Origin of the sequence: Victivallis vadensis (genome assembly GCF_003096415.1) — a bacterium.
Taxonomy (GTDB): domain Bacteria; phylum Verrucomicrobiota; class Lentisphaeria; order Victivallales; family Victivallaceae; genus Victivallis; species Victivallis vadensis.
In genome coordinates this window covers 1-57,671 of the sequence record NZ_QEKH01000017.1, presented here as the reverse complement: position 1 = coordinate 57,671, position 57,671 = coordinate 1, and the positions used below count along the sequence as shown (strand labels likewise).

40 protein-coding genes (1 of these 40 running past the window's edge) are annotated in these 57,671 nt (G+C 61.1%); 19 read left to right on the top strand and 21 right to left on the bottom strand.

What is annotated here, in order from left to right; translation table 11 throughout:
• The 4 genes from C8D82_RS11225 to C8D82_RS11210 all read left to right on the top strand — a co-directional run.
• A protein-coding gene (locus C8D82_RS11225; RefSeq protein ID WP_116884376.1) for a sodium:solute symporter family transporter crosses the window boundary here: on the top strand, positions 1–911 show its 3' portion. The gene continues 874 nt to the left of window position 1, outside the view; only the last 911 of its 1,785 coding nucleotides appear in the window; its start codon lies off the left edge, out of view; its stop codon occupies positions 909–911.
• Between the two features lie 6 nt (positions 912–917).
• Positions 918–1,646 carry a DUF1559 family PulG-like putative transporter gene (locus C8D82_RS11220; RefSeq protein WP_116884422.1) on the top strand — a complete coding sequence of 243 codons (729 nt, stop codon included), beginning with the start codon at positions 918–920 and terminating at the stop codon, positions 1,644–1,646.
• A 13-nt stretch (positions 1,647–1,659) separates the two neighbouring features.
• Positions 1,660–5,589, top strand: a complete 3,930-nt coding sequence (locus tag C8D82_RS11215) for a discoidin domain-containing protein (RefSeq protein WP_165833025.1) — start codon at positions 1,660–1,662, stop codon at positions 5,587–5,589.
• A 98-nt stretch (positions 5,590–5,687) separates the two neighbouring features.
• Complete coding sequence (locus C8D82_RS11210) at positions 5,688–6,896, top strand: GNAT family N-acetyltransferase (protein ID WP_116884374.1); 1,209 nt, start codon at positions 5,688–5,690, stop codon at positions 6,894–6,896.
• 203 nt (positions 6,897–7,099) lie between these two features.
• Here C8D82_RS11210 and kdpC read toward each other — a convergent pair whose 3' ends face one another.
• From kdpC to C8D82_RS11145, 12 genes are all read right to left on the bottom strand, one after another.
• Positions 7,100–7,663 carry a potassium-transporting ATPase subunit KdpC gene (gene kdpC, locus C8D82_RS11205; RefSeq protein ID WP_207776121.1) on the bottom strand — a complete coding sequence of 188 codons (564 nt, stop codon included), beginning with the start codon at positions 7,661–7,663 and terminating at the stop codon, positions 7,100–7,102.
• Between the two features lie 21 nt (positions 7,664–7,684).
• Positions 7,685–9,739: a potassium-transporting ATPase subunit KdpB gene (gene kdpB, locus C8D82_RS11200; protein ID WP_116884373.1), complete on the bottom strand. Its 2,055-nt coding sequence runs from the start codon at positions 9,737–9,739 to the stop codon at positions 7,685–7,687.
• 18 nt (positions 9,740–9,757) lie between these two features.
• Positions 9,758–11,446 carry a potassium-transporting ATPase subunit KdpA gene (gene kdpA, locus C8D82_RS11195; protein WP_116884372.1) on the bottom strand — a complete coding sequence of 563 codons (1,689 nt, stop codon included), beginning with the start codon at positions 11,444–11,446 and terminating at the stop codon, positions 9,758–9,760.
• Between the two features lie 8 nt (positions 11,447–11,454).
• Positions 11,455–11,535 (bottom strand): potassium-transporting ATPase subunit F, encoded by an 81-nt coding sequence (locus C8D82_RS22320; RefSeq protein ID WP_106055086.1) that lies wholly within the window; start codon positions 11,533–11,535, stop codon positions 11,455–11,457.
• Between the two features lie 283 nt (positions 11,536–11,818).
• Positions 11,819–12,721: a glycine betaine ABC transporter substrate-binding protein gene (locus C8D82_RS11180; protein ID WP_116884370.1), complete on the bottom strand. Its 903-nt coding sequence runs from the start codon at positions 12,719–12,721 to the stop codon at positions 11,819–11,821.
• Between the two features lie 3 nt (positions 12,722–12,724).
• Positions 12,725–13,564 (bottom strand): ABC transporter permease, encoded by an 840-nt coding sequence (locus tag C8D82_RS11175; RefSeq protein WP_116884369.1) that lies wholly within the window; start codon positions 13,562–13,564, stop codon positions 12,725–12,727.
• Entirely contained in the window at positions 13,561–14,787 is a 1,227-nt protein-coding gene (locus tag C8D82_RS11170) for a quaternary amine ABC transporter ATP-binding protein (RefSeq protein WP_116884368.1), read from the bottom strand. The genes C8D82_RS11175 and C8D82_RS11170 overlap by 4 nt, the downstream gene beginning before the upstream one ends.
• A gap of 196 nt (positions 14,788–14,983) precedes the next feature.
• Complete coding sequence (locus C8D82_RS11165; protein ID WP_116884367.1) at positions 14,984–16,864, bottom strand: heavy metal translocating P-type ATPase; 1,881 nt, start codon at positions 16,862–16,864, stop codon at positions 14,984–14,986.
• A 136-nt stretch (positions 16,865–17,000) separates the two neighbouring features.
• Positions 17,001–17,276 carry a metal-sensing transcriptional repressor gene (locus C8D82_RS11160; RefSeq protein ID WP_116884366.1) on the bottom strand — a complete coding sequence of 92 codons (276 nt, stop codon included), beginning with the start codon at positions 17,274–17,276 and terminating at the stop codon, positions 17,001–17,003.
• Positions 17,277–17,359: 83 nt separating this feature from the next.
• Positions 17,360–18,001, bottom strand: a complete 642-nt coding sequence (locus C8D82_RS11155; RefSeq protein ID WP_116884365.1) for a class I SAM-dependent methyltransferase — start codon at positions 17,999–18,001, stop codon at positions 17,360–17,362.
• A gap of 88 nt (positions 18,002–18,089) precedes the next feature.
• Positions 18,090–20,186, bottom strand: coding sequence for a DUF4962 domain-containing protein (locus tag C8D82_RS11150; protein WP_116884364.1), 2,097 nt, complete (start codon positions 20,184–20,186; stop codon positions 18,090–18,092).
• Positions 20,183–20,752: an acyltransferase gene (locus C8D82_RS11145; RefSeq protein WP_207776120.1), complete on the bottom strand. Its 570-nt coding sequence runs from the start codon at positions 20,750–20,752 to the stop codon at positions 20,183–20,185. The genes C8D82_RS11150 and C8D82_RS11145 overlap by 4 nt, the downstream gene beginning before the upstream one ends.
• 304 nt (positions 20,753–21,056) lie before the next feature.
• On the opposite strand from C8D82_RS11145, the gene C8D82_RS11140 reads away from it, so the two are divergent.
• The 6 genes from C8D82_RS11140 to C8D82_RS21875 all read left to right on the top strand — a co-directional run bounded on the left by C8D82_RS11140 (position 21,057) and on the right by C8D82_RS21875 (position 27,141).
• Positions 21,057–22,196: a Gfo/Idh/MocA family protein gene (locus C8D82_RS11140; RefSeq protein WP_116884363.1), complete on the top strand. Its 1,140-nt coding sequence runs from the start codon at positions 21,057–21,059 to the stop codon at positions 22,194–22,196.
• Between the two features lie 66 nt (positions 22,197–22,262).
• On the top strand, positions 22,263–23,264 hold the full coding sequence (locus C8D82_RS11135; protein WP_116884362.1) for a Gfo/Idh/MocA family protein: 1,002 nt from the start codon (positions 22,263–22,265) through the stop codon (positions 23,262–23,264).
• Between the two features lie 419 nt (positions 23,265–23,683).
• Positions 23,684–24,325 (top strand): hypothetical protein, encoded by a 642-nt coding sequence (locus tag C8D82_RS11130; protein ID WP_133245159.1) that lies wholly within the window; start codon positions 23,684–23,686, stop codon positions 24,323–24,325.
• Positions 24,326–24,680: 355 nt separating this feature from the next.
• The gene (locus C8D82_RS11125; RefSeq protein WP_116884360.1) at positions 24,681–24,992 is read left to right on the top strand and encodes a TM2 domain-containing protein; all 312 of its coding nucleotides are present in this window, start codon (positions 24,681–24,683) and stop codon (positions 24,990–24,992) included.
• 78 nt (positions 24,993–25,070) lie between these two features.
• Positions 25,071–25,565, top strand: coding sequence for an NINE protein (locus C8D82_RS11120; protein ID WP_207776119.1), 495 nt, complete (start codon positions 25,071–25,073; stop codon positions 25,563–25,565).
• Between the two features lie 82 nt (positions 25,566–25,647).
• Positions 25,648–27,141, top strand: coding sequence for a hypothetical protein (locus C8D82_RS21875; RefSeq protein ID WP_243402523.1), 1,494 nt, complete (start codon positions 25,648–25,650; stop codon positions 27,139–27,141).
• Positions 27,142–27,508: 367 nt separating this feature from the next.
• Here the strand turns inward: C8D82_RS21875 and C8D82_RS11110 are convergent, their stop codons facing one another.
• From C8D82_RS11110 to C8D82_RS11075, 8 genes are all read right to left on the bottom strand, one after another.
• Positions 27,509–29,254: an FAD-dependent oxidoreductase gene (locus C8D82_RS11110; protein ID WP_116884359.1), complete on the bottom strand. Its 1,746-nt coding sequence runs from the start codon at positions 29,252–29,254 to the stop codon at positions 27,509–27,511.
• Positions 29,255–29,257: 3 nt separating this feature from the next.
• Positions 29,258–31,576 (bottom strand): hypothetical protein, encoded by a 2,319-nt coding sequence (locus C8D82_RS11105; protein WP_116884358.1) that lies wholly within the window; start codon positions 31,574–31,576, stop codon positions 29,258–29,260.
• Between the two features lie 18 nt (positions 31,577–31,594).
• Entirely contained in the window at positions 31,595–32,362 is a 768-nt protein-coding gene (locus C8D82_RS21205; RefSeq protein ID WP_165833023.1) for a prepilin-type N-terminal cleavage/methylation domain-containing protein, read from the bottom strand.
• Positions 32,363–32,379: 17 nt separating this feature from the next.
• Positions 32,380–33,408, bottom strand: a complete 1,029-nt coding sequence (locus C8D82_RS11095) for a GntR family transcriptional regulator (RefSeq protein ID WP_116884357.1) — start codon at positions 33,406–33,408, stop codon at positions 32,380–32,382.
• Between the two features lie 421 nt (positions 33,409–33,829).
• Positions 33,830–35,353, bottom strand: coding sequence for a sodium:solute symporter family transporter (locus tag C8D82_RS11090; RefSeq protein WP_116884356.1), 1,524 nt, complete (start codon positions 35,351–35,353; stop codon positions 33,830–33,832).
• Between the two features lie 28 nt (positions 35,354–35,381).
• Complete coding sequence (locus C8D82_RS11085; protein ID WP_116884355.1) at positions 35,382–36,719, bottom strand: hypothetical protein; 1,338 nt, start codon at positions 36,717–36,719, stop codon at positions 35,382–35,384.
• A gap of 20 nt (positions 36,720–36,739) precedes the next feature.
• Positions 36,740–37,495, bottom strand: a complete 756-nt coding sequence (locus C8D82_RS11080; protein WP_116884354.1) for a prepilin-type N-terminal cleavage/methylation domain-containing protein — start codon at positions 37,493–37,495, stop codon at positions 36,740–36,742.
• Positions 37,492–38,439, bottom strand: coding sequence for a dihydrodipicolinate synthase family protein (locus tag C8D82_RS11075; RefSeq protein WP_116884353.1), 948 nt, complete (start codon positions 38,437–38,439; stop codon positions 37,492–37,494). The genes C8D82_RS11080 and C8D82_RS11075 overlap by 4 nt, the downstream gene beginning before the upstream one ends.
• Before the next feature lie 194 nt (positions 38,440–38,633).
• Here C8D82_RS11075 and C8D82_RS11070 point away from each other — a divergent pair, with 194 nt between their 5' ends.
• Entirely contained in the window at positions 38,634–39,533 is a 900-nt protein-coding gene (locus tag C8D82_RS11070) for a helix-turn-helix domain-containing protein (protein ID WP_116884352.1), read from the top strand.
• A gap of 1 nt (position 39,534) precedes the next feature.
• Here C8D82_RS11070 and C8D82_RS11065 read toward each other — a convergent pair whose 3' ends face one another.
• Entirely contained in the window at positions 39,535–40,443 is a 909-nt protein-coding gene (locus tag C8D82_RS11065; RefSeq protein ID WP_165833022.1) for a helix-turn-helix domain-containing protein, read from the bottom strand.
• A 131-nt stretch (positions 40,444–40,574) separates the two neighbouring features.
• On the opposite strand from C8D82_RS11065, the gene C8D82_RS11060 reads away from it, so the two are divergent.
• From C8D82_RS11060 to C8D82_RS11025, 8 genes are all read left to right on the top strand, one after another.
• Positions 40,575–42,218 carry an amylo-alpha-1,6-glucosidase gene (locus C8D82_RS11060; protein WP_116884351.1) on the top strand — a complete coding sequence of 548 codons (1,644 nt, stop codon included), beginning with the start codon at positions 40,575–40,577 and terminating at the stop codon, positions 42,216–42,218.
• Between the two features lie 27 nt (positions 42,219–42,245).
• Positions 42,246–42,986: a DUF1559 family PulG-like putative transporter gene (locus C8D82_RS11055; protein ID WP_116884350.1), complete on the top strand. Its 741-nt coding sequence runs from the start codon at positions 42,246–42,248 to the stop codon at positions 42,984–42,986.
• 12 nt (positions 42,987–42,998) lie between these two features.
• Positions 42,999–46,571: a DOMON domain-containing protein gene (locus tag C8D82_RS11050; RefSeq protein WP_116884349.1), complete on the top strand. Its 3,573-nt coding sequence runs from the start codon at positions 42,999–43,001 to the stop codon at positions 46,569–46,571.
• A 147-nt stretch (positions 46,572–46,718) separates the two neighbouring features.
• Positions 46,719–47,534 carry a prepilin-type N-terminal cleavage/methylation domain-containing protein gene (locus C8D82_RS11045; RefSeq protein ID WP_116884348.1) on the top strand — a complete coding sequence of 272 codons (816 nt, stop codon included), beginning with the start codon at positions 46,719–46,721 and terminating at the stop codon, positions 47,532–47,534.
• 10 nt (positions 47,535–47,544) lie between these two features.
• Complete coding sequence (locus C8D82_RS11040) at positions 47,545–48,270, top strand: LamG domain-containing protein (RefSeq protein WP_165833021.1); 726 nt, start codon at positions 47,545–47,547, stop codon at positions 48,268–48,270.
• Positions 48,267–52,514 (top strand): sugar-binding domain-containing protein, encoded by a 4,248-nt coding sequence (locus C8D82_RS11035; protein WP_116884346.1) that lies wholly within the window; start codon positions 48,267–48,269, stop codon positions 52,512–52,514. The genes C8D82_RS11040 and C8D82_RS11035 overlap by 4 nt, the downstream gene beginning before the upstream one ends.
• 106 nt (positions 52,515–52,620) lie before the next feature.
• Positions 52,621–53,469 carry an AraC family transcriptional regulator gene (locus tag C8D82_RS11030; protein ID WP_165833020.1) on the top strand — a complete coding sequence of 283 codons (849 nt, stop codon included), beginning with the start codon at positions 52,621–52,623 and terminating at the stop codon, positions 53,467–53,469.
• A 105-nt stretch (positions 53,470–53,574) separates the two neighbouring features.
• Positions 53,575–55,836 (top strand): glycoside hydrolase family 31 protein, encoded by a 2,262-nt coding sequence (locus tag C8D82_RS11025; protein WP_165833019.1) that lies wholly within the window; start codon positions 53,575–53,577, stop codon positions 55,834–55,836.
• The last annotated feature ends 1,835 nt before the right edge of the window (positions 55,837–57,671 follow it).

The window sequence follows — 57,671 nt, the reverse complement described above, 5'->3', positions numbered from 1 at the left end:
TCTTCTACGCGGACCAGGTGACGGCGATGACCCAGTTGAGCAATCCGCAGGAGTCGGCGTTCGCGGTCGCCTGCATGAATCTGCTGCCGCCCGGCATGATCGGGCTGATGGCGGTCGCGATGTTCGCGGCGAGCATCAGTTCGCTGGACGTGGGCATCAACGGCTGCTCGTCGGTTTTCGTGATGAATGTCTACCCGGTGGCGAAGGCGCTGTTCCGGCTGCGGGAGCGTTCGGAGGAGTCGCTGCTGCGGATGGGAAAGCTCTTCAGCTTCTTCTTCGGTTTCCTGTGCATCGGCGCGGCGCTGCTCTTTTCGCTGAAAAAGGAGCTGAGCTTGTTCGACCTGATGCTGACGGTGACCGCGCTGCTGGGGACGCCGATGGCGGTGCCGCTGCTGTGGGGGATGATGATCCGCCGCTGTCCGCGCTGGGCGGCGATGAGTTCGATCGGCTGCGGTTTCCTGGTCTCGGGCATCGCGTTTTTCAGCCCGGAACTTTTCGGAGTGCGCTGGCCCTTCCAGTGGCAGATCGTCGGCGTATGGCTGGCCGGCACCGCCGGGTTTCTCGGTTCGATGCTGTGGGCGGGCGGAAACGCGCCCGAATACGACCGGCAGGTCGAGGAGTTTTTTGCGACGATGAACCGTCCGGTGGATTTTGAAAAGGAGGTCGGCAAGGCCAACGACCTGAAGCAGTTGAAGCTGCTCGGTATTTTCTCGCTGGTGATCGGCGCGCTGGTCGCGCTGCTGGCGCTGGCGGCGCGGGACCGGTTCGGCGTAGTCTGTCCGCTGGTACTGGCGGCGTTTATGCTGCTCTGCGGCGGTGTGATGGTCCGGGCCGGAAGGACGAAGCGCGAGGCGGAAGCGGAAAAGGTTTCGAGTGTTCCCTGTATTGCAGACAAGTTAATGGAAAGGTAACCGGTCATGAAAAAGTGCAATTTCACCCTTATCGAGCTGCTCGTCGTGATTGCGATAATCGCGATTCTCGCTGCGATGCTGCTGCCGGCGTTGAACAAGGCGCGCGAAAGCGCCCGGGCGATCGGATGTACCGGCGTCCTGAAGCAGATCGGGCTGGGGATGTCGCAGTACGGCGGTGACAACCGCGACTGCATTCCTTATGGGGCCTACGGGGAGAAGTGGTCCAGAATCTGGTCGTGGTATCACCTGATCGCCCCGTATATGGGGCAGGCGGACCTGTTCGTGCAGGGGAGCGAATCGGGACGGATCAACGTGTATCCGAAGATTTTCCAGTGTCCGTCGATGACGGTCGAGAAGTACGCCGAATACAACTGGCCGAGCACGGGACGGATTTTCGGCAGTTACGGAATCAACATTTCCGGCAGTGCGGGCAGCGCCGATCCCGGACAGGTGGTGGCCGGCTACTTCTCGCCGGAAACCGGCAAGTTCAACCGGATCAAGAATCCGACCAAGCTGTTTCTGGCCTGCGACGGCTACTGGTCGCTGAACAAGGACTATCTGGGCAACAAGGTCAACTATTACTATATTACCGAGGCGACCAAACTGCCGGCCGTCCACAATAACGGCCTGAACATCCTGTACGCGGACGGGCATGTCGGCTACCGCAGGGGGTATCTGCCCGGCTACAATGCCGCCGACGCGGAGGCGGTCGAATTCTATCTGCCCCGGCGGTAGGAGAGGAGGAGCCATGCGATTGTTCATTCTGACGGCGGCGTTACTGTGCGGCGTGCTTGCGGCGGCGGAAGTGATTGACCGGAACGAATTTTCCGCCGGAAACGCCGCGGCGGTGCCGCCGGGGTTTGCCGCTTATCCGGGCCGGGAGAAGCTCGGCGGCAGCCGCTCCTTCGCAACCGACGGCGGCCGGAAAGTCCTGAAGCTGGTCGACGACCGCGACGATGGCGAAATCGGCATCGTGAAACGTTATAGGGTCAGGCCGGGTGAATATTACAAAGCCTCAATTGAAGTCAAACGGCCGCAGGGAGTTGAGGACAGGAACGGCGCGCCGTTTTTTCTGCAGTTCTCTTTCCTGCCGGGCGGAGCGTGGGTACAGCAGCGGATTCACGCTTCCGACATGGAGTGGCGGCAGGTGACCCTGACCGGACGGGTGCCGGAGAAAACCGCCGGCATGGAGGTGTACCTCTATTCGCACCGGGCTCCGACCGGCGCACTGCTGGCGCGCAATTACCGGCTGGAACGCTCGGCGGAACCGTTCCCGGAGCCGGTCGAAATCCGCACTCCCTCGACGGTACGGCTGCCGGCGGCGGGCGGGCGAATGGGCGAGAATGCGCAACTTATTGACGACAGCCGTTTTCCGGGCGGCAAGGCGGTTGCGGCCGAAGCGGGCGGCAACTCCGGCGAAGTCACGTTTGAATTCGCCGCGCCGGAGCCGGGCCGCTATCAGCTGTTTCTGTGTTCCGGCACCGACGAGCGCGGCGCGGAATTGATGCGCAAGGGGCGGACCAAGTACGATTCGCTGATGGTGGAGCTGGCCATTGACGGTGGCGTGCCGACCCGGCGGGTCGCCTATTCGCCGTGGATTCAGGTCCCGGCATGGCGCAACGAGCTCGGCAGATTCGGACTGACCGGGAAGAAGCAGTGTTTCACCCTCCGGCTTCCCGCCGGGCTGCGGATCGGCTATCTGGAAGCGGTCCGCTATCGGCCTGCCGCCGCCCCGGCGAAAGCGGCGCAATACCGGCCGCAGGTCGTTCCGGGCAAGGCGCATCCGAGGTTGTGGGTCACGCCGGAGTCGCTGCCGCAGGTGCGGGCGAACCTGACCGCGCCGGAAAACCGCGCCGCGTGGGAGTTCATCCGGCGCGAGGCGGCGAAACCGGTCGCGTTCAAGGCCGATTCGGGCCGCGAAGTCACGCCGGAGCCGGCGGTGCTGAAGGCGGCGGCGAACAAGGCGTTCGTGTTCCTGATGGGCGGCGGCCGCGAACGGGGGCGGGAGGCGGCGGAGCTGGCCGGCTCCTATCTGGCGCATGTGAGTTTCGGCAATATGCTCGATGTGGCGCGCGAGCTGGGCGAAACGATCTATTTGTCGTCGCTGGTCTACGACTGGTGTTACGAGCTGCTGACCCCGGCCGAACGCAAGTTCTTCCGGGAAAAGTTGTTGGAGTTTGCCGACGGCATGGAGATCGGCTGGCCTCCCTTCCGGCAGCCGGTGACGAACGGCCACGGCAACGAGGCGCAATTGAACCGTGACCTGCTGGCGATGGGGATCGCGTTTTACGGCGAGGACGACGAGCCGTACCGCTACTGCGCCTACCGGCTTTTCGAGGAGCTGATTCCGATGCGCAAGGTGGAGTACGAGTCGCCGCGCCACAACCAGGGCGTCGGCTACGGCTCCTACCGTTTCGGCTGGGAGCTGCATGCGGCGTGGCTGCTGCGGCGGATGAGCGGCAAAGAGCAGTTCGCGCCCAACATCAAGTCGGTCGGGCGCTTCTGGATTCAGGCGCGGTTGCCCGACGGTGAACTGCTGCGCGACGGCGACGGCATCCTCGGCGGCGCATACTGGAGTTTTCCCGCGACGGCGCTGCTGGACTATACCTATGCGGCCGACCCGGTGATGAAAGGGGAGTTCTGGCGGCAGGGAGGCTGGCGGAATGATCCGGTGCTGTTTTTGCTGCTGAACGACCCGGCGCTGAAAGCCGAACCTTCGGCCGCCGGACTGCCGCTGGCGCGGGATACCGGCAGATGGCTCGGTTCGCTGACGGTCCGGACCGGCTGGAACGCCGGGCCGCTCTCCGGCGACGTGGTGGCCGAGATGCGCGGCGGCGGCCTCCACTTCGGCGGCCACCAGCACGCGGCGGGCGGCGCGTTTCAGCTCTACTACCGGGGCATACAGGCCGCCGACCTCGGACAGTACGTGTTCTACGGGGTGCCGCACGACTATAACGTGAACAAGCGATCGGTTTCCAAGAATGTGATGCTCTGCGTCGATCCGGCGGAAAAGGTGCCGTTCGGCGCATTCAACGACGGCGGCCAGCGGTTTGTGCTGTACAGCCCGGCCAATCTCGATGAGATGCTGCACCGGGCTGAAAACCGGGCGGGCGAGGTGCTGTTTTCCGGCTTCGGGCCGTCGCGGGGGCGACCGGTGTACGGGGTTTTTTCGGTGGACCTCGCGGCGGCCTACTCCGCGAAAGTCAGGTCGTATGTGCGGAGCTTCGTGTTCCTGAATTTCGAAAACCGCAGCCATCCGGCGGCGCTGATCGTCGCTGACCGCATGGTTTCCGCGAAGCCGGAGTTTCGGAAGTACTGGCAGATCAATACATTGGGCAAGCCGGAGCTGACCGCGGACGGACTGCTGCACCGCCGCACCACGGCGGGGCGGACCGGCACGATGCACGTGCAGATGCTCAAGCCCGCCGCCGCCGGACGCACGGTTGAAATCGTCGGTGCCGATCAGGTGTTCGGCAAATCGTATCCGCCTCCGAATGCCGCGAAGCCGGAGGCGAACGGATTCCGCACCATGTTCTCTCCGAAAGAGATGCGGTTGTGCGACGACTTCCTGACCGTGATCCAGTTGGCGAACGGCCGGAATGAGCCACTGCCGTGCGAACTGTCGGAACAGGGCAGGGTGCGGCTGGTGACCGTGGCCGATTGGGCGGTGATGCTTCCCGCTGACGGCAGGGAGGTCAAGGAGGAGTTTCAACTCGCGGTCCCGGAGGGGAAAACGCGGGTGTTGCTGACTTCGCTGCAGCCGGGATTCTGGAATGTCACGACGCCGGGAGGCGATTCATTCAACTTCACGGTGAAACAGGGAGACGGCACGGCGGCGTTCGACGGCGGGCAGGGGAGCTATCTGTTGAAGCCGCAACAGGTTGACGGCTGTCTGGAACTTGCGGTCCCGGCGTGGGAAGCAGCCGAGGTCCGGGAACCGGAAGGGCAGTTGACACTGAACAATTCTCCGGTCTCGAAGCTGCCGGTCGTGGAGGAGCGGGGAACCTTGCTGATCCCGGTGCGGGAGCTGGCGGCGCGGACCGGGACGGTGCCGGAATACTCCGGCAGTACCCTGAAACTGCGCTGCGATCAGGATGAATCCGTGTGGACGGAAGGAGTGAACTCTTTGATATTGAATGGAGTAACGTTGAATATCCCCGCCGCTGCGCGGGTGATCGGCGGCGAATGGTATCTGCCGTGGGAGCCGCTGGCGGACTTCCTGCGCTGCGATGGCTTTGCGGACCTGGCTTCGCGGTGCGTGTCGCTGGAGAAAGGCGAAGCAGGGCGGCCGGGCGGCGAAATCTTCCGGATCGAATCCACGGCGCCGATGTCGCGCGAGGACCGGATGAACCTGCTGTCGCCGGAGCGGCAGCGCGGCTACTGGGCGGCGCGGGGCAAAGGAGTGCAATGGGAGGCGATCCTCTTCCGGCCCATCAAGTTGCGTGGGGTCGGAATTCACTGGATGAACGGCGATATCCGCCGGGCGGATTTCAGGCTGGAGGTTTCGCCGGACGGGCGGACGTGGCACACGGTGTCCGACGGGAAAAGCTCCGGCCGGGCGCGCGGCTTCGAGGATGTGACCTTCCCGGAACAGCCGGTGCGCCGGATCCGTTTCACCGGGCGCGGCAACTCCCGAAACGACTGGAATTCGATCGTGGGCCTCCGGCTGCTCCGGTAGAATGAGGGGGAATTTTCCGCCGTCTTGACTTTTCCGGGGGAGAGTGATATAATACCCGTCAGGAGAGTTGAACCATTCATGAAGAGAGGAGGCCGGTTATGGCGGAAGAGATGCAGATCAGGAAACTGACGGCGGAACACGATCTTGAGCAGTACAACGACCTGCTGCGCTATGCGTTTCAGGTCACGGAAAAACAACTGCTGGATTACGGCTGGGAAAATGAGGACATCCGGCAGTCGAAAATGCCGGTGTTGGAAAAAGCGCGGGTGATCGGTTGGTTCGATCAGGGGCACCTGGCGTCGCAGTTCGCGGTCTATCCGTTGAAAATGAACATCTTCAATCATATCTACCGGATCGGGTTCGTGACCAGCGTCGCGACCTATCCGGAATATACCGGGCTGGGCCTGATGTCCGGGCTGATGCGGCGCAGCCTTGAGGAGATGCGGGAGATGGGCGAGTGCCTGGCGATCCTGTATCCGTTTTCCATCCCGCTCTACCGGCACCGCGGCTGGGAGATCATCTCCGACAAGATGTCCTTCCGGATCAAGGACAACCAGCTGCCGCACAAGATACGAATCGGCGGCTATGTGCGCCGGGTCGAGGAGAACAATCCCGACCTGAAGCGGCTGCACAACATCTTCGCCGCCCAGACCCACGGCTGCCTGCTGCGCAACGAACTGGCGTGGGAGGAGTACTGGCGTTGGGATGTGGAAGACACCACCATCGCGATCTATTATGACGACCTTGACACTCCGACCGGCTACATGGTGTATCTCCTGAAGGATAACATCATGCACATCAAGGAGATGATCTATCTCGACGTCGGCGCGTGGAAGGGGCTGTGGAAATACATCAGCGCCCACGAATCGATGGTCGACGAGGTGGTGGGCAACAACTACTCCAACGAATCGATCGCCTTCTGGCTGGAGGACAGCGACATCCGCGAGACGATCCGCCCCTACATCATGGGCCGGATCGTGGATGTGGTGCAGTTCCTCGAACAGTACCGGTTCAAGAACAGCCGGGGCGGCGAGGAGTTCACCTTCCGGGTGCGCGATCCGTTTCTGGAGTGGAACAACCGGCCGTTTTCGGTCCGGGTGGCCGATAACGGTTCGGCCGAGGTCCTGCCGGGCGAGGGGGCGCATCCGGTCGAGCTGGATATCGGCATATTGACCGCGCTGCTGCTCAGCTACAAATCGCCCTCCTATCTGCAGAAGCTGGGGAGGCTCAAGACCGATCCGGAGACGCTGAATCTGCTGGAACGCCTGATTCCGAAAGAGAAAGCCTATATCTCCGACTACATCTGATCCGGTTCCCCGGCAGAAAAAAAGCTCTCCATTGCACAGCGCAATGGAGAGCAATGACGCGAAGAGCGTCAGCAGCAGCAACCGGCCAGCACGAGGGCGGCCACGGTTCCCGCGACGAATGACAATGCCGTTTTCATTTTATTCTCCTTTCGTCGGTTCGGTACTGTTTACAATACCATGAAAACGGATTATTTCAAGTGCCGTCACCGTTTCCGGTCGAGTGCGAGGTTCAGCATCAATACGTTCACGATCGGCTCGTTGCGCATCACGCCGCCGGGGTACTCCACCTGGGAGGCGATGATTTTTTCAAGCTCGGCTTCGCTGATGCCGCGCGCCTTCGCGACGCGGGGCGCCTGAAACTTCGCTGCGGCCAGCGTGATATGCGGGTCAAGCCCGCTGCCCGAAGCGGTCACCATGTCGGCGGGAATCAGGTTCCCGGCGGTGGCGCCGTACTTTTTGATGATTTCCCGCGCACGTTCGGTGATCTTCGGCGAGGTCGGGGTCAGGTTGCTGCCGACCGCTCCGGCGCCGTTGTAGTCCGCCGCCGACGGGCGGCTGTGGAAGTACTTGTCCTGGGTGAACTCCTGCGCCACCTGACGGCTGCCGACGTACTCGCCGGCCTCGTTTTTAACCAGGGAGCCGTTGGCGGTATTCGGCACAAAGAGCTGCGCGATGGCCCAGATGACCAGCGTGTAGACCACGCAGCAGAGCAGGATGCTCAGCACGGCGGTGCGTATTGCTCCGGAAATATTGGTCGTCATATTCATAGTCGTTTTTCCTTCTTTTTATCAGAAAAGCCCGGTTGCGGCGAGCACCATGTCGATCAGCTTGATGCCGATGAAAGGGGCGATCACGCCGCCGAGGCCGTAGATCAGGAGGTTGCGGGCCAGAAGCGCATCTGCGCCCATCGGCCGGTACTTCACGCCCTTGAGCGCGATCGGGATCAGCAACGGGATGATGACCGCGTTGAAGATCAGCGCCGACAGGATCGCGCTCGACGGCGTCGCGAGGTGCATGATGTTCAGCACCGCCAGTTCCGGGATCGCCAGCAGGAAGATCGCCGGGATGATCGCGAAGTATTTCGCGATGTCGTTCGCAATCGAAAAGGTGGTCAGCGCGCCGCGGGTCATCAGCAGCTGCTTGCCGATTTCGATCACTTCGATCAGCTTGGTCGGATCGCTGTCGAGGTCGACCATGTTGCCCGCCTCCTTCGCCGCCTGCGTGCCGGAATTCATCGCGATGCCGATGTCGGCCTGCGCCAGCGCCGGGGCGTCGTTGGTGCCGTCTCCCATCATCGCGACCAGCCGCCCGTTGGCCTGCTCGCGGCGGATGTAGGCGAGCTTGTCCTCCGGTTTGGCTTCGGCGATGAAGTCGTCTACGCCCGCCTCTTCGGCGATCGCCTTGGCGGTCAACGGGTTGTCGCCGGTGACCATCACCACGCGCAACCCCATCGCCCGCAGGCGTTTGAAGCGGTCTTTGATGCCGGTTTTGAGGATGTCGGCGAGCGCGACCACGCCGTAGATGCGGTTGTCCACCGCGACCACGATCGGCGTGCAGCCCTTTCCGGCGACTTTGGTGACGATGTCGCGGACATCGGGCGGAATTTTCGCTTTCGCCTGTTCCGCCGCTCGGATCACCGCGTCGGAAGCTCCTTTGCGGTAACGGGTTCCATTCGGCGCATCCGTGCCGCTCATGCGGGTCTGGGCGGTGAATTCGATCACCTTGCCGCCGTCGTCGCGGGGAATTTTGCCGTAGAGTTCGCGTTCCGCCAGCGCGATGATCGAACGCCCCTCCGGAGTGCGGTCGCCGAACGAAGCGCGTACCGCCGCATCGATCAATTCCTCGTAGGCGATGCCGTTGACCGGATGGAACTCCGAGGCGAGGCGGTCGCCGACGGTGATCGTGCCGGTCTTGTCCAGCAGCAGCGTGTCGATGTCGCCGGCCAGCTCCACGGCCTTGCCGCTCTTGGCCAGCACATTGGCCGCCAGCGCCCGGTCCATGCCCGCGATGCCGATCGCGGCCAGCAGCGCGCCGATCGTGGTCGGGATCAGGCAGACCAGCAGCGAAATCAAGGTCGGCAGCGGAATGGTCACATCGAAATACTTCGCCATCGGGTAGAGCGTGGCCGTGACCAGCAGGAATCCGAGCGTCAGCCCGGCCAGCGTGACGGTCAGCGCCAGCTCGTTCGGGGTTTTCTGGCGGACCGCGCCCTCGACCAGCGCGATCATCCGGTCGAGGAAGGATTCGCCGGCTCCGGCGGTGATCTTTACTTTGATCTGGTCGGAGAGTACGCGGGTGCCGCCGGTCACGCCGGAGCGGTCGCCGCCGGCCTCGCGCACCACCGGAGCGGATTCGCCGGTGATCGCGGATTCGTCGATGCTGGCCGCGCCTTCGATCACTTCGCCGTCGCCCGGAATGGTTTCTCCGGCGCTGACCAGTACGATATCGCCGGATTTGAGCAGACTGGAGTTGACCGGTTCGAGCTTTCCGGAAGCGCTCAGGCGGTTGGCCGTCGTCTGGGTGCGGGTGTTTTTCAGGCTGTCGGCCTGCGCCTTGCCGCGTGCTTCGGCGAGCGCCTCCGCGAAATTCGCAAAGAGGACGGTCAGCCACAGCACGGCCGTCACCAGGGTCGTATAGAGGATGTTGGCGTGGCCGCCGCAGATGTCGATGATCCAGACCAGCGTGGTCAGCGCCGCGCCGATTTCGGTGACGAACATCACCGGATTGCGCGCCATCGTCCGGGGATTCAGCATCGCGAACGAGCGGAGCAGCGCCGTTTTGACCAATCCTTTGTCAAAGAGCGTCGCCCGGCGGCTTTCCTTTCGATTCATAACAGTATTCATAGTCTTGACTCCGAAGAATTAATGTACAAGAGTAGTCAGGTATTCGGCGATCGGCCCGAGGACTGCCACCGGCAGAAAGAGCAGCGCGCCGATGAACACCACGGTTCCGCCGATCACGACCCCGAAGAGCGCGGTGTCGGTCTTAAGCGTTCCGACGGTTTCTGGAACCTCCTTTTTCGCGAAGAGCGAGCCGCAGATCGCCAGCTGGAAGATGATCGGGATGAAACGGCCGATCAGCATCACCAGCCCGCAGGCGATGTTCCACGGCACGGTGTTGTCGCCCAGACCTTCGAAGCCGGAGCCGTTGTTGGCCGACGACGAGGTGAATTCATAGAGCATCTCGGTGAAGCCGTGGAAGCCCGGATTCAGCACGGTGTCGCGTCCCCACGCCGGGATCAGGCAGAAGATCGCCATGCCGCCGAGGATGCACAGCGGGTGCATCAGCAGCGCCGGGAGCGCGTACTTCATCTCGCGGGTTTCGACCTTCTTGCCGAGGTATTCCGGCGTGCGCCCGACCATCATGCCGCAGATGAATACGCCCACGATGATATAGGTGAAGAGTCCGAGGAAGCCGACGCCGATGCCGCCGAAAGTGATGTTGAACCACATGCCCACCAGCGGGATCAGTCCGGTCAGCGGATTCAGGCTGCAGTGCATCGAGTTCACCGAACCGTTGCTGGTGCAGGTCGTGAACACCGCCCACAGCGGGCTGGCGCCCGCGCCGAGACGCAGCTCCTTGCCTTCGAGATTGGAGGCTTCGGCGACCGGCAGGTCGTGCAGCGCGACGGCCGGTTCGCTTTCAAAGGTGATCGCGCAGCCGAGCTTCACGAGGCAGAGCACCGTCATCACCGCGAAGATCACCAGCGCGTGCTTTCTGTGCTTCGTGATCATGCCGAACATCCACACGCAGCCTATCGGGATGATCACCAGGCTGATGCACTCGATGATGTTGCTGTAAAAGCCGACGTTTTCGAGCGGATGGGTCGAGTTCGGCCCGAAGAAGCCGCCGCCGTTGGTGCCGAGCTGCTTGATGATCACTTCGACTGCCACCGGGCCGCGGGCGATGGTCTGCACCGCGCCCTCAAGCGTATGGACCACCGCCGCGCCGTCGAAGGTCATCGGCAGCCCGCACAGGACCAGCAGCGTCGCGCCGATCGCGGCGACCGGCAGGATCACCAGAAACGTGGCGCGGCACATATCCAGATAGAAGTTGTTCCGCTCCCGGGAGCCGCCGAGCCAGCGCGACGCGGCGGTGACCGCCGCCAGCCCGGTCGCCGCCGACACGAACTGCAACCACATGATGCCGAAAAGCTGCGAGAAGTACGACAGCGTGCTTTCGCCGGAGTAGTGCTGCAGATTGGTGTTGGTCACGAACGAGGTGACGGTGTTGAAGATCAGGCTGCCCTCGATCGCCTTCTGCCCGTCCGGGTTCAGCGGCAGGAACTGCTGGAACGCCAGCACGCCGGTCACGACCACGAACATGATCGTGTTGAAGATCAGGAGGCTGACCGTGTACTGTTTCCAGTTCTGGTCGGCTTCGGCGGCGCGCCCGATCACTTTATGGAAGAAGCCTTCCACTTTCCGATGCGCGGGGCCCATGAGATCGGGGGCCGGGCACATCATCTTGAACATCCATTTCCCGAGCGGCAGCGAAATCAGGATCGACAGCCCGAGAACGGCAATTGCGAGTAGAAAAGAGTAAATCATATCTCACCTTAAAACTTTTCAGGTTTCAAAAGAACGTAGCACAGATACACCGTGCAGAACGCCGTTGCGGCGGAAGCCAGGTAAATCATAAATCACCTCCGGTTATCACTTCAATGAATCACAGAATTCGGTCAGGGCGAACATGCCGGCGAAAAACAGCAGTCCGAGAATAAAACACCCGATCACCATATTGCAAAGCTCCTTTCTTCCAATTGCCTGTTTCATCCGCACGGAAACGCGGATGCGGAAAATATTGCCGTATAAAAGCAGAAAGTGTGCCAACTGCCGTTCCGCCCCGGCGGTTCCGAAACTATGTCCTTTGTTCCTTGCAATCCGCAATGGTCTCCGGCGGGCGGAGTGCGGAATGCAAGGCTATTTCAGGCCGTAAACCTCCAGTGCTTTCTCGGCCAGCAGCAGGATGCCCTGACCGGGTTCGTTGCCGATGATCTTTCCGCCGAACTCGTCGCGGTGATCTTTCAGGTCCGCGATCGACTCGACCGGGGCGTATTCCGGCACTGCGATTCCCATCGTCGCGCCGGGCAGGTTCACGCCGAGGTCCGTGACCCGGTCGCGGATTTTTGCGAACTCGTTCTTGTGATAGTTCGGCAGCCATACCGTCACCATCACATCCTGCGTGCCGTTCGCCAGCGCCTCAAACGCGATCGGAATCGTGGTCGAAACATTGGTCACCTCGCATCCCAGATGTTCCTCAAGCAGGATTTTCAGCATCCGGTTGGTCGCGATCTCGTTGTAGAAACCGATATCGACCATGCGCAGTTTCGCGCCGGGTTGCGGGCGCACCCCTTTCAGAAAGGCCGCCTGCAGCTCCGGGTTCCTTTTCAGCCATTCGCGGGCCGCCTTGTCGAAATCGCCGCCGCACTCGTAGCTCATCAGCGAAAGGGAGTCGAGGTCCGCCGGTTTCCATTTGAACTGCCGCAGGAATTTCGCGACTTCGGGATAGTCGGCTTCAAAGCCCCGGCGCACGATCGTGTGGACGTTTTCCGCCTCGCCGAACACCTTTTCCGGGTCCTTCAGGTATTTGATCGGGAGTTTGGCATTCATCCAGTGCGGGCTCCACGCGGTGATCGCGGCGCACCGCTTGTTCCGGATCGCGTAGGCCATCTCCTCGATCATCGCCGGAGTGGTGGAGGTGATCACGCGAAATCCGCCGGAATCCGCCGGGGCGCCCGCGCTTTTCAGGTTGAAGTAGACCAGGGCGGCCAGGGCGGCCGCCAGAATGGTCAGGTCCGTGATTTTGCGTCTGTCCGGTTTCATGATTCAACTCCTTTTGGCGGCTGTGCCGCCCGCGGCCTGCAATGTCCGGTCGAGGATGATCGCGATCACCACGATCACCAGCCCGCCTTCAAACGCAGTCCCTTTTTCCCCGTTGCAGATTGCGCCCCATACCACGCTGCCGACGCCCTGCGCGCCGACCAGCGACGCGATCACCACCATCGACAGCGCCAGCATCACCGTCTGGTTCAATCCCGCCCGGATCGACGTGAGCGCGGTGGGCAGCTCGAGGTCGAACAGCCGGTTCATCGGCGTCGCCCCGAATGCTTCGGAACACTCCAGCAGATCCTTCGGCGTGTTTTCGATGCCGAGCACGGTCATGCGCACGATCGGCGGCAGCGCGAACACCACGGTCGCAAACACTCCCGCCGTGTTGCTGATCGAAAAAAACGCGATCGCCGGCACCAGATACACATACGCCGGCATCGTCTGCATGATGTCGAGCAGCGGCAGCACGACCTTTTTCAGCCTGCCGCTGAAGGTCATCAGCACCGCCAGCGGCAGGCCGATTGCGACTGCCGCCGCCGTGCAGATGATCACCAGCGCCATCGTCTCCATCGCCGGTTCCCAGAGGCCGAGCATGATCACCAGCATCATGCCGCAGGCGGAACCGGATGTCAGCAGCTTGCGGTGCCCGGAAACCACGAAGATCACGGTGCAGAAGATCAGCAGCATCGCCCACTCCGGCGGAGCGCAGAAAATATTCTTCAGCCCGTCCACAACAGAGTCGATGCAGCCGGAGCACCAGCGCGTGAAATCCGCGCAGTTCACCACCGCCCAGTCCAGAAAGCGTTCAAAATATTGTCCGATCGGAAGCCTGATCATTTTATTTCTCCAGTTGTACCGTTGTACGACGCGAGGCTTGCCAGCAATGCGCCGCTGGTGATGACGCCGAGGAAGCGGCGTTCATCATCGACGACGGCGATCGGCGCGGTCGATTCGCCCATCTGCATGACCACCTCTTTCAGCGGAGCGGAACGGTTGACGGTTTTGATGTTCGTATCCATCATGGATTGGGCGGTCACATTGGGTTCGTTCATGTGTTCGCGGACCTTCCGCGCCCAGACGAGGCCGTAGATCACGCCCTGGTCGTTGGTGGCGAACAGCGACGACAGGCCGCTTTCGCGGATTTTATGCAGCATGGTCTGCGGGCCGTCGCCGAGCCGCAGGTAATCGTAGACGGGTTTCATGATCGAACCGGCGGTGATCACCTTGGTCTTGTCGGCGGCGTTCACGAATTTTTCGACGTAGGCGTTGGCGGGGCGGCTCAGAATCTCCTCCATCGTGCCGAGCTGGGCGATTTCGCCGTCCTTCATGATCAGCACGCGGTCCGCGAGCCGGATCGCTTCGTCGAGGTCGTGGGTGATGAAGATCACGGTTTTGCCGAGCTTTTTCTGAAGCGCCCGGATCTCATTTTGCATTTCGCGCCGGATCAGCGGATCGAGCGCCGAAAGCGCCTCGTCCATGATGATGATTTCCGGATCGGCGGCCAGGGCGCGGGCGATGCCGACGCGCTGGCGCATCCCGCCGGAGAGCTGGTCGGGAAAATGTTCCGCGTAATCGGCCAGCCCGACGAGGGCGAGCACTTCGCGCGCTCTGGCGCGCCGGGCTTCGCGCGGAACTCCGGCGATTTTCAGCGCATAGGCCGCATTGTCCAGCACCGTCAGGTGCGGATAGAGCGCGAACTGCTGGAACACCATTCCGATCCGGCGGCGGCGCAGTTCACGCAACTGCTTTTTGTTGAGTGCGGTAACCTCCGTGCCGTCGATGAAAATCTTTCCGTCCGACGGCTCGATCAGCCGGTTGATGGTGCGGATCAGCGTGCTTTTGCCGCTGCCGGAGAGTCCCATCACCACGAAAAGTTCGCCGCGGCGGATCGTGAAGCTGACGTTGTGGACGCCGATGCTGCACTGGGTCGCCTTGTAGACCTCCTCGCGGGTTTTGCCTGCCCTGAAAAGTTCGGCGGCTCTCTTATGGTGGCGGCCGAAAACCTTGGTCAGGCCTTCGACTCTGACCAGTTCTTCTGTTTGAATGGTTTGGTCCGTCATGATTCCTCCTGTCGGTTGGCGGATGCCGCGGCGGAGTTTCCGGCTCACGCCGCATCCGCGATGGCTGGAAGTAAAGCAGAATACATGCCAACCGGCGGAATCGGGGAGGAAGGAAGACGGACGGAACGGAAGCCGTACCTCCGGATATTGCGGATTGCAAGCCCGGAGGCGGGGAAAATGGTATTTTGCAATGCGGTCAGCGGAAGGCTTGGCCTTTCCAGCTCAGCAGCAGCGCGGAGTTCACGATGACCAGCACCGATCCGGCATTGTGCACCAGCGCGCCGGTGACCGGATTCAGCACGCCGAGGCCCGCCAGCACGATCGATGCGAAATTCAATGCCATTGACAGCGCCAGATTCCACCGGATCGTGTTCATGGTCCGTTTCGCCAGCTGCAGCAGGAACGGCAACTGGCGGATATCGTCGTTGACCAGCACGATATCCGCGGCGTCGACGGCGATATCGCTGCCGATGCCTCCCATCGCGATACCGACATGGGCGGTCTTCAGGGCCGGAGCGTCGTTGATGCCGTCCCCGACCATGCAGACCGGTTCGCCGTCCTGCCGGCGGCGGGCGATCCAGCCGAGTTTGTCCTCAGGCAGGCACCCGGCGTGGACTTCGCCGATCCCGGCCTGTCCTGCGATATGGCGCGCCGCGTCGCGGTTGTCGCCGGTCAGCAGGACCGGGCGGAGCCGCAGGGTTCGCAGTGCGGCGACGCAACCGGGCGCGCTCTCCCGGATCAGGTCGGCCAGAACGATCAGGCCGCAGAACCGGCCGTCCACGGCCAGCCGGATCACCGTGGCTCCTTCGGCGGCGGCAAGGGCTGCTTCCGCCTCGAAGCCGGAGAGTTCGACGCCGCCTTCGCGGAGCAGCTTTTCATTTCCCGCCAGCAGCCGGCGGCCTTCGGCCCGCGCGGCGACGCCCCGTCCCGGAACCATTTCAAACTCGTCCGGGGAGGGGATGACGGCATCGGGATGTTTCTGCCGGAATCCCTCCACGACGGCTTTTCCCAGCGGGTGTTCGGAACGCAGTTCGGCGGCCGCCGCCAGCCGGAACAGTTCGTCGTCGGAGAGACTTTCGTGGAAGTTGCGCAGCGCCGCCACCCGGGGCGTTCCGCAGGTGAGCGTGCCGGTCTTGTCGAACACGACGCACCTGACCGCGGCGAGCCGTTCAAGCGCATCGCCCTGCCGGATCAGGATGCCGCGCCGGGTCGCGTTGCCGATCGCCGCCATGATCGCGGTCGGCGTCGCCAGCACCAGCGCGCAGGGGCAGAACACCACCAGAATCGTCACCGCGCGGATGATTTCCCCGGTGAGCCACCATACTCCCCCCGCCGAAACCAGCGCGATCACGACGATCCATGTCGCCCACCGGTCGGCGAGCCCGACGATCCGGGCCTTGCCCGCATCCGCGGACTGCACGAGACGGACGATCCGCTGAATGGAACTGTCGGCATCTTCCCGCAAGGCGCGCATCTCAAAAGCGCCGAACCGGTTCACCGTGCCGCTGAACACCTCGTCGCCTTGCTGCTTATCCGCCGGCAGCGATTCGCCGGTGACGACGGACTGATCCACGGAGGTTTCGCCCCGCACGATCACGCCGTCGACGGGAATCGTTTCGCCGGGCAGCACCCGCAGCAGGTCGCCGGGCCTTATCTGTTCGGCCGGAACCGTCTCCTCCCGGCCGCCGGTGAGCCGCCGGGCGGTGCGGGGAGTCAGGCGCACCAGCTTTTCGATGCCGGCGCGCGCCCTGGCGACGGTCGTCTCCTCCAGAAAGGAGCCGATCCGCATGATGAACGCCACTTCGCCTGCGGCGAAAATTTCATCGGTGAGCACCGAAGCGATCAGCGCCAGCGACACCAGTACGTCCGCCCGGATGTCGAACCGGGTGAACAGGCCGATGCCCGCCTCTTTGAGAATCGGAATCCCGCACAGCACGATGGCGATCCACGCGGCATCGAACGGCAACCCGCCGAGGTGGAAGAAACTGGCCCCCAGCGATAATCCGGCCGGAACCAGAAGCAGGATCGCGCGATATCTTTCATTCCTGATGACTCTTGTGAATGTTGTGCCTGACATATCCGGGAAACCTCCTTTGCGTGTTGCGGAAAATTCATCTGTAATATACATATAGGGGTATGGGTATACAAGCTGAAAAATAAAAAAATGCGCGGAAAAATTTTTCCGCGCGACTGGGTATCGTGGAAAGAACGGCTTACGACATCCGCGAGAAGTGTTCGATCGCCTTGGCGAATGAGGCGATGGTCTTGTCGGCGTCGCCGTGTTCGATGCCGTCTTTGACGCAGTGGCGGAGGTGTCCCTCCAGAACGATCTGGCCGAGCTTGTGCAGCGCGCTCTTGGCCGCGTTGATCTGGATCAGCAAATCTTCGCAGGGAATATCCTGATCGACCATCTTGTCGACGGCGTTGAGCTGGCCGATGATTTTTTTCATTCTGCGGTGCAGATTCTCCGCATCCATACATTGACGCATTGCATACCTCGTTTGTTCCGGTGCTTTACGGTATACCCGGATGCCGCCGTTGTCAAGTGCATTCTTTCCGGGGAGGGCGGATTTCAGCTTTCGCTGCCGGAACCTGCCGGTTTGCGCCCGGTCACGCAGACCATGCCGGTAGCCGGGTCGGAGTGGCATTCGATTCCGGTCAGGCCCGCGCCGGCGAGGAAACCGGAAAGTTCTTCCGGCGTGTAGACGGTCATTCCCCTGATCCGGTCGGTGTACTTTTTCGCGGCCTCCTTGTCCGCCGCGTCGCAGCAGACCGCGAAGACGCCGCCCGGCTTCAGCACCCGTGCGACTTCACGCACGTCATTGGCCGGATCGGGCCAGAAGTAGATCGTCTCCGAAGCGGTGACCAGATCGAAGAAATCCGGTTCAAACGGCAGGGCCGACACGCTTCCCTGCACGATCTTCACCTGTCCGTCGCGTACCGCGCCGCGGTTGAATGACAGTGATTTCTTCACCGAAACCGGGGAATAATCCACCCCGTAGAATTGAGTCTCCGGCGCGCGTTTCAGCATCATTGCGATGAAAGATCCGCCGCCGCAGCCAACATCCAGCACCCGCCCCTTTTCCGGCAACTCGAAAAAGCGCATCGCAAACTCCTGCAGGGGGCGGTGGTGGCGGTTCATTTTCCAGAAAACCAGAAAGCTGCCGGGATAAACGCCCGGCCGGGCGAAATTCTGTTTCCAATTCCAATACATGAATAGTGTCCCCTGATGAAAAACAGCGGTTAGAGTTCTCTAAATTAATATGCGGCAACTCCGCTGTTTGTCAAGTGAAATCCCGACTTCACGCGAGGAATATCCGAAATTCGGCGTCGATCCGCAACCGGCGGCAGGCGGGGAAGCGCCAGTTCAGGTGGTACTGGTCGCATAACTGCCGTCCCGGGGGATATTCCGGCCCGCCGCCGGGATGGCGGAAACGGTCAGTCCAGCTGAATGTTCCGGCTCCGGCGGTCGAGCGGAGCCGGATTTCGGCCGAGGCGGGAAAACGGCTCAGGCGTACCAGCTCCTTTTCCGCAACCGGCCTGGCGTAGCTGTGGAGCCGGAAATCGATCACGGTTTCGCCGGGCGCCTCCAGCTCATCGGTGACGCGCAGCAGCAGCGCCTCCCGGTCGAATTCGAGCGTCCGCGTATAGTTCGTCAACATGCGGTAGGCGGCGGAGAGGTCGAATTCCGCGCGGCAGAGGCGGCCGTCGTCCTGAAAATCGAGGATCACGCCGACCGCTTCCGCGCTGTCTTTGGGCTGCCCCTTGCCGTCGGCGAGGATGCAGTTGTGCCCGACGGTCTGCTGCGTCCAGTCCCGGTGGTGGGTTTCGCCGAAGATATAGCCGAAGGAGCCGGAGGGGGCGATCAGCGCCTTGCCCGCCGCCAGCACCGCGAAATTTCCCTGATCGGCGTGCTGGTGGCTCGGAGTGCCGTAACGGCTGCAGCGGGCCAGCACCGCAACGTCATGGACGGGATCGGCAACGCAGCGGCGCATGCTCAGAAGGCCGGTGTCGCGCGAACAGTAGCTGTCGGAGGCGGGACCGGCCGCGTCCGGCTCCGGATGAGGCGGCCGGGGGCGGATCACGTCGAGCAGATGCAGTTCGTAGCGGTCGATGGCGCCGGTCAGCTGCCGGGAGAATTCGCGCGCCTCCGGCGGTCCGAAGCGTTCCGCGTAGACGCCGAAGGGGTCCTGCGCCTGGAAGCCGGGCCATTCGTCGGCGGTCGGCCAGTTGCCGTCGCCGAAAGGGTGCGCCTCCTGTCCCGGCGGCGCGAAGTGCAGAAAGAACTGCGACACCCTGCGGTAGAAAGGCTTTTCCAGAAATGAAAAGCCGCAGTGCCGCTCCAACGCGAAAAAGAACGGCAGATACCATTTCGTGTAGCTGCTCGCGTAGAACGGTCCCTCCGCCCAGCCGCCGTCGCGGCCGCCATAGTGCGGGAAGATCGAACCGTACACTTCGAGCGCATAGTTGAGCCACCGCTCCGCGGTCTCGTCGGGAATGGTCCCGTACAGCACCAGCGCCGCTTCCCCAAGGTAGCCGGGCAGCCGCCCGACGTGGCTGTTGCCGGGATGGGCGAGGAACTCCGCGCCGGTGACGCGCTCCCAGAGCTGCTCCATATGGCGGGCGAGGGTGTCGGCGGCCCACTTCAGCTCCTGCGGGGTGTAGAGATGCCACGTCCAGTCCAGCACGGCGGGCAGCACCCGGCAGATGCTCAGGCCGATCTCGTCGCCCCACTGGCCGTAGACCGAGGCGGGGCCGGCCGGATTCCATTCGCAGAGACGCAGCACCGCTTCGTGCGCGTACTGTCCGGCTTCGCGGTCGTCGAGCAGCAAAAAGGCCAGCGCGCAGGCGACCAGATTGCGGTCGAAATACTGCCGGGATTCGTCGAAGGCGCGGCGATAGTCGATGCGCCCGTCCGGGCGGTAGAAGTCCGGGTAGCGCATAAAGCCCTGCGACAGCGCGAGTTTCACATTGCGGCGGATGATCTCCAACTGCGGCTTGTGGCGCTCGCGCAGCTCCGGCAGGTCCGCCCGGTAGTGGATGTGGCGCGGATGAATGTCCGGCACCCTGGCGAGCACCTCGCGCGCGGAGGGCACGAGGAAAGGCCGCGCGGAGGCCGGCACTTCAAATTCGCGCCAGCCCAGCTCCGCGTCGCCGGAGGCCACGTTCCAGCGGTAACGGCCGGGGGCGAGCAGCCGCCTGATCCGGAAGTAGTTGTACGCGGTGGTCCCCGCCGCGACGGTCTCCTGCTGCGGCAGCCGTTCGACGCGGACCCGGTACAGGGAAATTCCCGGCTCCGCAACCCATTGGAGGGAAAGGGGATTGAGTTCGACGACCTCGCCGTTTTCCGGCGCGGGGAAGATGGAGGAGGGCGAACGCTTCTGGCGGAATTGCTTCATCTGGACTCCTCCGTCTTGCGGTCGAACCAGATATAGTCGCCGGTTTCGGGATCGATCCTGCCGATCTGCCGGGCGGGCGTTCCGGCCATGATCGCGTAGTCTGGGGTGTCGCGGGTGATCACGGCGTTGGCGCAGATGAGGTTGCACCTGCCGACCGCGACTCCGTTGGTGACGGTGCAGCCGCTGCCGAGCCAGGTGCCGTCGCCGACGGTGATCGGCCGGGCGAGGTCGCGGCGGGTGAACGCCTGCGTTGCGGGGTCGAACCGGTGGTTGCCCGCCAGCAGCGAACAGTGGGGGCCGATCAGCACGTTCCTGCCGATCCGCACGTCGCCGTTGAGGTAGGCGTACAGGCCGATGAAGGAATTTTCGCCGATTTCGTTGTCGCCGATGCGGATGATCGCGCCGGGGGCGACCTTGACGCCGTTGCCGAAACCGAGCAGCCGGGCGCGGCGTTCGTCGTCCGGGCCGTTGTCCGAAGCGTTGCAGTAGCAGGTGAGGGCGGCGAACTCGGCAGCGGAGATTCCGCAGCCGACCGGCAGGTCGTCGACAGGCAGTGGCGTACGCACGTTGATTCCTTTCCGAATTGGGCCGCCGGAGTCATTCCGGCGGGAAACAACATATCCCGCGTTGCCGGGAAATGCAAACCGGCGGAGAATACGATTCGCAAAGAAAGAAGGAAAAGAAAATTACAATCGGTTGCTTTTGGGGGCTTGCATTCCCGGAATGGTGCGGTATAATAGAAGCAGGACGACTCCGCTCCGGCAGGAAAACGGGGCGGAACAACAGTTTGATCTGTCTGGTTTCCGGTAGCTTGTCGGCGGTTGCCGGGAACGGTGAAACAACATGTATTGCTAAGGAGGAATCCGAATCATGGCAACGAAAAGTGCGGCGGCTAAGAAAGCTCCGGTCAAGAAGGCGGCGGTAAAGAAGGCTCCGGCCGCTCCGAAGAAACTGCGCGTGGCCATCATCGGCTGCGGCGGAATCAGCCAGACCCACATGGCGGCTTACAAGGAGATTCCGGAGGTCGAACTGGTCGGCTTCTGCGACATCAATCCCGCGAAGCTCACCGAATACCAGGAAAAATACGGTGTGAAGCCGGAGCAGTGCTTCGAGAAGTGGGACGACCTCTTCAAGGCGGTCAAGCCGGACGCGGTCGACATCTGCACCCCGAACGGCGTGCACTGCCCCGCCGCGCTCGCCGCCGCCGCCGCCGGCTGCCACATCATGGTGGAAAAGCCGATGGCGATGAACCCGGACGAGTGCGAACAGATGATCGCCGCCGCCAAAAAGCACAAGGTCAAACTGGCGGTCGGTTTCCAGCACCGCTTCAACAGCAAGACCGATTTTCTGGTCAATGCGCGCGACAAGGGGCAGTTCGGCAACGTGATGTTCGTGAAATGCCAGGCGCTGCGCCGCCGCGGCATTCCGAACTGGGGCGTGTTCGGCCAGAAGGAGCTGCAGGGAGGCGGCCCGATGATCGACATCGGCGTGCACGTGGTGGAAATGGCGCACTATTTCATGGGCTCCCCGAAACCGGTCGCCGCGACCGGCAACTGCTGGACCTACCTCGGCAACAAGCAGAGCGACGTGATGTGCGCGTGGCCGAACTGGGATTACAAGACCTACACGGTCGAAGACCTGGCGATCGGCCATATCCGTTTCGACAACGGCATGATCATGCAGATCGAATCGAGCTTCGCGGCGCACATCGACAAGGACGAGTGGCGCTTTACCGCGATGGGCGACAAGGGCGGCTGCTGCTGGGACCCGCTGCAGATTTTCACCGACGAGGCCGGGGCGATGGTCCACATCACCCCCGATTACGTCGCTCCCGACTGGAACAAGGATTGGGTCTATCTGTTCGTGCGCAAGCTGCAGAACTGGGTGGACGGCATCCTGAAGGGGACTCCGCTGCGTGCTTCCGGCGAGGAAGGGCTGGCGGTCCAGAAGATTCTCGACGGCATCTACCGTTCCGCGGAGCAGGGCGGCAAGGAAGTGCCGATCAAGTAAGTTTTCAGCTTATTCACCAGATGTCCCGGCTTCGTGCCGGGATGTTTTTTATCGGGAGAAAATTCTATGAAGAAAATTGCACTGGCGGGCGTCGCCCATATTCACGCTCCGAACTTCGTGAAGCGTCTGCAGGAACGTTCCGGCGTCGAAGTCGTCTCCCTCTGGGACCATGACCGGGCGCGCGCCGAACGGTATGCGAAGGAGATCGGCTGCCGCATCTGCGGCGAAGCGGAAGAACTCTGGAACGACCCGGAAGTCGATGCGGTGGTGGTCTGTTCGGAAACCGACCGCCATGCGGCGCTGGTTCCGGCCGCGGCAAAGGCGGGCAAACATCTCTTTGTCGAAAAGCCGCTCGGATTTTCCGCGGCGGACGCGCGGGAGATGGCCAAAGCGATCCGCGAGGCGGGCGTGCTGTTCCAGACGGGCTACTTCATGCGCGGCTTTCCGGCGCACCGGGCGCTGAAGCAGATGATCGCCGACGGCGTGTTCGGCACGGTCACCCGGATCCGGCACAGCAACTGCCATCAGGGTTCGCTGGGCGGCTGGTTCGATACCGACTACCGCTGGATGGCGGATCCGAAGATCGCGGGCTGCGGTGCTTTCGGCGACCTCGGCACACATTCGCTGGATATTCTGATGTGGCTTTTCGGCCGTCCCGAACTGGTGACTGCCGACATCCGCACGGTGACGGGCCGCTACGGGGCGGAGTGCGACGAAACCGGCACGGCGCTGCTGAAGTTCTCGGACGGGGCCGTGGCGATGCTGGCGGGAGGCTGGGTGGATCAGGCCAACCCGGTGACCTGCGAAGTCAGCGGCACCGATGGCTTCGCCTACATCCTGAACGGGGAACTGTTCGTGATCTCCCCGAAACTGGAGGGGGCGGACGGCAAAGCGCCGTGGCAGCCGCTTCCGGAGGCCCTGCCTCATGCGTTCGAGCTGTTCCTCGACGCGCTGGAAGGCAAGGATGTGCCGCTGGTTTCCGCCTGCGAAGCCGCCGACCGCAACATCGTGATGGAGGCGCTCTACAAGGCGGCAAAGGGTCACTGCTGGGAACGGCCTGCATATTGAACATTTCCGGCATGGGAAGATACAAAGCGGTATCAGATCAGGTACTTGTAAACTCGGAATTGAGCCTGGACCGTAAAATTTCAGAGTTTCATTTGTATATTCCTTGAATGGATGGTATGTTTTATAAATGGCCGCATAAAGGCCGGCGATAAAAACAGAAAAAGGAATGATTATTGGCAGTACTGTTGGAAATTACTGAGTATTAAAATTTTATTGGTCGCTTTCTTATCGAAAAACTTGCAACCTTTTTTGGAGAAGAACAGGCGAGCCGAATCCGACGTTCTCATACCTTATGGAATGAGCACGTGTTTTTGGCCGTGGTTCTTCCGGGTTTGCAAGTACCTTCGATGAGCATGGTGAAAGCGCGTGCTCTTTTTTTATGCAGCTTGCAAAACTGAAACTCAGGGAAAGGAATGAAAATGGCAATGGAACGGCGGGAAGAGAATCTTTTCCGGGAATGGAAACGGAAGTATGGAGAACAGTTTATTGCGGACGGCGTCGTGAATGAAGCGGCCTTTGATGCTTCTCCACTTCCCAGATTGGTCTTTGTGCTGAAGGAAGTGGATGACTGCGCGCCGGGATTTGACCTGCGCAGTTTCATCGAAGCCGGCAGCCCGAAAAACGGTGGGCATACATTCGCTCCGATGGCAAGATGGGTTTCCGCGGTTCGCGGCCGTGAAATCAATTTTGCGCCGGAAGAGGAACGGAAAAGAGTTTTACTGCCGGTCGCCGTGATGAACCTGAAGAAAACAACGGGAGGGGCAATCACCCGGTACGGTGCGTTGCACGCCGCCGTCATGGCAGACAGGGAATTCCTGAAAGAACAGATCCGGCTTTATCTGGACAAACCCACCTGCTTTGCCTGTTGCGGCAATCAGGTGTTTGACCTGTTTTGTGACGTCATGGGCGGGCTGCCGGTGGAAAATTGTTCCGGGACGGATTACTGCCGTCTGGATGGCCGGTGTCTGGCTTTCCGTTTTTATCACCCCAATGCAAAAATCGGCGGATTGGCCTCATGTTTCAAGGCGGCCGTTGAAAAACTGAACCGTTTGCAGGCGTAAGCCATGCGTTTGCAGTTGTAAAACCGGAAAAAGGAGGATATTGCTGCTGAAATTATTGTGAACTGTTGAAAACTGAAATTTTTTGTCGGTCGCTTTTTTATCGAAAAACTTGCAGCTTTTCAGTGAAGAACGGGCAGGCCGGATGCGGTATACTCATATTCTGTGGATTGAGCATGCTGTTTTCTGCTGTGTATGGTTCTTGAATTTCAAGTAATCGGTAAACAACAGCGAAAACGCATGCTTTTTTATGCACGCAAACAGTGGATTGAGATGATGGAGGGAAGGATTACAAGAAGTTGATTTCGGGTTGGCATGAGTCGATTAACCTTAATTTGCAAAATAGGGAAAAATAGTTATGGCAAAGATCAGTATGATGGAATTGTTGAGTCTGCAGCAGGGGATGACCGAACCGCAAAAAGCGATGTTTCAGAACCAGCTGCGACAGCGTCTGAAAAATCGTGGATTGACTTTTATTCTGGCATTCTTTACTGGGGGACTTGACCGTATCTATCTTGGACAGATCGGATTGGGAATCTTGAAAATATTGACTACTGGAGGGCTGGGAATCTGGTGGCTCATTGATCTGTTCACTGCTATGGAACGGACTGATGAATACAACAGAAAATTGGCACTTGAAATTTCTCAAGCATTAAAACTGCAGAATTAATTGAAAAAAATTACAGCTTCGGGCTATTGTCCGTTCGAGGCTGTGAAAGCGATGAATCAGAGGGCGCATCAGGAGGCTATGATGGCTGAATTACCGGAAGAGAGTTCGACAAGAGAGTGGAAAGAGTGTCCGTTTTGTGCGGAAAAAATCAGTATCCGTGCTAAAAAGTGCAGGTTCTGTGGCGAAACGATTGATGTTACGCTTCGGCTGGCGGAGGAGTTGAAAGACAAATATCAGCAGGAATTGGAAAAAGCAAAACCGGGCAGTACGGCGGCCGGCAATCCTGTTCCCGTGACGATGAATGGAGCGGTTTCCGCGTCTTCTTATCCGATGGAACAACTGAACGTATTTCATGTACGCAAAAAGAGGACTACCTATATACTGCTTGGAATTTTTCTTGGGATCTGGGGCGCCCATAATTTTTATGCCGGTTATAATGGACGCGGAACAGCCCAGTTGCTGCTGACGATTTTTACCGGCTGGCTGCTGCTGCCGTTGATTCCGATCATGATCTGGAATATCGTGGAAGTATGTGTAGTCAACCGCGACGGCGACCATGAGTTGATGGAGTAGCGCGGAGGCGGACGGTGGCGGAAAGATTTTTCCGATGTGATTTATGGACTGTCATTTTACAAAATGGTAATGGAAAGTGGTGATGGCAATGAAAAAAAGGGGAATGATCTTTGCTTTAGGAGTTGCTGTGTTGTTAAGCGGATGCGTATCTGTTGAAGAAATAAAACAGGAAGCTGATGCCGGTAATGTCGAGGCGCAGTATAATTTTGCGATGATATTGCTGAAAAAGAACAGAGCAAAACATGGAAATGAAATTGAGAAGTATTTGACGATGGCCACATATGCCCGATATTTGCCTGCCGCATGTGTACTGGCTTCCAATATTCTGACGGAAAGAAAAGGTGAGAAAGCTGAACTGTTATTAAGAGCTTATGATGTTATTTTTGCCGGTGTTGCCGATTCGCCGGATATTGAGAAAGTCAGTTCCTTTTTGAAGCGTAGTTGTCCAGGTTACATGATAGGTTATATAAGATATCTTGATACAGCCGGGTACGGAGAAGCAGCAACCCGACTTCGGGATTCGATTTTGACTGATTCCGGTAAATATGGTTTTCAGGATTTTGACGAGAAGGAATTGAGAGGAATAAAAACTAGTTGTGAGATTGCAAAGGAGAAGGAACGCCTTGCGGAAGAAAGGCAAAAGCGCCTTGCAGAGGAAAAGCAAAAGCGCCTTGCGGAAGAAGAACAAAAGCGCCTTGCAGAGGAAAAGCAAAAGCGCCTTGCGGAAGAAGAACAAAAGCGCCTTGCAGAGGAAAAGCAAAAGCGCCTTGCAGAAGAAAAGCAAAAGCGTCTTGTAGAGGAAAAACGTCTTGCGGAGGAGCAGAAAAAGTTCAAGTTTCCATATACCGATATTACAAACCAGCATATTAAATTCTATAAACATATTTCTTCCGGAATATCTTTGGAGTGGTTTGTTCGAGAAATAAAGGGCGAAGTAGGTTTTGCGAACGAGAAGATGAAATATGTGGGAATCCAGCTTAGAAGATTCAGTTGGCCTGATGTGGAATTCTTTTTCGGAACGGAAACGCTATTATCCAGACGGGAATGGGAAGGGGGCATATGGGGTTCGGATAAAAATTTTGCGATACCTAAGGGAGGACTTGTCGCATGCCGAATTACCCTTCCTGCCGAGAGGGTGACGGCAAAGGATGTGATTGAAAAATATGACAGAGAATTTCCCGGTACTAGATATTCACAAAGCATAAAAAATAGTCTAAGTGAAGAAGCTGTAACGAGCAGAATTGTGATGAAAAAAAATGTGAAAAACATTACTGATATATTGGAATCGGAAAGTGTCGGGATTGAAATCGTTCATCAGGAATTGGAGGTCGAATTTCTGGATAAGCAAAACGGACTTGTTGTTTCCGAATTGAATGCCGATGAAAAAGAAATCATTGAAAAATCCTTACGATCCGGGAAAATACAATTAAGCGAAGATCGTAAAATTACAGTTACCATTACCGATAAAATACTGGAGAAATATTTTATCGGTATAACAGATGATGTACTGGAAAAAGCTCGTAAGGCGGAGGAACAGGCCAGACAGAGAATGGCGGAAAAAACCTTGGATTTTTAAAACAAAGTGAATTTGACCGGGCAGAAAGGAGGCGAGGTTTATCTTGACGTCCGTTTTTCCATAAGGGTGGAATGAGAGGCGGTTTTGCGCTGCAAGTCAGATGCCGGATTGCCAATAAGCATAAACTTTGTGTGATTATCGGCAGGGGATGGTGGCTTCGGATTTGACTTCGCCGGTGATGATGATCGGCTTCTCATTTTGAAGCAGCCTGCCAGGAATGATTTCTTTGGCACTCTTCCCGATGAATTGGAAAACAGACTGGAGGCGGAAGCGGATTTCCGGGAGTGGCGATAAAAAACGTTCCGGGCCGTTTGCACGGCAGGCGTTCTGCCGCCGGAATACGGTCCGGAACTAGGGGGCGAAAAAACTACTCCGCGAGGAGCGCGTGGAGGCCGGTTTCGGCGGCTCCGTAGGTTTCCTGCAGCGTCAGGAGGAGGGCGTCGAAGGGGGCTTCCGCCGGATGCACCGCGCGGCGGCGGGCGTTGGCGGAAACCTCCGCGAGCGTCCTCCATCGGCCTTCGCTTCGGGCTTCGAGCCGGTAGGCCTTGGCCAGCTCCGGCGGCAGTCGCAGGCAATCCGGGTTGCCCGGCACCAGCGCGATCCGGCGCTGCATGCCGCTTTCAAAGATCAGCGAAATCCGCCGGAAGTGCTGCGGCGCATCCCATTCCACGGTCAGTTGGTCGCCGGGACGGCAGCGCCACTGGTGCAGCGCTCCGCCCTCGACGCGGGTGACGCCGTCGCGCAGCGCCTCCGGCGTGGAGCCGGTGCCGGAAATACGGGCGTGTTCCAGTTCGGGCAGTTCCAGCCGGACGCCCGGCAGGTAACAGTCGCGGCGCAGCAGGAGCTGCTGAAGTTCGGCGAGATGCCGTTGGCCGACCTCGCGCGGTGAAATGCCGCGGCGCAGCGCGATTGCGGCGGCGGCTCCGGCGGCCTGCGCCATCGCGGAGCAGGTGCCGATCACCCGGGTCGAACTCAATGCGGCATGGGTCACGCTGACGCAGCGCCCGCCGACGAACAGATTGTCGAGGTTCCGCGAATAGAGGCAGCGGTACGGAATGCCGTAAGGGGAGGGGGCCGGATGGTGGATGTTCACCGGTTCGCCGAGCGCCGCCGAACGGAAGCCCGCCGGGTTGTGGTCGTCCATGGTCCAGCCGCCGTAGGCAACGGTGTCGGGGAAGCGTCCCCCCGCTTCGATGTCGCGCTGGGTCAGGATGTGGTCGCCGACATAGCGGCGGCTCTCGCGCTTGGAAGGCAGGAACTGAATCCACTCCAGCGCAAGGTGTTCCGCGCCGTGGTCGCCGCGGTTCTTGATGTGGTCCCAGACGCCGAGCAGGATCTTCAGCAGCTCCGGCCGGAGCGCCTCGGTGTCGGCGATCGAATCGCATTCGCCGCCGAGTTCGACCCACCAGTAGCCCTCATGGAGGTTGGCGTGGCCGTCCGCGCCGCACGGCAGTTCGGAGTCATCGCAATAAGTATGCGCCCATGCCGGTTTCTCGAACGGCTGCGGGGTGTCGCAGCGGCGGGTCTGGAAAATGCAGCTCATCCCCATCGTGCGGCGGTCGGCGGTTTCGGGACCGATGGTTTCGCCGAATTCGCCGCGCGCTTCGCGCCCGACCCGGAAATCAGCTCCGGTCAGCGGCGCGAGCACCGCGTCGCCCGAACAGTCGGCGAAAAGTTTCGCCGCGACGGTGATCTCCTTCTGGGTGGTGGTCTGCCAGCCGGTCACGGTTTTAATGCGGTTTCCCGCCATGACAGCGGCGCGGCAGGAACAGTTGTAGAGCACCTGAAGGTTCGGTTCGGTTTCGAGCGCGCTCCACAGCACCATGTCCCAGACGGAATAGCTGCCGTTGGGGTTGATCCGGCAGTTTTCCAGCCGGAGTTCTTCGAGGATGCCGGTTTCGCGCAGGTTGGGCAGCTTGCCGAGCCGGTCGGCTCCGGAAATCTGCACCCGGCATTCGCCGGAGGCGTTGCCGCCCGGCACCGGGCGGTCGTGCATCAGCACCACCCGGAAGCCGGCGCGGGCGCATTCAAGCGCCATCGTCATACCCGCGATGCCGCCGCCGACCACACAGAAGTCGGCACTGATCGTCTCTTTCGGAAAAGGGGAATCCATAACTTACTTCACAAATTGGATCAGCAGCGGATTCTCCCGCAAACTGAGATGGTTGATGAACAGATCGCCGCCGCGGGCTTCGAGGTCGAGGTCGTAGGTGACGCCGGTGATCAGGTCCTGCGCGACCGCGCCGGCGGCTCCGCCCATGCCGGGGAGCCGGAGCGAAATCACCCGGTTGTTGAATTCCCGGCTGTACGGCTGCATCGACCAGACCGCGACGCGCCGTTCGCCCGCCTTGTTGCGGAAAGGAACCACCATGCAGTCGTTGTCGGCGTTGATCGACACCTCGTCCCAGTTGCCGATCAGCACGCCGCGCTGGTTGCCCTTCTGGCGCGGGGCGGCGGTGATTTCAGGACGGAAATCCGCGTCGAATTCAAAGCCGCTGAGCCGGGTGTTGAGCCGCCGCATCGCGTAAAACGCCGGTTTCTTGCTGTAATCGGTGCGCAGCAGCCCGAAGTTGCCCTCCGCCGCGTCGGCGCGGGAGTTCAGCTTGTCCACGAAGCAGTATTGCGAAACCTGTTCGACCGGCAGCGACAGGGTTTCGAGCAGGCGGCGCACGATGTAGACCGCCTGCGCCTCTTCGGTGTAGGTGCCGTAGCGGTTCTTCTCATTGGAGCCGCTGGTCCAGTAGGTGGTGTAGCCGAATTCGGTCAGCCACAGCGAACGGGCCTTGCCGGTCTCTTTGAACTTGCGGTGGTAATCCTCGATCAGGCCGCGGAAGGAGTCGCGCTCGTCGCCGACCCGGACGCCGTCGCGCTTGGCGAACCGGTGGCCGTAGGGAACCTTTTCCGGCGGCAGGCAGTAGCTGTAGGGATGGTCGGTCACGCCGTCCAGGCTGGCGGTCACGCCGATGTCGAGGTAGCGGTAATTGGTCGGCGTGTTGGCTCCGAGGCCGATCACGGTGCAGCCGGGATAGACCTGCTTGAAGCGGTCGGCGATCGCGTTGGTGTATTTGAGGTGCTCCTTGACCCACGGCGAGGTGGAGTTGTCCTTTTCCTTGCCGTTCCACGGGCCGCCGTAGGTTTCGCGCCAGCGTCCCTGTCCGAAGGGTTCGTTGCCGAGTTCGTAGACTTTGACGTACTCTCTGGTGTCGCGGACCATCGCATCGACTTTTTTCAGATAGTTGTCGACCGTGTCGTTGGCGTAGAGGCGGAAGATCACGATCACATTCAGCCCCTGCTCATGGGCGTAGCGGATCCACTCCATATCGGAGGGGCGGACGCGGTAATTGCCCTGTTCGTCCTGCTCCACCAGCGCGGTGTCGCGAATCCACTTGAATCCGGCCGCCGCGATTTCGTCGGTCAGCATCCGGTAGGGGGCGTAGGCCGCGAAGCCGCCGCCGGTACGGTACGCGAAATGCACCTGCGTCCCGATGCGCGAAAAGGGGATTTCGCGGGCGTGCAGGGTTTTGTCGAATTCCATTCCGGCGCTGTTCCGTCCGGCCAGCGGCGTGATGACCGAGGCGGAACTTCCGGGCTGTTCGCTGCGGAACATCTGGCTGAGCTGATAGCGGTTGTACGGATTGGAGATCAGGCGGCGCGGGATCAGGATTTGCAGCTTTTGTTCGCCGTCCGCCGGGTTGAGCTGGAAATGCCGGCTCCAGTCGCGGTTGAGCTGGGGCAGCGTGACGGTGTACTCCCCGGCTTGCGCTTCCCGGCCGGGCATGGCGGTGACCGTCAGGTGCTGGCCGAGCCGGTCGGGACGGAAATCGCCGGAGAAGTTCCAGCCGGCGGCGGAGAAGGAGAAGGGTTTTCCCGCCCCCAGTGTGGAGGGATCGAATTGGGGGACTTCGCACAGGAGCGATTCGACCGTGACCGTTCCGGCGGCGGGCATTTTATCGTCGGCATGGGCCTGCACGGTCAGGCTGCGCATCGGCGGGGTGAACTTTTTGTTTTTGGCGTCCCCGCCCCAACTGGTTGCCCATCTGGAGGCGGCGGAAAGCACGGTGCGCCGCGGTTTGGCGGCTTCCAGTTTCAACGGAGCGGATTGGAAAACCCGCCCGTTGGCGTCGGTGAGCCGCATCGTCACCTTGGCCGGAGCGGGCGAAACGAGGGTGACGGCCACTTCGGCGGCGTCGTCGAAAAGCGGCGTGCGCAACTGCATGCCGACGTAACGGCCTCCCTTGCTGAAGTCGTAATGCAGGACCGGCTTGCCGTTTTCCACGGCGGCGGAACCGGTCGCTCCGGGATATTCCGCGCCGGGGCGGAAAAGCCAGTTCTGAGGCTGGTCGAATCCGGCCGGAGGCAGCGATTCGGCGTGCAGGGCGAACCATCCGGCGCAGAGGGCCGGAAGAAGAAGGGCGGCGGTGAATGATCGGTTCATGGATTTTTCCTATGGTTGTCAGATGTCCTGAGTACGGTTTTCAACTTCCCAGCGGTTGAACTGCCGCCCGGAACGGTAGAAGGCGCCGGCGTCGTACAGCCCGGAGTAAATTCCGTTCGACGAACGCACCGATTCCACATGGCAGTCGACGAAAACCGCGTTGGCCGCGCCGCTGTGCCGGGGATAGGCCTGCGGCTGGGCGCTGTTCGGTTCGGGATGCGCCCAGTAATGGCCGCGGACGGTGGATTTGGTTACATTGATGGCGGAATCGGTCAGGTACAGGACACGCGAGGGGTCCTTGATCCGCCCCGCATTCTGACCGGGATCGACCAGCTTGCGGTTGATTCCGTAACTGATGTTGCCGTTGTCGAAAAGTTCGATCCGGGTTTTGGTGGGGAGTACCTCCGAAACGGTGTCCCGGGGGCACCAGTAGAGTTCCGAAGCGCCTCGTTTGACCACATCCTGCCGCTTGGAAAAATAGGTGATGGTCACTTTGTTCCAGTAGAAGGAGTTGCCGCCGGTTCCCGCGGTTTTCGGGACCCAGTTGTCGGAGTCGGCAGTGTAAAGTGCGAACACCGTGCCGTGCTGTTTGAGGTTGCCGGAGCATTTGATCGCCTGCGCCCGGTCCCGCGCCTTGTTCAGCGCGGGCAGCAGCATCGCAGCGAGGATCGCGATGATGGCGATCACCACAAGCAGCTCGATTAATGTGAAATTTCTGCATGTTGGCCTGCGGTGGTTGGCGGGTGTTGCGGGCAGTTCGATTCGGTGTGTGTGTGTGCGTGGCATGTCCGATTCTCCGTTTTTCAAGAGAGTTGATGGAATCCGGCGGTGCTTTCGCCGGGAAGTACTTCGAGACGGGCGGGCTTCAGGCAGACCGGCGCGCAGCCGGTCCGCAACAGTTCGAGTGCGCGCGCAACCAGTGCGTTGAGGTCGGCGTTGGCCAGCGCGGTGATGCTCGGCGTCAGGTACGGCGCCCAGTCCTCGCCGTTTACGGCGGCGAGCTTCACGTCGCGCCCGACCTGCAGCCCGAATTCGGTGAAAACCCGGTTCAGGCCGATCGCGGCGGAAAGGGTGGTGCAGAAAACCGCACGCGGCTCCCAGCTTCCTTCGCGCAGCAGCCCGGAAGCGACCCGGCAGGTGTGCGGAAGCGTTTCGCCGTAGAAATTGATCGGATAATTGAAGCAGCGACCCCGGTGCGGAAACTTTTTCCACTGGGCAAGGCGCGCTTCGATGATGTCGTCCAGCGGCTGCGAATTGAAGCAGTCCACTGGGACGCCGCCCTCGGCGAGCAGCTCCAGCAGCTGGTCGATCGCTTCGACCGGAGAGGAGAGGATCGACAGGAAGCCGCGCTCCGACCAGTCCGATTCCAGCACGATCACCGGTTTGCCGGAGTCGGCGAGCTTACGCAGCAGCCGTTCCGGGGGCGTTTCGAGTTTGGGCAGCAGGAAAACAAGGTCGAAATTCGCCAGCGTCTCGGCGATGGCAAGGTCGTCCCAGTGTACGAAATAGGCGGAACGCAGCAGCCGTCCGCTCCGGTTCAGGGTCTGGTCCAATGCCATCTGCCACCGGATCGTCTGTAACGACGCAAAGGCGGGAGCAAGAAACGCGCAGTTCGCGTAGAGGGCTTCCGATTTCGGCAGTTGCGCCTTGCCGTCCTCGGCCTTGCCGATCACTCCGGCGTCGATCAGGTGGCGGATCGCTTTGCGCGCGGTCATGTAGCTGACTCCGATCTCATCGGCGATCTTACGCTCGCCGGGCATCGGGCTGTTCAGATAGTCGCCGTGTTCGATCCGGTTTTTCAGGATCTCTGCAATTTCAAGGTATTTTGCCATACTGCGTTCTTTAAAACTATTTTTATAGCGCTTATGCTATAAATATTATGGCGCAGATGATGCAAAAAGTCAAGAGGCAATTGAAAAAAATACGGATTTTATTGCAAAAACTTCCGGTATCCGGGACTTTACCTTTGGCGGAATCCCGATTCGGAAGTTTGCATACGGCGTTGGTTTTGTCCTGTTCATTCTTGGAGCTTATCCCTGAATAAGCCAAATCGTCCTGATTTGCGGCGAAACGCCATTCGTCTGCCCGCTGAAATCGCCGATACCTCCAGTATCGTCAATTTTATCAGGCTTCGCGACTGACATTTCGGCGCGGCATCATGCCGATTCTTTATTCAGGGATAAGCTCTTAATGACATTGCGGTTTCCGATAAATTCAATCCCCGGCCGTGAAAAATCACCGGGGGGAAGGAGTTCAATCGGCTTTTCCCGGGGAGTCAAGAGTCCAGACGGTCAGTCCTCTGAGTTGTTCCGTGACCGGCTCGGGGCGGAACAGCGAGTAGGCCAGCGCCACAGCCAGCATCACGCCGTTGCAGACCGGCCCGGCCATGTAGATATGGATGTTCCATTGCAGCGGTTCCGGCAGCAGCTTGAAGTAGTTCAGGATGTTGTAGACGCTGAAAACCAGCGCCGCATACATCCCGGACAGGATCGCGCGGTTGCCGATGCGGGTCGTGAAGAAGCCGAGCATGAAGGGCGTCAGCCCCGCCGAGCAGAGCAACGCGCCGAGAATGGCGCTGAGGTCGTAGACGCTTTCGCGCGGGATCAGCGAAATTCCCCAGGCTCCGGCGATCATGATGATTCCGGCGGCGCCGGAGGCGAGCTTCGCATTCACGAGTTCAAAGCGATCGTTGCCTTTGCGGCGCATCAGCCGCAGGAAATCGATTGTCCAGATAGTTGAAACCGCGTTGATCGAACTTGACAGCGAACTCATCGCCGCCGCGAGGCAGGCCGCGATGATCACGCCGCCGACGCCGGGCCAGATTTCGGTCAGGATGAAGTGGGGCAGCACGTCGTCCGGTTTCATCGCGGCGACCTCCGCCGACGGGAACACTTTGTAGTACGCGAACAGGCAGCTGCCGATGAAGAAGAAGAAAATCCAGGTCGGCAGGCTCATCACGATGCAGATCAGCGTCGCCTTGCGCGCTTCACGCAGCGTCGGAGCGGCGATATAGCGCTGCACGACGTTCTGGTTGCTCGAAAATTCCGAGATGAAGCCGATGAATCCGATCAGGCTCATCACCCAGAAGGTGCGCTCACTGAAGCTGAAGTCCAGTGGACCGAGGCTGAATTTGTCGTATTCCATGCCGATTTCCAGAATCTGCGGCAGGCCGCCGGGCAGCTGAAAGGCGACGGCGGCCACGCAGAGCAGCCCTCCGCCGAGCAGGATGACCGTCTGTACCACATCAGTCCAGACGACCGCCTCGATGCCGCCGAAAACAGTGTAGAAACAGGTGATCACGCCGAAGGCGAGGATCGCGGTGCTTTCGCTGATGTCGAGCATCTCCGACAGCGGCAGCACCACCAGATAGAGGATGATTGCGAGGCGCAGCAGCTGGCCGAGCAGCGAATAGAGCGCGGCGTAGATCCGGATGCCGGTGCCGTAGCGGGATTCCAGATATTCATAGGCGGTCGTTTTGAGGCCGCGCCGGAAGAACGGGATGAAAATCCAGCAGGCGATCAGCGCCGCGACCGGCATGAAGAGATTCGGCGTCAGCTGCCGGTAGTCCAGCACGAATGCCGCCGCCGGGAGGGCGAGAAAGGTGATCGAGCTGATCGAGGTCCCGACCATCGAGAGGCCGAGCGCCCAGCCCGGAATTTTGCGTCCGCCGAGAAAATACTCCTCGCTGCTGTTGTTGCGTTTCAGGAAATAGACGCCCATCCCGGCCATGCCGAGCAGGAAAAGCGCCACGACTGAAAGATTGATGAGGTTCGCCATGGAAAGTGACTGTTCTTTATTTTTTCGGTCAAAGCGATTCGAGGTCGATGGTGGTCAGGCCGATCTCCTGTTTGGCGATGCTGTAGACGATCCAGAGTTTGCGCCCGACGATCATGCTGCGGAAATAAGCCGGGCCGGAGGGCCTGTTCAGTTTGCCGATCCCTTTTCGGGCGCGCATCCGGACACCGCGGACGAACCGGGCGGTATCGAATGTCCGCCCGTCCGACGACAGGAGGAGATACATGTTGCGGCGGTAATCATAGTTCGCAATCAGATAGGCGCGGCCGTCCGGCAGATTGCCGGCGGAAGGCATTGCTTCCCCGGGAATGTCGGTCGGTTCGGCGGGCGGATAACAGTCGCCGGGTTTCTTTTTGGCCGCCGCGTAGTAGAAACCGGGATTTTTCAGATTGTCGCGGATCACCACCGTGGAACCGTCGGGACGCCGGTATTCGGCATAATGCGCAAGTCCGTTATGGCCGTCGGCCGCGATGTGCAGCGCTCCGTCCGGACAGCGCGGGGGAAGGGTACGCGTGACAAGAGCCGGACGGGTTTCCGCCGGAGATTTCAGGTCGGCCTGAAAATCGGCAGGGGCGTTGTTCAGCAGCGGCAGGCGGTTCCATTCCGGCAGCGATACGAGCTTTTTCAGGCGGCCTTTTGTCACTTCCTGCTGCTCCGGCAGGCGTTTGTCGATATATCCGGGAGTATCGGGGACAAGACGGTTCCCCTCGATTTTCCAGCGCTGCCGGTAGTTCAGGAAAGTCCAGACAATCTCATGCACGAAACCGGCTTCCCGGTCAAATTCGTCGCGCCAGTGCTCCGCGGAAGCCGAAGGCGGAAGGCCGTGGTGGCAATTCAAGCTGATGCTGAGGTCATCCGTGACGCCGTGAATTGCCAGAAGGCGGCCGATGGTGTAGAGTCTGCCGTTGTGAAGCTCCAGGCCGCCGTGGCTGAAATATTCATCTATTTTTTCCGGGTCGAACTTCCAGGAGCGGCGGCGCACCGGCAGCGGCGCGGGGGCAAGGCTTGTGTATTGCAGGGAATCCGTATTCAGCGGTTCGCCCGTTTCCGGATTGAATTGCACGACCGTGCCGACGATGGTCTGGCCCGGTCCGTTCTCATCGCCGGGATGGTTGGTCCATTCGACTACGATCCGGTCGCCGACACGGAGCATTTTCGGGTCGTGGTTCGCCCAGCCGATTGTGGGAGAGACTTCCGGCGCCGCGATTTTGTAATGGCGGGTGCCCGGTTGGGCGGGCAGCCCGATGTTCGGAGCGGCGGCATCGATGTTCTGAGGAATTTTCATCTCAACCGGAGCGGCGGCGCAGGTGGTCAGCATTGCGGCGGCGAATATGGAAAATCGATACATCTTCTGGTTCTCCCGGTTGCTTATTGGAAGGAGGGGCTTAAAGTTTGCGGCGCGCCTGAGGCGGTGATACATTTTTCGACGCCGTTCGGCATCTGGGCGAGGCCGTCTCTGGTGTAATCCGATACATGGCCGTCGTAATGGGCGGCGTTCGCACGGCCGGCATGCCACAGTTTTGCGGCTCCATCCGCTCCGCTGGTTGCCGGGCCGATGTAGGAAGAGCTCACCCGGGCGCCGTTGGAAACGGTGAAATCGTATCCGGAGTCGATCAGTTCGATCGTGGCGCTCGGCCGTTTCAGTTTGCTGAACAGGACATAGGAGTATTTGGTTTTGGAACCGTATGAGCCTCCGCTGTTTCCCGGACCGCACAGTTCGATGCGCTTTTGCAGGTTCGCACTGTCGCCCTCCCAGTATACGAAGTAGCCGTATCCGGTCAGGCCGGAGCCGGTCGCCGTCAGGTCCGTCACCGGACAGGTGAGCAGTTTCCAGTCCAGATACTGGGTCCCTATGACCGCATCTTCATATCGGCCGCACAGGGAGTGTCCCCACAGCCGTTTCCCGCTGGCGATTTTCTTGGCATAGTATACGGCGGGAAGGATTTCACGGTTGTCGTTCCGGTACATGGTGGCGCTCATTGAGCACTGCTTCAGGTTGTTCTTGCATGTCACCGCACGGGCTTTATCCCGCGCCTGATTCAGGGCAGGCAACAGGATTCCGGCCAGAATTGCTATGATCGCTATTACGACGAGCAGCTCAATAAGGGTGAAAATTCGTTTCATTTCTGTCCTCCCTGTGTGAATAGATTGTAACCGGATTGCTTCCAGAGTTCGACGAAGCGGCCGAAGTCGCGGATCTGTTCAAGCTCCTCGGCGGTGAAGCCGGGGCGCGGCGTGCGGCAGAAATCGGTGAGCGGAAGCCCCTGCTGTTTCAGGTACTCCTTCGCTCCGCGCGGATAGTGGAACTCCACGTTGCGTCCGAGCGTGTTGAAGACGATCTGCATGCGGTCCGCCCGCGCCGGATCGGTTTCGAGGAGCTGCATGAACTCGGCCAGCGCGTCGGGAAAGAAGTTTGCGGCGATGCCGCTGAATCCGGCGCAGCCGTCCCGCAGCGAATCGGCCAGAGTGGTCAGGTTCGCGTTGTAGATTTTCAGTCCGGTTCCGGCGACGGCGGCGCTCTTGGCGCGGAGCTGTTCCCGGTCGCAGCAGGTGTCTTTCAGGAACCGGAAGCGCGGGCAGTCGCGGGCCAGGCGGCCGAGCTGCCCGGCGGAGAGCAGCCGTTTGTACGGCACCGGACACTCATACAGGCCGAAAAGAATGTCGGGCGTTTTTTCCGCTATGGCATAAAGCCCGTCCGCGACCTGCTGTAGCGTACATTCCGGCGGGAAGAGCACCGACAGCGGCAGCACCACGGCGTCCACTCCGGCGTCGGCCGTCTCCCGGATCGACCGGAGCCGTTCCGCTTCAGTGTCGCCGAAGCCGCCGCAGGCGACCACCGGCACGGCTCCGCCGGTCCGTTTCACGGTCAGCCGGGCGAGTTCGAGCCGTTCCCCGGCGGTCAGGTCGAACATCTCGCTGCTGAGGCAGACCGTGAAGATCCCGTCAACCCGGTTGGCGAGATACCAGTCGATCAATGCTTCGCAGCCGCGCCGGTCGAGCTGTCCCGAAGCGGTGAAGGGAGTCGGCATCACCGGCCAGACTCCGTACTTTTTCAGGGAATTCATCATATTCGCTCCTTTGGGTTTCCGCTTATATTATGAATCAGGCGGCGGGGAAAAGCAAGAGCGGAAGTTAGACAAAAAATCCTTCCGATTTTGCAATTCGTATTCATAAATGCAGGATAATGGAAAAATATGGAATTTTTTAAAATTTTATCGTAAAATCAATTGCTTTTCGTCATAACCGGATTCTGTTATACGGTATGGAAAATTCACAGAAAAACAGAATCCGGGAACTGGCGCAGCTGCTGGAGTCCTGCCCGCCGGTGCAGTTCCCGCCTCCGGACGGCCTGCCGGGAGAGCCGGGCGGCATCCTGATCCAGCGCCGTTGCGCCGAGGTGAAGATCAATCCCGGCGGCAGCGACCGGCTCAAACTGTTTCACAGACGCTTCGTGCTGACGGCGGCGCTGGAGCGGGAAGGGCTGGTCTGCGTGAATGACCTGACGTTCCCGGTTGCGCCGGATTATGCGTCGCTGGTCTATCCGTTTCAGTATCACCACTATGTGGTGGACCAGAGCGATTTTTTCTGGATGGTGGTGACTTTCGAGCTGGAACGGATGTTCTACCCGGAAACGCTTTACCATTGCAGCGTGAAAATGACGCCTGTCACCTACGGGCTGCTCGCCCGGATGGTGGAACTCTATCTGGAATACGGCGGCGGCGACCCGCGCGTGCGCCGCTATTTGAACTGCCTGCTGGCGGAGCTGGACGCCGAACCGTGCCGGATCGACGCCGGAACCCACGCTCCGGCTTCCGACCGCCGGGTGCGGCTTTTCGAGGAGGTCAACGGCTACATCTGTCTGCATCTGGCCGAACCGGAGCTGTCGGTGGAGGAGATCGCCCGGAAGCACGGGGTTTCCAAGTCGTATCTGTACAGCGTATTTGAAAAGATGGTCGGCTGCCATCCGGCGGAGTATATCCGGCAGCTGCGCCTGCAGCAGGCGTACCGGCTGCTGAAGTCGGGCCGGTGGCTGTTGTCGGAGGTGGCGGGGCAGTGCGGTTTTTCTTCGCTTTCGGTGTTCAGCCGCTGTTTCCGGAATGTAACCGGGGTGCCGCCGAGCGAATATCTGCGCAGCGAAAGAGGCCGTACCTCCGCCGAATGAATCAGTCGTAATATTGGCGCCGGCGGCGGAAGGCGGTGGGGGATTCGCCGGTGTGTCTGTGGAACTCGGTCGAGAAATAGAGGGCGTTCGGATAGCCGACCTGATAGGCGATGCTTTTGATCGGCTGCTCGGTCAGGCGGAGCAGCCGCATCGCGGTTTCCATGCGGCGGTGGATCAGGAAGTTGATCGGGGTTTCGCCGAGGTGCTTGCGGAAAAGGCGGTGCAGTGTGGCCGGGCTGAGCCGGAATTCCGCCGCGATCCGTTCGATGGTGTGGGGGCGGTCGAGATGCGCGTCAAGGTAGCGCAGGATTTTCTGGAGGATTTCCGGGTGGTCGTGCTGCTTGTAATCCTCGGCCAGCATCAGCAGGATTTCAAAGGAGAGCAGCGCGCTGCGGCGCTGCCGGTCTTCGGCGCTGCCGTCGAGGATTTCACGGGCGCGGTCGAACAGCGCGTCGAGGGCGGCGGGATCGGAGGGCGTCATCACGTCGGCCCGGTCGAGCCCGAGCGAGGTGAGCAATGGGCCGAGCAGCGGGCCGGCGATCGCGAAGGTGCGCTTGAAGGCGTAGTCGCAGTCGCAGCATTCGATCTCCGAATCGTCGCCGAGCCGGACCAGGAAGAGTTCGCCGGGCTGCACCGTGTAGCTCTGCCGGTTCTGGGTGAAGCGCAGCGTGCCCTGTTTCATATATTCGATCGCGAAGGTGTCGGAGCGTTCGCGGAAACGGTAGCAGCCGCGCCGCCACTCGTCGTCGCCCGCGAAGTCGATCCGGATCGGCCAGTTTTCCAGCAGCGGCGTGGAGTGGTCGAACAGAAAGTGGTGCAGCGGGTATTTCCCGACATTGATGCCGCCAAGACGGCTGTATTCGCTGTCCTTGATCATCCGGCTGCATTTGCGGCGGTTTTCCTGCGTCATTCCGGCCTCGCTTTCATGATCCTGTATATCATTGACAGGATATCTGATATATTTTGTGAAAAATCCCTTGTTTTGAAAGTTTTTTGCTTCCATAATATATATCGGAAACTCAATCGCAACAAGGTGGCCCGATGGATAATTTTTCGATTTTGAATGTGTGGGGCGGCGGGCAGTTGCTGGCCTTTTCCGCATTTGACGGCACGACGGATTACGGGAACGGACTGGTGCTGCGCACTGTGGCGGGCTGCACTGCCTTCGAAGTGAAGCTGCCGAGGGAGGGGGGCGCGGTGGTGGTCGACACCGAGCCGCCTCTGCACTGCATGACGGCGGGCGACCGGTTCGTGCTGGAAACCCGTTCGGGGATCACCCGCGGCGCGCTGGCGGATGCGCACCATCTGCTGATCGACGGGCCGTGCCGGGTGCTCGGGTTGAACGGCGTGGTGCGTGTGGCGCGCAAGGGCGGCCGGACGCTGCTCGGCGTGCGGGAGTTCTTCCGCACCGAACTCCTGGACGCGGATTTCGATGCGGTTTTCGCGGCGCGGGAACGGTGGCTCGCCGCGCTGAAGCTGCCCATGAACCTGCCGGAGCGGAGCCGTCTGGCGCTGCTGAAAGCCTGTTCCCAGTTGAAAACCCAGCTCAACTCCGCCGAGGGGCGGATCAGGCACCGCTGGACCACGCCGGACCGCTGGCCTCACCGTCACATGTGGCTGTGGGATTCGGTGTTCCACGCCGCCGGGCTGCGGTGGCTGGACCGGCGGGCGGCGCGCGAAAGCCTCGAAGCGGTGTTCGACGCCCAGCATGAGGATGGTTTCATCCCGCATTTCACTTCACCGCTGGAGGCGAGCGAGGTCACCCAGCCGCCGATCCTCGCTTTCGGCATGAAGCTGCTGGACGAGCTGGAACGGGATGACGAATGGCTGCGGAGCCATTACCGGAAAAACGCCGCCTACCTCAAGTGGATCTTCGCCCACCGCGACACCGACGGCGGCGGGCTGGTCGAGTGGAAGATCGAGGGTTACGCTCACTGCCGCTGCGGCGAGAGCGGGATGGACAACTCCTCGCGGTTCGACGCCACGGTGGAGCTGGACGCCTGCGACTTCAACGCCTATCTGGCGCAGGATTGCGAAATCATGGCGGAGTTCGCGGAACGCCTCGGGTTTCCGGCGGAGGCAGCTTTCTGGGAAGGGAGCCGGCAGCGGCTGAATATGCTGATGAACGAGCGGCTGTGGGATGCGGAAAACGGCCTGTACGTCGATTACGACGTGGTGAACCATACCCGGTCGAAGATCCAGAGTTCGGCGGGATTCCTGCCGCTGCTTTCGGGGGCGCCGACGCCGGCGATGGCGAAGCGGCTGGTGGCGACGCTGAAGGATCCGGAACGGTTCGCGACGCCGTTTGCGGTGCCGTCGATCAGCCGCAGCCAGCCGGAGTTCTACAGCAAGGATATGTGGCGCGGCCCGGTCTGGATCAATATCAACTACCTGATCGCACGAGGGCTGGAGCGGTACGGCTTCCGGGAGGAAGCGGAAACGCTGATCGGCTCCACGATGGCGGAGCTGGAGAAGTTCTATTTCAAGTACGGTACATTTTTCGAGTTCTACGACGACCGCTGTGAGTGCGATCCTCCGGAACTGTTGCGCAAGAACGCCTGCGATGCCGATTTGAGTCCGTACCATCAGGCGTTTATGGATTACGGATGGAGCGCCGCGCTTTATATCGATATGGTGTATGAAAGGGCAGGGGGCAAGGCTGTTCAGGCCGCGCACGCTTGCTGAACTGCAGTCAGGAAAGGGGACGGAACGATGAGGAAGAATCGGAATTTTACGCTTATTGAGCTGCTCGTGGTGATCGCGATCATCGCGATTCTGGCGGGAATGCTGCTGCCCGCACTGAACAAGGCGCGGGAGAAGGCGCGCAACACCCAGTGCCTGAACAATCTGAAACAGCTCGGCATTACATTGTTTTCGTATGAGGGGATGTACGACGTGAGGCCGTTCGCGGAGAATCTCAATCTGGCGGACGGAGTGGCGGAGGCTCCCAACTCCAACAAGAAATGGTACGGGCTGCTGTGGCTGGCCAACCTGCTGCCGATTTCGGGAAATACGACCTATCAGGGGGCGGACGGGCGCAATTGCAAGCTGCTGCTCTGCCCTTCGGCGAACGAGGCGACCGAACGCACCTATGCGATGAACTGCGGTTTCGGCAAGCAGTACGACATTCCCGATACCGGCTACTACCGGCAGTGGGCGGCGCAGAGCATCAAAACCGGATCGATCCGACAGCCGAGCATCCGGGTGAACCTGATCGACGGCGGGCGGGACCTGGAGTCGGGGAGCAATTCCAACACTTATACCTGCAACTACAATGTGCATATCCGGTATGTGCATGGAGGCGGCATGTCGATGTATGTGACCGAAAGCAATTCCGCGACCGCGCCGCGCCAGATGGTGGCGAATATCCTGTTTCTGGACGGGCGCGCCGCGCCGATGAGCCTGGGGGAACTGGAGCAGGACCGCAGCCGCTATTTCGGCTGGATCAAGTAGGGGAGAAGGAAGATGAAATATTGCAAGGGATTGCCGGCGGCGATGCTGCTGCTGGCCGGGATGGCCGCAGCGGCTTTCACGCCGGATTGGAGCGGATGCCGCCTGGAGCGGAATGTGAAAAGCGGTTCCGTCGCGGTGCGCGGCGAACGGCTGGCCGGAATGATCTCCGTGAAACCGGCGGAGGCGGCGGAACTGCTGAAAACGGCGGTGGAGCAGGGGCATCTGGTGATCGACACGCGGGCGTTGCGGGAGAAATTCCCGAAAGCCGAGGTGATCTTCCGCGCCCACGGTCTGCCGTTCGAGCCGTCGCTGCGGCTCAGGAATATGGAGCTGACGCTGGAGGCCGGAGCGGAACCGGGCGGAGTGCCGGCGACGCTCTACTTCGAGGGGAATCAGGGCGAAGCGAAGAAGCACTACTGGAAAGCGAAGCAGTTCGCGCTCTCCGGCGGCGGGGAAACGCTCGCCTTTGAACAGATATTGCCGGAGGATTTGAATGAACTGCATTTGCGGTTCGACCTGCCGGGCGCGGGGATTTACCGGATCGGCAAGGCCGGTTTTGCTCCGGTTAGGGAGGCGGCGGCCGATCCCGCCGCGAATTGGCTGACCAACGGCGGCGCAGAGCTGGGCTGGTTCAACGTCGGGGTGTTCAGCGGCAAAGCCGGGGCGATGGCGGACGACGGCAGGATTCACGACGGTTACGGCAAGGTGTACAATCGCGCGATGGCGGCGGCGGTGGACGGAGAGGTGAAACGCTCCGGGCGGAACTCCTTCCGGCTGGAGACGGCGCCGGATGCGGACGGATTTTTCTGTTACAACTCGGTGCCGTTCCGGACGAACGGGCCCGTGTCGTTTTCGGTGTGGCTGAGAGCGGACAAGCCGAAAACCCGGGTTTCGCTCGGACTCCATCTGGCCTCCGGCATCGCCTACGGGCGCGACGTGACGGTGGGGACCGACTGGAAGCGGTACGACCTTTCCGTGCCGCAGTGGGGTGCGAAAGCTCCCGGCGTTTACGTGTACGGCGATGTGGTCAACGGCTACGGCGCGATCTTCCATCAGGTCACGCCCCGGCTGGTGCCGCAGCCCGGTTCGACGGTCTGGGCGGACGATGCGGCCTACCACCTCGGTCCGGCGCGGGACGCGGCCTGTCCGGCGATCACCGTGGAGGGCAAATTGAATCAGCCGAAAGGCTACAGTTTCGCCGGGGAGCCGGTCGAGGCGGAGTTCACGATCACCGCGCCGGGGAAAAGCGAAGTGCCGGTCCGCTGGGAGCTGGCGGACTTCCGGGGCCGCCGGATCGCGGCGGCCGGGCCGGAAAACGTGAGGCTTGATGCGGCGGGGCGCTGGAAATGCAAATACACGCTGCCGCTGCCGGAGGAGTTCCGGGGAAGCTATAACTGGAATTTTACGATCGGCGACGTGAAGTACAACTTCCAGTCCGGCGTGATCGACCGCCCCGGCCCGCAGCTGACCCGGCTCGGCATCAACTACGATTCGCGGCAGAACGCCGAAACCGCGATCGCGATGCTGAAGGATTTCCGGTTCGGTGCGGTGCGGATGTGGTCCGATTTCCGCAGGCTGCCGACTCACGGCTTCCGCGATGTGCCTTATTTCCACCGGAACAACTTCCGCGTGATGATGTGCGTCGGGATGCTCGGCGCGGATGTGCCGCAGTTCCTCGCCCCGAACGACTGGAGCGAGTGGAAGGCGCTGCTGAAACAGGCCGCCGCCGGTTCCAGAGGCATGATCGACAGCTATGAAATCTTCAACGAGAGCAACATCTGGGGCGGGCGCACCCGCGTCGCCGATCCGGCGAAGCACCGGGAGATGACCCCCGAAGCCAACGCCGAGGCGATCCGGGCGGCGGCGGAGGTGCTGCGCGAGGCCGATCCCGCCGCGAAGGTGGCCGGGCCTGCCTCCTGCCACACCGATATTCCGTGGACCGACAATGTGCTTGCGAAGGGAGCCGCCGACGCGCTTTCGATCATCACCGAACACCCCTACCGGGCGCTGCCGGAGCTGCCGGATTACGCGGACGATCTCGTGACGCTGCGCAAGCTGGCCGACCGCCGCCGTCCGGGATTGTCGCTGGTCGCGTCGGAGGCCGGGGAGCGCGGCGTGGCGCTGCCCGCCGGTGAGCTGATCGGCGACTGGGAGCGGAGCCGCGCCGCCTACAATACCAGGATGATGCTGATCGCATTCGCGCACGGCGTCGAGGAGTTCCACCACTTCAGCATGGATCAGAGCGCCTGCGGCACCGGCTGGTCGATGATCCTGATGGGAAATCCGGCGACCGGCGATCTGGCGCGTCCGGCTCCGGTGATGTTCGCGCTGCGCAACGCGGCGGACCGGCTGGAAAAGGCGGTCCCGGCGGGACGGGTGCGGCTGGGCAGCGATTACCGCTGCTACATTTTCGACCGCGGCGACCGCCGGGTGGCGGCGTTGTGGAAGTGGAACGGCAAGCCGGTTGCGGCGGCGCTGCCGGAACAGGCTGTTGGAAAAGTTGCCGTATTTGACTTCATGGGCACCCGTCTTGCCGGCGGCCGGCTGGGGCTGGACGAGTATCCGGTCTATCTGGAAACCGCCGCTTCCGCCGACGAGTTGAAAAACTGGATCGGCAAGCTGGACCTCGGAGCGGTGCGGCAGCTTGAGGCGGCGTTGGAGGTGACCGGGAGCGATGCGTTCCGCATCCGGCTTTTCAACGGTTCCAACCGCCCGGTGGCGGGAACCGTGAAAGTGTTGACCGGCGGATTGGTGCAGGGAAAGGGCGAAGCGGCTTTCCCGGCGATTCCGGCGGAGGAGAGCCGGGCGGTCGAATTCCGGACCGTCGCCGGGATCGCTCCGGCGGACCGGCCGTTTGAGGTGGAGGTGACCCCGGAGGGCGGTTCGCCCCGGAAGTTCGGCTTCAACCTGAAGTCGATTCTGGTGCCGAAGCTGGCGAAGGCTCCGATGATTGACGGCAATCTGGACGACTGGCCGCAGGCCGCTCCGGTCCGGCTCACCTCCGCGCAGGCGGTGAAGCTCGCGCCGTGGACGCCGCAGGAGGACCGGATCGACGCCGGGCTGCGCTTCGGCTGGGACGACGATTTTCTCTACCTCGCCGTAGAGGTCGGCAAGGCCGGTGTGGTGGAAAATCCGGTCGGCCCCTCCGGGCTGTGGGGCGGGGATTCGCTGCAGATCGCCTTTGATCCGCTGCGCAATGCGACGAAGGAGCTGCAGGGATATCAGGATGACGACTACGAGTTCGCCGCCGGATTGTGGCAGGGCAGGCCGGTGGTCTATATGCACCGCGCCGCCGCTGCGCTCTACGACAGCGTGGACAAACAGCTCGGCGTGGTTCCGGCGGTGAAATCGGCGATCCGCGTGGAAAACGGCAGAACGGTGTACGAACTGGCGTTTCCGAGGCTGCTGGTCAGCCCGTTCCGGCTGCAGGCGGGTTCGGCGATGCGGTTCAGCGTGCTGGTGAATGTGAACAACGGCAAAGGCCGGGCCGGCTGGCTGGAACTGACGCCCGGCATCGGTCAGACTCCGAAGCTGCCGGGGAATTTCATCGACCTGATCCTGCTGCCGGAAACAAAAGATAGATAAACTTTTTATCAGGGTACTTGATATTGCAGGTGTTTCGCATAATGTACAGTATGTTGTGTAAATTTTGCTTGTTTCTCATTTTTCAGTCTCCTTTTTGGGTGATTTTTTTATACTGGAAAGCTCCCGTGACCGAACATACTGTACATTATGCGGCCACGGGATTTACGAAATTTTACCCTTATTGAGCTGCTCGTGGTGATCGCGATCATCGCGATTCTGGCGGGAATGCTGTTGCCCGCGTTGAATCAGGCGCGGGATAAGGCCAAAAGCGGCGGGTGCATGAGTAATTTCAAACAGATCGGGACATTGGTGGCGCTTTATACGGGAGACCATGCCGGATACGTACCGGCGGTGACGTTCAAGGCTCCCGGTGCGCAGGATACGTCGGATTTCAGCGTGCCGTTCTGGAAGCTGGCGGAGGCCGGATATTACGATATGAAAAAGTTGGAACAGAAAACCGAAAAGACCATCTTTTTCTGTCCCGCCACCGGTTCGGAAAAGGCGGCGATTCAGGACCCCGCCAACTGGCGGGGCGAAGCCTACACCGAAAACGAACGCGGCAAATGGGTGTTCGGCAGCTATGGAGTGGCGGGCTTTGTCTTTGGCGGAAGTATCGCTTCGGAATTGAGCGATGTCAGCGGCAAGGCCGGAAGCGTCGCGAAGATCGAGCAGTATATGGAGCCTTCGTTGAAGGTGGCTTTCTGCGATTCTTTGATGAGTTATGACGGAAGAACGTGCAACGGCAGGATGGGGAATATCGCGTTTGCATGGTGGGGAAGGAGCGACTGGCTGACCGGCAACGGCGTGCCGCGCATGTCCACCCGCCACGGCGACCGGTTTAACGTGCTGTTTCTGGACGGTCACGCGGGGAGCGTGCCGCGCTTCGGCAGCACGGACGATGAGATGAAGCGGATGTTTCCGCCGGCGGTCAGGAACAACAACGGCTATCAGGCTTTGAAGTAGAGAGATGAAAATGAACAGTTGGAAACGGTATTGCGCCGCCGTGCTGGCGGCAGTTGGCGTGACGGCCTGCGCGGGAATCGCGGACGGTCTGATCCTGTACGCGCCGATGGACGGTTCCACCGAGGCGGCCGCCGCGAACGGCAGACCGGTGCGCGCGGAGAAGTTGAAGTTCATCGACGGCAGGTTCGGCAAAGCGGTACGGCTGGAGGGCGGCGCGAAGCTGGCCTATCCGGCGAAGGATCAGTTCGATTTCGAGCGCGGCACGGTCGCGATGTGGATCAGGCGGGACCGGCCGTGGAGCGAACAGCGTTCGTGGCGCATTTTCAAGGCCGCCGCCGGAAAGGAGTGGAATGAAAACGCGTTCTATATCGGCGGCACCCGCTGGGATGAATTGTGCGTATCGCAGCACGACCGCGACAAAAAGCGCAATCTGGTGCTCTCCCCGAATAAGATACCGTATCCGGCAGGGGAATGGCAGCATCTGGCCGTGACCTGGAACGGACCGGAGATCCGGGTCTATATGAACGGGGAGGAGATCTCTTACAAGACCCCCTCCAACCCGATGCGCGAGCGGCCCGAAGGCACGCCGCACCGGCTCGAAATCGGCAGCGAGAGCAGTGACAAGGAGGTGCTGGCCGGGGAGATCGACGAGCTGCGCATCTACAACCGGGCGCTGCCGCCGGAGGAGGTGAAAGTGTTGTTCAACCATGTGCCGCAAACCGGGGAGGCGAAATGAAAAGGATTTCCGCACTGCTGGCCGCGCTGCTGTCGGCCGTCGCCGGGGCGGCTCCGCTGCCTTATGACAAACCGTCGCCGCCTGATCTGGCCGGAAACTTCCGGGTGGGCAACGACTTCAACACCAACCTTTATCTGAACGGCATCTGGGAGATCGCGCCGACTTTTAAAATTCAGAAAGAGATGCCGGCGGAATCCGAATTTTATCCGGTTCCGGTTCCGTCGTCGTGGATGTTCGCGGCGGATTTCCCGATCGCGTCGCCCCGGTTCAAACGGGGCAGCTGGGGCGGGGCGTGCACCTATGACGGGAAGAATCTGCAGGAGTTCGAGGGGGCGTGGTATCGGCGGAAATTCATCGCTCCGGAAGTGCCGCCGGGCCGGGAGCTGCTGCTGGCGGTGGACCGGGTCACGATCGGCGGAGTGGTCTATCTGAACGGAGAAAAGCTCGGCGTCTGCATGGAGCGCCGTCCCGGCCTCTGGAACATCACGGACAAGGTGAAAAGGGGCGCGGTCAACCAACTTGTGATCCGGGTCGATGCGGCGATCAGCGGCGAGGAGAAGATGTTCCTCGGGGCGGAGATGACCGCGAATGTGAAACAGAAAGCGACGCTGCGCGGCATTACGCAGGACGTGCGGCTGGTGATCCGTCCCGCGGGGCTCCGGGTGGACGACCTCTTTATGAAAACCAGCGTGCGCCGGGGCGAAATCACCTTTCAACTGCGTGTCGCGAATCCGCAAAAGCTCACCGGCGACGCCGGGGCGCGGTTCGTGGTCCGGCCGTATGAACGGGAAGCGGCGGTGAAACAGTTTCCGGCCCGGCTGAAGCTCACCGGCGAGGAGGTGCAGGAGTTCAGCTTCACCTGTCCGTGGCGCGACGCGCATCTGTGGGAGACCGACGATCCGTATCTGTACCAGGCGGAGGCGGTGTTGGACCGCGACGGCGGAACGGTGGAACACTCGCTGCCGCGCCGGTTCGGCTTCCGCGAAGTCTGGATCGACGGGCGCGAGATGATGCTGAACGGCAAGCCCTTCCGGCTGATCACGCTGCCGGCGGCCAACCGCGACGCATTCGTGACTTCCGCGAAGAACCACCTGCTGCCGGTGCTGAATCTGTACCGCAAGGCGGGGTTCAACACGCTGATGATCTCCAACGAATACGCATGGCGGGTCGGCGGCTGCGCGCAGTTCTACGACGACCTGTTCGACGAGGCCGACCGGACCGGCTGGCTGGTGGCGCTGCCGCTGGGCCGGGTTTACGACATCAACTGGAACTCCGCGCCGCAGCGCGCCGAGTGGCTGCGCATGAACCGCGAACTGATGGAGCGTTACCGCAATTCGCCGTCGCTGGTTTTCTGGTCGATGAACTTCAATCTGCTCGGCTATCCGTGGGATCTGAATCCCTATGCGTGGGGCAGCGACTTCAAACCGGCGGATTCGGTCAGCGACCTCGGGCGCAAGCGGCGCGAGGCGGGGGAGTCCGAGGCGCTGATCCGGGGAATCGACGATTCGCGGATCATCTATCACCACGCCGGGGGCAACTACGGCAGCATGATCACCTCCAACTTCTACATCTCGTGGCCGCCGCTTCAGGAGCGCGCCGACTATCCGGAGCCGTGGTCGAAACACGGAGTGAGGCCGTTCAACGCGGTCGAACTCGGCTTCCCGACCCAGATGGATTATTCGCGCTGCCGCGACGGCAGCTGGATGACCATGGGCGGCGCCGAGCCGATGGAGGCGGAGTACTGCGCCCCCTACCTCGGCCGCGACGCCTACCGGCTGCAGGAGAACCGCTATCTGAAACTGATCGACTCCAATGCGACCGACAAGGTCGAGAGCAACTGCGACTTCTACAACTCCTACCAGCCCTACTGGTGGAACTACAATCTCTACGAACACGCGCCGGTCAGCCTGGTGCAGCAGCTGGTCAGTCCCGCCTATATCCGGGTGTGGCGCGCCTACGGGGTGAACGGCTTCTGCCCGTGGGTGGACGAGCGCGACCTGTGCGGCGTCGGCTTTGAATACTGGAAGCACGGCGTGAAGTCGGATTTCCGGTATCACGACTGGTCCCGGCCCGGCGCGAAGCCGCTCGGCAACTACCGGTCGCCGTCCCAGCACGAGCTGTGCGGCACCGGCAGGGCGTATGAGCGCAGCTTCCGGCCGGTGCTGGTCTGGGCGGGCGGCAGCCGCGCCGAAGGGTTTTCGAGCCGGACCCATGCGTTCTACTCCGGCGAAACGGTGGAAAAGCAGATCGTCGCGGTCAACGATTCGCGCCGCGATCTGAAGCTCACCGTGAATTGGACGCTCGGCGGCAGATCCGGTTCGGTGCCGGTCGAAGTCGCGGCGGGGCGGCGGGCGTTCGTGCCTTTTACGCTGACCATGCCGCAGGTGGAGAAGCGCACGGAGCTGGTGCTGAAGCTGTCGGTTTCCGGCGTCGATCCGAAGCGGCTCGACGTGCAGGATTTTCCGCTGCAGGTGTTTCCTCCTGACCGGATAAAGCCGGGAAAACCGGTGGTGCTGTTCGATCCCGTCGGGGAAACCCGGCAGGCGTTTGAAAAGCTCGGCATCCCCTTTGTGAAGGGTGACGCCGATGCGGCGGGAACCATCGTGATCGGGCGCGGTTCTCTGGCGAAGCTGCCGTATGCGACGCTCGCGAAGCTGCTCGATCAGGTGCGCGCCGGGGCGGCGCTGGTGGTGATGGCGCAGCCGGATCTGTCGCCTTTCGGGCTGCGGGTGCAGCCGCGCGGCGTGCGGCGGATGTTTCCGGTCGGAAGCCCGGAGTTGCTGGCGGGGCTGGAACCGGTGGATTTCACCGACTGGCGGGGCGGCTACTCCTTTCTGGAACCCGATCCGAAGTACAGCGAAGCCACGGCGGGCGAATACCCGGAGGAGCCGTTCCGGCGCGGCAACCGCGGTTCGATCGCGTCGCTGATGCTGGAGAAACCGCACACCGGCGGTTTCCGCCACTGGCTCGAAGGGGAGTTCGACCTGAACTACGCATTTCTCACCGAACTTGCGGAGGGCAGGGGGCATATCCTCTTTTGCCAGCTCGACCTCGCCGGGCGTGCCGGCAGCGATCCGGTCGCGACGGAGCTGCTGCGCCGGCTGGCGGCGTGGAACCCGGCTCCGGGACGCGATGCGCAACCGGTGCGGGCGATCGGCGCGGGGGCCGCGAAACTGGCCGCCCGGCTGAATGTCAAAACCGCTCCGCTGGGGGCGTTGACGCTCGCGGAGGCGTCGGCGCTGGACCGGGAGGGCCTCGACGCGCTGGTGAAACAAGCGGAACAGGGCGGCACGGTATTTCTGCTCGGCCCGCTGCCGGAAACGCTGAAGCTCGGCAAGGTCACGGTCACGGCGGAGGCCGCCGAAGTGTACCGTACGGAGCCTTCCGCCGAATTGGAGCGGCGTGCCGGAACCGGCTGGTCCGACCTTTTCGTGAAGGCGTTGCTCACCGAACCTCTGGTGCGGGAGTCGGCGGGAGTAAAGCTGCTGGCGAAGCCGGGGCTGCTGGCCGAAGTGCCGTGCGGCAACGGGAAATTCGTGCTGGTCGCGGTGAACCCGGAGCGGTTTCGGGATTCCCGGTTGAGTCCCGAGCGGACCACCCGCGCGGCGGTCCGGCTGGGGCGCGCGGTCGCGCAACTGCTGGCGGCGGAGGGGGCGGCGTTCATGACCGTTTCCGAAAAAGCGGCCTCCGGCGGTGCGTTGGCGCCGGTGAAGCTGCCGGGCGAGTGGAAGTTCAGCACCGACCCGGAAAACCGGGGCTTCTTCCGGGGCTGGGAGAAGCCCGGCTTCGACGATTCGCAGTGGCGTTCGATCAAAGTGCCGGGCTACTGGGAGAATCAGGGCGTGACCGCCCCGAATCCGGCCTTCCCGCAGGCGAAGCTGCCCTACGACGGCTACGCGTGGTATCGCTGCGGCGTGGTGATCCCGGAGAGCTTCCGTGGGAAGAAGCTGTTTTTGAACCTCGGCGTGGTCGACGATATGGACAAGGCGTTCGTGAACGGCCGCGAAGTCGGCATGACCGGCAACGACGTGAAGGAGTACTGGGCGGTGAAACGCTCCTATCCGATCCCGCCGGAAGCGGTGAGGTTCGGTGAGGTGAACTCCATCGCCGTGAAGGTGTACGACAACTTCCAGTACGGCGGCATCGTCGGGCCGTCGCCGGAGATCGTCGCGCGCAGCGGCGACAGCTTCCCGTACACCGACGCCCACCGCCCGTTCAACCCCTACCGGCTGAAACGGTGGTGACGCGCTGAAAGATCGCGCCCGGTGTCGCAGGATTCCGGGCGCGTTTTTATTTTTTTCTCTTGCATTGATGCTGAAACACGGTTATACTACGGCAAAGGAGACGACAATGGGAAGCCGCATTCAGAATCACCGCAACGGCATTGTGACGCTCGCGCCGCACCTGCTGCCGGAGCGGCGGCCGCTGGCCGAACTGCCGACCCACCGCCACGAGGGGGAGTTTGAATGGTTCTTCTGCGCCGAGGGCGGCGGCGTGCAGGCGGTCGGCAACTGGCGCGAACCGGTGCGGCCGGGGCAACTGCTGCTGATTCCGCCCGGCGAGCCGCATGTGTTCGCGGCTGATCCCGCCTGCGGCTGCCGCTGTGAAGTGTTGATGATGCCCTACGGATTCCCGGAAGGGGAGGGGGCGGCCGCGGCGGAGGCGCGGCTGCTGCTCGGCTTCTGGCGCAAGCGGGTGTTGGAGCGCGGCTTCATCGCCGGGCTGCCGGAGGAGGCGGCCCGGCGGGGCGGCGAATTGATGCGGCGGATCCGGCGCTGGTCGGAGCGTCCCGCATTCGGCGGCACGCTGCGCACCCACGCGGCGCTGCTGGAACTGCTTGCGCTCGCATTCGAGCTGGACGACCCGCCCCGCTACCGCCTCGGCACGGCGACGCCGGAGCATGACGCGGCGATCGAAACGGTGCTCTACTTTCTGGACAACCACTTTTCGCGGCGGATCTCCGTGGCGGAGGCGGCGCAACTGGCCGGGATGAGCCGCAGCGTATTCCACCGCCGGTTCACCCGCGAAACCGGGATGAGCTTCTGCGTCTATCTGAACCGGCTGCGGCTGCGCGCGGCAGAGACGCTGATCGCGGACGGCGCATCGGCGGAAAACGCGGCGGCGCGGTGCGGATTTTTCAGCCGCAGCAACTTTTTCGACCAGCGCCGCCGCTATGGCGAGGAGTGCGGAAAAGGGTGAGCAAAAATCGGACTATTTGAGACGATTCCGGACTGGTGCTTGCTTTTTTCAAGGTTGTTTGCTATAATTTCAGAAATGAAACGCAACAATACAGGAGGTATATCCATGAGTGCTCCCGCCGTTTTTCACGTCACAGCCGACGGACTGGAAATCGAAGTGCAGTTCTTTTCGCCGGAGATCGTCCGCATCCTGAAATATCCCGCCGGGAACGCCGTGGAAAAGCGGAGTTTCGCGGTGGTGATGCAGCCGGAGCCGTGCCGGTTCGCGCTGAAAGAGGCGGAGGGCCGCTGGCTGCTGACGGGCGATGCGCTGCAGCTGGAGATCGCGCAGGCGGACGGCCGCGTCCGGTTCCTGACCCCGGAGGGCGGATTGCTGCTGGCCGAAAAGGAGGCCGGCACGGTGTTCACGCCGGAATGCTACGCGGGGGAGCGGACCAGCCGCGTCCGGCAGGCGTTCCGGCTTGACGGCGGCGAGGCGATCTACGGGCTCGGCCAGCACCAGACCGGCCGGATGAACCAGCGCGGCCAGCGGCTGCTGCTGTCGCAGATCAATATGGAGATCGCGATTCCGTTTTTCCTGTCGCTGAAGGGGTACGGCGTCTACTGGGACAACGCCTCCCCGACGGTGTTCACCGATTCGGCCCGGGAGACGGCGTTCGACTCCGAACTCGGCGAATGCGCCGACTACTACTTCCTCGGCGGCGGCTCCGGCGACCGGGTGGTCGCGAATATGCGCCGGCTGACCGGCAAGGCGCCGATGCCTCCGTTGTGGACGCTCGGCTACTGCCAGAGCAAGGAACGTTACGCGAGCCAGTACGAGCTGGTCGCGGCGGTGGAGAAGTACCGGGAGCTGGGCGTGCCGCTCGACTGCATCATCCAGGACTGGCAGTACTGGGGCAACACCCCGGAATTGTGGAATTCGATGGAGTTCCTGAATCCGGCGTTCCCGGCGCCGGAAAAGGCGGTGGAGCGGATTCACGAGCTCAATGCGCACGTGCTGATCTCGGTCTGGCCGGACTTCGGCACGGAAACCGTGCCGTACCGGGAGATGAAGGAGCGGAATTTCCTGCTGGGCTTCGGGGCGAACATGTCCAGGAACGGCCGCAACTACGATGCGTGGAATCCAGATGCGCGCGAACTTTTCTGGAAGCTGCTGGAGCGGCATCTGTGCAAGGCGGGCGTGGACGGCTGGTGGCTGGACGCCTCCGAGCCGGAGCAGCCGTTCCCGTACACCCAGAATATGTGGCCGACGCCCGATGTGTTCGACACGCCGACTTCGGCGGGATCGCTCCGGCGGGTGCGCAACTCCTACCCGCTGGTGCACGTCGAGGGGGTGGCGCGGCGCCAGAAGGCGGCGGACGCCTCGAAGCGCGTGACGATCCTGACCCGTTCCGCATTCGCCGGCCAGCAGCGCACCGGCGCGTTCTGCTGGTCGGGCGACGTCGATTCGAGCTGGCAGGCGTTGCGCGCGCAGATTCCGGCGGGGCTGAATCTCTCGATGTGCGGCATCCCGTACTGGAACACCGACATCGGCGGCTTTTTTGCGGACCGGGAGTTCCGGGGCGGCGTGGCGGAACCGGGGTTCCGCGAGCTGTACGTGCGCTGGATGCAGTTCGGCATGTTCACGCCGATGATGCGTTCGCACGGCACGTTTTCGCCGCGTGAAATCTGGCAGTTCGGAAAGCGCGGCGACTGGGCGTTCGACGCGATCGAAGCGTGCATCCGCTTCCGCTACCGGCTGCTGCCGTACCTCTACTCGACCGCGTGGGAGGTCGCGAAGCTGGACGGTTCCTTCCTGCGCCCGGCGGCGCTGGACGATCCGGCGCTGGCCGGCGTCGGCGACGAATTCCGGTTCGGGCGGGCGCTGCTGGTTGCGCCGGTGGTGGAGCCGATGTATGTGAAAGAGGGCGTAACCGACTTCAGCCGGACCGGAAGCCGCCGGGTGAAACTGCCCGCCGGGAAGTGGTTCGACTTCCATACGGAGGAGCCGGTCGCGGGCGAAGTGGAACGCCCCGCGCCGATCGATCTTGTGCCGCTGTACGTGAAGGCCGGTTCGATCCTGCCGCTCGGCCCGGAGGTGCAGTTCTCCACTGAAAAGCCGTGGGACGACCTCGAACTGCGGATTTATCCCGGCGCTGACGGGGAATTTATTCTGTATGAGGATGCGTTCGACGGCTACGGGTACGAGCATGGCGAGCACTCCGAAATCCGTTTCCGCTGGAACGACGCGGCCCGCACCCTGACCGTGGAGGACCGTTGCGGCAGCTATCCGGGGATGTTGGAACAGCGGCGGTTCCGCGTCCGTCCGGTCGGAGGAACGGAACAGGCCGTCACCTACGGCGGCGAGGCCCTGGCCGTCATGTTCTGAAAAGCGGGGAGAGGTTACTGTTTCGCGGAAATGCGGATGTCGGGTTGCAGAATTCTGGCAGTTCGGAAAGTCTTTGATGTGAGTCGGTTAAGTGTTGAGTAATACACGCCGTGTACAAGTTTCCTGAATGGGGATTTCGCTCCTCTCGGAGCGACCAAGGCGCTTCGCCCTTGGAACCAGACCGGCAAGGTGCCGGTGCCGAATACTTGAGATCCGGGAAAGGCGTTTCGCCTTTCCCTCCGGGTGGGGGAGCCCTGATGGAGACAGGCATGGTTGTACAGGAGCGGCACACCGCTCCGGTCGGCGCAGAGCCGATTTTTTTATCGGCTCTAGGCACTCCCTGCGCCTGCTGCCGCCGGAGGTCACGCGCGGAACCTCCAGATGCTGACCGGATGATGTGAAATTACACTCATGGAGGCTGAACTCTCTTCTGCCTTTTCATACAGGCAAGGTTCAGTAAGGCTCGTACTCCAAGATGCTTGCCTGTGGGTTGGCAACTGCATTGTTGTCTGATCTCGCCTTGCCTATCCCATAGTACAGGCAAGGTTCAGTAAGGCTCGTACTCAAAGATATGCTTGCCTGTGATATGGCAATTGTATTGTTGCCTGAACTCGCTTTACGTATATCGGCAGATAAATTCTTATCAGCCTCCATCAGGGTATCTTTCTATTACCCGGTCAGCATCTGGAGGTTCCGCGCGTGACCTCCGGCGGCAGCAGGCGCAGGGAGTGCCTAGAGCCGATAAAAAAATCGGCTCTGCGCCGACCGGAGCGGTGTGCCGCTCAGGTACTCGCCTGCCTGTCCACAGTAGAGCCTCCCCCACCCGGAGGGAAAGGCGAAACGCCTTTCCCGGCTCTGAAGTATTCGGCACCGGCACCTTGCCGGTCTGGTTCCAAGGGCGAAGCGCCTTGGTCGCCAAAGGCGAAATCCCAAAAACTTGCACACGGCGTAAATTTTGTTTTTTTGCATAGATGAACTGAAAAAAATAGTGAAATAAACTTGCAAAATCGCAGAAGATAAAGTATAGTGGTGTTAAAAAATAACATGATCTATTGAACCTGTTTTATATTCAGACTATATTTATGCAGGAATCTGGTTTATTAGCGGCAAATAGTCCAATAGCTCTATGCGTTGAGTGCCGGTGCTTTTCGGAGCAATGGCACATCCGCCGCGAGTTTTCCGGTATGGAATTTTCCATACCGGCTTTGCGCGTATCTTTGCATGAGTTTTGCCGCGTCACGGTCCCGATGATTGCTGGCGAAGCCGTTTCCGTGGCGGTGGACGTCGCCGGGGATGCTTGCCGTTTCATGGGGATGGTGAAAAAAGAGGTACAGACAGTCTGCATTTCAATTGCCTCCCTGTTCCACCGCGTTTCGGGAAATTTCCGGCAATTGTGCTTTCATAGGGAGAACGGGCGGTTCCGCTCTTGGCCGCGGAAATGGACTCCTTGCCGACAGGAGCGCAGACTGCGTCTATGAAACATCTTCATCGGATCGATCAACAATGGAACAGCAAAGAATGCAGGGCCGTTTCCGGGAACGGAAATCGGGCCGGGCATTCTTTGTTGATTTTTTCAGACATAAAATATAACTTCATTCAACTTTTGAAACAAAAGGGAGAACAGAAACATGGCTGTAACATTCGATGAAGCAACCAAGTCTTACACCAATGGCGTCACCACGCTTGAGCTGAAGAACGGCGCTTACGAGATCGGTACGCTTGAACAGCTCAAACTCTTCCCCTGAATCCGTGAAATTTTGTCCATGTGTTTTTCATGCGGATTCAAACGTTGTTTTTTGCCAGATTTTCCGGCGTTTTCTGTTCTGATTTTTGTC

What these genes read in the sequence shown, in the direction of transcription:
- C8D82_RS11220 (WP_116884422.1), top strand. Translation starts at nt 918, where the DNA reads ATGAAAAAGTGCAATTTCACCCTTATCGAGCTGCTCGTCGTGATTGCG.
- C8D82_RS11215 (WP_165833025.1), top strand. Translation starts at nt 1,660, where the DNA reads ATGCGATTGTTCATTCTGACGGCGGCGTTACTGTGCGGCGTGCTTGCG.
- C8D82_RS11210 (WP_116884374.1), top strand. Translation starts at nt 5,688, where the DNA reads ATGGCGGAAGAGATGCAGATCAGGAAACTGACGGCGGAACACGATCTT.
- kdpC (WP_207776121.1), bottom strand. Translation starts at nt 7,663, where the DNA reads ATGAATATGACGACCAATATTTCCGGAGCAATACGCACCGCCGTGCTG.
- kdpB (WP_116884373.1), bottom strand. Translation starts at nt 9,739, where the DNA reads ATGAATACTGTTATGAATCGAAAGGAAAGCCGCCGGGCGACGCTCTTT.
- kdpA (WP_116884372.1), bottom strand. Translation starts at nt 11,446, where the DNA reads ATGATTTACTCTTTTCTACTCGCAATTGCCGTTCTCGGGCTGTCGATC.
- C8D82_RS22320 (WP_106055086.1), bottom strand. Translation starts at nt 11,535, where the DNA reads ATGATTTACCTGGCTTCCGCCGCAACGGCGTTCTGCACGGTGTATCTG.
- C8D82_RS11180 (WP_116884370.1), bottom strand. Translation starts at nt 12,721, where the DNA reads ATGAAACCGGACAGACGCAAAATCACGGACCTGACCATTCTGGCGGCC.
- C8D82_RS11175 (WP_116884369.1), bottom strand. Translation starts at nt 13,564, where the DNA reads ATGATCAGGCTTCCGATCGGACAATATTTTGAACGCTTTCTGGACTGG.
- C8D82_RS11170 (WP_116884368.1), bottom strand. Translation starts at nt 14,787, where the DNA reads ATGACGGACCAAACCATTCAAACAGAAGAACTGGTCAGAGTCGAAGGC.
- C8D82_RS11165 (WP_116884367.1), bottom strand. Translation starts at nt 16,864, where the DNA reads ATGTCAGGCACAACATTCACAAGAGTCATCAGGAATGAAAGATATCGC.
- C8D82_RS11160 (WP_116884366.1), bottom strand. Translation starts at nt 17,276, where the DNA reads ATGCGTCAATGTATGGATGCGGAGAATCTGCACCGCAGAATGAAAAAA.
- C8D82_RS11155 (WP_116884365.1), bottom strand. Translation starts at nt 18,001, where the DNA reads ATGTATTGGAATTGGAAACAGAATTTCGCCCGGCCGGGCGTTTATCCC.
- C8D82_RS11150 (WP_116884364.1), bottom strand. Translation starts at nt 20,186, where the DNA reads ATGAAGCAATTCCGCCAGAAGCGTTCGCCCTCCTCCATCTTCCCCGCG.
- C8D82_RS11140 (WP_116884363.1), top strand. Translation starts at nt 21,057, where the DNA reads ATGGCAACGAAAAGTGCGGCGGCTAAGAAAGCTCCGGTCAAGAAGGCG.
- C8D82_RS11135 (WP_116884362.1), top strand. Translation starts at nt 22,263, where the DNA reads ATGAAGAAAATTGCACTGGCGGGCGTCGCCCATATTCACGCTCCGAAC.
- C8D82_RS11130 (WP_133245159.1), top strand. Translation starts at nt 23,684, where the DNA reads ATGGCAATGGAACGGCGGGAAGAGAATCTTTTCCGGGAATGGAAACGG.
- C8D82_RS11125 (WP_116884360.1), top strand. Translation starts at nt 24,681, where the DNA reads ATGGCAAAGATCAGTATGATGGAATTGTTGAGTCTGCAGCAGGGGATG.
- C8D82_RS11120 (WP_207776119.1), top strand. Translation starts at nt 25,071, where the DNA reads ATGATGGCTGAATTACCGGAAGAGAGTTCGACAAGAGAGTGGAAAGAG.
- C8D82_RS21875 (WP_243402523.1), top strand. Translation starts at nt 25,648, where the DNA reads ATGGCAATGAAAAAAAGGGGAATGATCTTTGCTTTAGGAGTTGCTGTG.
- C8D82_RS11110 (WP_116884359.1), bottom strand. Translation starts at nt 29,254, where the DNA reads ATGGATTCCCCTTTTCCGAAAGAGACGATCAGTGCCGACTTCTGTGTG.
- C8D82_RS11105 (WP_116884358.1), bottom strand. Translation starts at nt 31,576, where the DNA reads ATGAACCGATCATTCACCGCCGCCCTTCTTCTTCCGGCCCTCTGCGCC.
- C8D82_RS21205 (WP_165833023.1), bottom strand. Translation starts at nt 32,362, where the DNA reads ATGCCACGCACACACACACACCGAATCGAACTGCCCGCAACACCCGCC.
- C8D82_RS11095 (WP_116884357.1), bottom strand. Translation starts at nt 33,408, where the DNA reads ATGGCAAAATACCTTGAAATTGCAGAGATCCTGAAAAACCGGATCGAA.
- C8D82_RS11090 (WP_116884356.1), bottom strand. Translation starts at nt 35,353, where the DNA reads ATGGCGAACCTCATCAATCTTTCAGTCGTGGCGCTTTTCCTGCTCGGC.
- C8D82_RS11085 (WP_116884355.1), bottom strand. Translation starts at nt 36,719, where the DNA reads ATGTATCGATTTTCCATATTCGCCGCCGCAATGCTGACCACCTGCGCC.
- C8D82_RS11080 (WP_116884354.1), bottom strand. Translation starts at nt 37,495, where the DNA reads ATGAAACGAATTTTCACCCTTATTGAGCTGCTCGTCGTAATAGCGATC.
- C8D82_RS11075 (WP_116884353.1), bottom strand. Translation starts at nt 38,439, where the DNA reads ATGATGAATTCCCTGAAAAAGTACGGAGTCTGGCCGGTGATGCCGACT.
- C8D82_RS11070 (WP_116884352.1), top strand. Translation starts at nt 38,634, where the DNA reads ATGGAAAATTCACAGAAAAACAGAATCCGGGAACTGGCGCAGCTGCTG.
- C8D82_RS11065 (WP_165833022.1), bottom strand. Translation starts at nt 40,443, where the DNA reads ATGACGCAGGAAAACCGCCGCAAATGCAGCCGGATGATCAAGGACAGC.
- C8D82_RS11060 (WP_116884351.1), top strand. Translation starts at nt 40,575, where the DNA reads ATGGATAATTTTTCGATTTTGAATGTGTGGGGCGGCGGGCAGTTGCTG.
- C8D82_RS11055 (WP_116884350.1), top strand. Translation starts at nt 42,246, where the DNA reads ATGAGGAAGAATCGGAATTTTACGCTTATTGAGCTGCTCGTGGTGATC.
- C8D82_RS11050 (WP_116884349.1), top strand. Translation starts at nt 42,999, where the DNA reads ATGAAATATTGCAAGGGATTGCCGGCGGCGATGCTGCTGCTGGCCGGG.
- C8D82_RS11045 (WP_116884348.1), top strand. Translation starts at nt 46,719, where the DNA reads ATGCGGCCACGGGATTTACGAAATTTTACCCTTATTGAGCTGCTCGTG.
- C8D82_RS11040 (WP_165833021.1), top strand. Translation starts at nt 47,545, where the DNA reads ATGAACAGTTGGAAACGGTATTGCGCCGCCGTGCTGGCGGCAGTTGGC.
- C8D82_RS11035 (WP_116884346.1), top strand. Translation starts at nt 48,267, where the DNA reads ATGAAAAGGATTTCCGCACTGCTGGCCGCGCTGCTGTCGGCCGTCGCC.
- C8D82_RS11030 (WP_165833020.1), top strand. Translation starts at nt 52,621, where the DNA reads ATGGGAAGCCGCATTCAGAATCACCGCAACGGCATTGTGACGCTCGCG.
- C8D82_RS11025 (WP_165833019.1), top strand. Translation starts at nt 53,575, where the DNA reads ATGAGTGCTCCCGCCGTTTTTCACGTCACAGCCGACGGACTGGAAATC.